The sequence below is a fragment of the Kitasatospora sp. GP30 genome, assembly GCF_029892145.1.
Classification (GTDB): domain Bacteria; phylum Actinomycetota; class Actinomycetes; order Streptomycetales; family Streptomycetaceae; genus Kitasatospora; species Kitasatospora acidiphila.
This window is the reverse complement of sequence record NZ_JARZAH010000053.1, coordinates 1-47,027: the sequence shown is the minus strand read 5'-3', so window position 1 is coordinate 47,027 and position 47,027 is coordinate 1. Positions and strand designations below refer to the sequence as shown.

Sequence of the window (47,027 nt, the reverse complement as noted above, 5' to 3'; positions counted from 1 at the left end):
GCCGAACGCACCAACCCCCACACCGCAGCACCAGCAAGATCAACAACATCCGACCCCGACTCCACACCCACCGCACCCCGCGTCACCACCACGAGTTGCGCGTCGAGGAAGACCTCGTCGTCCACCCAGTCCTGCACCACGGTCAGCGTGTCGGTCAGCAGCGACCGGACCGCATCCGGGCTCATCGCAGTCGTCCCGCCGGCCTCACCGGAACACCCCAGGAACACCAGCTCCGGTCGGGCGACCTCGCCGCGCACCACCCGCTCACGCAACTCGGCGAGCGTCTGATGGAACGTCACGTCGCTGTTGCCGGAGGCGTCTGCGAACCAGGCTGCGCCGGCCGAACCCACCACCGCGACGGGCGCGGAACCGGCCAGGACGGGGGCCGTCGGCAGCGGCGTCCAGTCAAGCCCGTACAGGGAGTTGGCGGCGGCAGCGTCCCCGGCGCCCAACTGGTCGGCGGAAACCACCCTCAGCGCCAGGGATTCCACCGACACCACCGGCAGCCCGGCGGAATCGGTCATGTCGAGGGAGACGGCCTCCTGGCCGACGCGCTTCAGCCGCACGCGCAGCGCCGCCGCCCCGCTCGCGTGGAGACGAACCCCGGACCACGCGTACGGAAGACGGGCCTCACCGACCTCGCCGACCAGGCCACCCAGCCCCACGGCATGCAGAGCCGCGTCCATGAGGGCGGGATGCAGCCCGAAGGCTCGCGGGTCGGACCCGGCATCCTCCGGCAGCACGGCCTCGGCGAACACCTCGTCGTCGGTCCGCCACACGGCCCGCAGTCCTCGGAAGAGCGGCCCGTAGGCGAATCCGGACTCCAGCAGGTCGGCATAGAAGCCGTCGAGGTCCACGGCCTCGGCACCGGCCGGCGGCCACTCACCCACCGCCACGGGCAGCGCGCGGGCCGAACCCGTACCGGCCGCCAGCGAACCCGCCGCATGCCGCCGCCACGCCTCCTCCACCCCATCCGAACCCACACCCTCCGGCCGCGAATACACACCCACCGCCCGCACCCCCGACCCATCCGGGGCACCCACCACCACCTGCAACTGCACCGCACCCCGCTCCGGCAACACCAGCGGAGCCTCCAACGTCAACTCCTCCAACACCCCACAACCCACCTGATCCGCAGCCCGCAACACCAACTCCACAAACCCCGTCCCCGGCAGCAACACACTGCCCAGAACCGTGTGATCAGCCAGCCACGGATGAGTCGCAAGGGACAAGCGGCCGGTGAAGAGGAGCTCGTCGCTGTCCGCGACCTCGATCGCCGCACCGAGCAGCGGGTGGGCGGCAGCCTCCAGCCCGAGACCAGTCGCGTCCTGCGCCCCTGCAGCGGATGCCTCCGGCCAGTAGCGCTGGCGTTGGAAGGCGTAGGTGGGCAGGTCGATGCGGCGGGCGCCGGTGCCCTCGAACAGTCGCTCCCACGCGACCGGGGTGCCGGCGGCATGCAAGCGGGCCAGCGCCTCTACGACAGCGCGCACCTGGTCGCGTCCCGAGCGCATCGTCGGCACCACAGCGCGGGCCGGGCCGTCCTGCGGCAGGCACTCAGCGACCATGCCGGACAGCACCGCATCCGGGCCCACCTCGACGAAGCTGCCAACACCCAGCTCCAGCATGGAGGTTACTCCATCGGCGAAACGCACCGCGTCGCGAACCTGGCGCACCCAGTACTGCGGCTGCGTCCACAACTCCGACTCCACCCGGCCGGTCACCGTGGAGACCAGCGGCAGTACCGGCTCCCGCAACTCCAACCCGGCCACGACGCCCGCGAACTCCTCCAACATCGGATCCATCAGACCCGAGTGGAACGCATGACTGACCGTCAGACGCCGCGTACGGCACCCCTGCTCGGCCAAAGCAGCCGCACCAGCCAGCACCGGTTCCTCGTGCCCGGACAGCACCACCGACGACGGACCGTTCACCGCCGCCACCCACACACCCTCCACACCCTCGACCTGCGCCAGCACCTCGCGGACCATGTCCTCGGACCCGCCGACCGCGACCATCGCGCCACCCGTCGGCAACGCCTGCATCAACCGGCCACGCGCCACCACCAGCGCGCACGCATCCTCCAGCGACAACACACCCGCCACATGCGCCGCCGCGATCTCACCCACCGAATGCCCGGCCAGCACACCGGCTGTCACACCCCACGACTCCAACAACCGATACAGCGCCACCTCCAACGCGAAAATCGCCGGCTGCGCAAACCCCGTCTGGTTGATCAAGTCATCCGACGGCAGCTCCACCCCCAGCTGCGTGCACACCACCTCGTACGCCCGCGCGAACACCGGGAACGCCTCACCCAACTCCCGGCCCATACCAGCCCACTGCGAACCCTGACCCGAGAACACCACCCCCAACCGACCCGACACCGCGCCCGAGACCCCGACCGCACCCGACGCCAACCCACCCAGAGCAGCCAGCAGCTCACCACGATCCGCCGCCACCACCGCCGCCCGATGCTCAAAAACCGAACGCGACGTCAACACCGAGAACGCCGCATCCAGCACCCGGACATCGCCCTCACGCACCCACTCCAGCAGCGCCGCCACCTGACCCCGAACGGCTTCCTCAGACTTGCCCGACACCACCAACGGCACCACCGGAAGCCCGACCACTGGCTCTTCAACAGCCGTCTCCGCAGGCACCTCAGCCTGCTCCAGGATCACGTGCGCATTCGTCCCACTCACACCGAACGACGACACCGCAGACCGGCGCACCCGGCCACGGTCAGGCCAGATCTGATGTTTCGTCAAAAGCTTTACTGTGCCCGCCGACCAGTCGATCTCACTCGACGGCTCATCGACATGCAGCGTCTGCGGAAGCACGCCCTCCCGCATCGCCATCACCATCTTGATGACACCCGCCACACCGGCCGCCGCCTGCGTGTGACCGATGTTGGACTTCACCGACCCCAGCCACAGCGGCTCGTCCGCCGACCGCTCCCGGCCGTACGTCGCCAGCAGCGCCTGCGCCTCGATCGGGTCACCCAAACGCGTCCCCGTCCCGTGCGCCTCCACGGCGTCCACATCACCCACCGCCAGCCGCGCATTGGCCAGCGCCTGCCGGATCACCCGCTGCTGCGACGGACCATTCGGCGCCGTCAGACCATTCGACGCACCGTCCTGGTTCACCGCCGAACCCCGCACCACCGCAAGCACCTTGTGCCCGTTCGCCACCGCGTCCGACAGCCGCTCCACCAGCAGAACGCCAACACCCTCGCCCCAGCCCGTGCCGTCCGCCGCATCCGCGAACGCCTTGCACCGACCGTCAACCGCCAGACCGCGCTGCCGCGAGAACTCGACAAAGGTCGCCGGGGTCGACATCACCGTCACACCACCGACCAGCGCGAGGTCGCACTCGCCCGAGCGCAGCGCCTGCCCGGCCAGGTGCAGCGCCACCAGCGACGACGAACACGCCGTGTCCACCGTCACCGCCGGCCCCTCCAGACCGAACACGTACGACACCCGGCCCGACATCACACTCGCCGCGTTGCCGATGCCAAGGTGACCGTCTCCGCCGTCGCCGGTGCGGGTCAGCAGCGAGGCGTAGTCCTGGCCGTTGGTGCCGGTGAACACGCCGGTCTGGCTGCCCTTCAGCAAGGCCGGGTCGATACCGGCCTGCTCGAACGCCTCCCAGGAGGTCTCCAGCAGCAGTCGCTGCTGCGGGTCCATCGCCAGCGCCTCACGCGGCGAGATGCCGAAGAAAGCCGAGTCGAACTCGCCGATGCCGCCGAGGAAGGCACCTTCCTGGACGTAGAGCTTCCCTGCGGCCGCGGGGTCGGGGTCGTAGAGGCCGTCCACATCCCAACCACGGTCGGCGGGGAACGGACCGACCGCGTCCACGCCGTCGGTCAGCAGCCGCCAGAAGTCCTCGGGAGACCGGACACCGCCGGGGAAGCGGCAACTCATCCCCACGATCGCGATCGGCTCGTCCGTGACGGCGGGCAGCGCCACCAGGGTTCTCGACTCCGGTTGTCCGCCCAGCAGTTCGGCGGCCAGGTGGTCGGCCAGGTCGGCGGGGGTCGGGTAGTCGAAGACGAGGGTCGCGGACAGGCTCAGACCGGTGGCGGCGTTCAGCCGGTTGCGCAGCTCCACGGCCGTCAATGAGTCGAAGCCGGCCTGCTTGAAGGCGCGTTCCGGGTCGACGGCGGTCGCCGAGGCGTGTCCCAGCACCGCCGCGGCGTGCGAGCAGACCTCAGCCGTCAGAAGGCTGGCGCGCTCGGCGGCCCCCAGACCACTGAGCCGCTGCGCGAGCGCCGGCCCGACCTGCGCCGACATGTCGGCGCTGCGATCGCGCAGGTCACGCACCTCGGGGACGTCGCTGATCAGCGAGTCGACACCGGCACCGGCCAGTGCCGGAAGCAGGCGCGCCCAGTCGACATCCGCGATGACCGCCGCGGTCTCGCGCCGGTCGAGCGTCTCCTGGAGGGACGCGATGGCCAGTTCCTGCGCCATCGGCAGCACCCCGCTGCGGCGGATCCGGTCGCTCGCGGCCGGGTCGGCCGCTGCCATGCCGCCGCCGTCCCAGGCGCCCCAGGCGATGGCCGTCGCCGCGAGGCCGCGCGCGCGGCGGTACTGCGCCAGGGCGTCCAGGAAGGCGTTGGCCGCCGCGTAGTTGCCCTGCCCGGCAGCGCCGACGACACCCGCCAGCGAGGAGAACAGGACGAAGGCCGACAGGTCGAGGTGCGCCGTCAGCTCGTGCAGGTGCCAGGCGGCCGTGGCCTTCGGGCCCAGCACCCGTTCGAACCTCGCGGGCGTCAGGGAGTCCAGCACGCCGTCATCCACCACACCCGCGACGTGCATCACCGCGGTGAGCGGAAGCTCGGCGGGGATCTCGGCCAGCAGGCGCTCGACAGCAGCCCGGTCCGCAACGTCGCACGCGACGATCGACACGCTCACACCGAGTGCGGTCAGCTCCGCCCGGAGCTCGGCGGCCTCCGGCGCGTCGGGGCCCCGGCGGCTGGTCAGCAGCAGGTGCTCCGCACCGCTGCGCGCCAGCCACCTGGCGACCTGCGCTCCGAGTGCGCCCGTTCCGCCGGTGACCAGCGTGGTGCCGCTCGGCCGCCAGGCCGCCTCCGGCTTCACACCGCGTGCCGCCCTCGTCAGCCGCCGGGCATAGGCGCCCGGCTGCCGAAGCGCGACCTCTGGCTCGCGCAGTCCGGCCAGTACACCGACCAGTTGGTCGACACAGCGGGCATCCACCGTTGCGGGGAGGTCGATCAACCCACCCCAGCGCTCGGGGTACTCCTGCGCGGCAGCAGCGCCGAGTCCCCAGAGCTGGGCGTGCTCCGGCCGGGTCAGGGGATTTGTCTCATCGACCGACACCGCCCCCTGAGTCAGCACCCACAGGCGCCCGGCGACGGCCACATCGTCCAAGGCCTGCAGAAGCACGGTCGTTCCGACCAGGCCCGGCCACTGCTCGGGGCCGCTCGGCCCGTCGGACGTCAGCGCCAGCAACGAGAGGACACCGCTGACCTCACCGGCGGCCGCCAGCCGGTCCGCGAGGGTCGGCCGGTCGATGCCGGACCCGTCGAGGTACACGGGGAGAACGTCGGCGCCGTGGCCACGCAATGCATCGATGCACAGCTCGGCGGACGGGCAGTCCATGGGTGCGACGACCAACCAGCGTCCGGTCAGCACCGCCGCCGACGGCATGGTGACGGTCTTCCAGGTGAGGCGGTAGCGCCAGTGATCGGTCGCGGACTGCTCACGCACCCGCTCCCGGTACGACGACAGCACCGGAAGCACCGCGCCGAGCGACTCCGCCTGCTCGTCGGCCACTCCCAGCGCCGCGCTCAGCCCCGCCAGGTCACCACGCTCCACGACCTCCCAGAAGCGGGCGTCCACCGCGTTCGAGGGCACCTGCCGCTCCGAGGCCTCGAGCCAGTAGCGGCGGCGCTGGAAGGCGTACGTCGGCAGGTCGATGCGGCGGGCGCCGGTGCCCTCGAACAACCTCCCCCACGCGACCGGGGTGCCGGCGGCATGCAAGCGGGCCAGCGCCTCCACCACGCCACGCACCTGGTCACGCCCCGAACGCATCGTCGGCACCACAGCGCGGGCCGGGCCGTCCTGCGGCAGGCACTCCGCGACCATGCCGGACAGCACCGCATCCGGGCCCACCTCAACGAAGCTGCCAACACCCAGCTCCAGCATGGCGGCAACACCATCAGCGAAACGCACCGCCTCGCGAACCTGGCGCACCCAGTACTGCGGCTGCGTCCACAACTCCGACTCCACCCGGCCGGTCACCGTGGAGACCAGCGGCAGCACCGGCTCCCGCAACTCCAACCCGGCCACGACGCCCGCGAACTCCTCCAACATCGGATCCATCAGACCCGAATGGAACGCATGACTGACCGTCAGACGCCGCGTACGGCAGCCCTGCTCCGCAAGCTTGGCAGCGGCCGCCAGCACCGGTTCCTCATGCCCGGACAGCACCACCGACGACGGACCGTTCACCGCCGCCACCCACACACCCTCGACCTGCGCCAGCACCTCGCGGACCATGTCCTCGGACCCGCCGACCGCGACCATCGCGCCACCCGTCGGCAACGCCTGCATCAACCGGCCACGCGCCACCACCAGCGCACACGCATCCTCCAGCGACAACACCCCCGCCACATACGCCGCCGCGATCTCACCCACCGAATGCCCCGCCAACACCCCAGCCGTCACACCCCACGACTCCAACAACCGGTACAGCGCCACCTCCAACGCGAAAATCGCCGGCTGCGCAAACCCCGTCTGATGGATCAAGTCATCCGACGGCAGCTCCACCCCCAGCTGCGCACACACCGCGTCATACGCCCGCGCGAACACCGGGAACGCCTCACCCAACTCCCGGCCCATGCCCGCCCACTGCGAACCCTGACCCGAGAACACCACCCCCAACCGACCCGACACCGCGCCCGAGACCCCGACCGCACCCGACGCCAACCCACCCAGAGCGGTGAGCAGTTCACCACGGTCCGCCGCCACCACAGCCGCCCGATGATCGAACACCGAACGCGACGTCAACACCGAGAACGCCGCATCCAGCACCCGGACATCGCCCTCACGCACCCACTCCAGCAGCGCCGCAGCCTGACCCCGAACCGCCTCCACAGACTTGCCCGACACCACCAACGGCACCACCGGAAGCCCAACCACAGCCCCCGACTCCGCCACCTCCGCAGGCTCCTCCGCCTGCTCCAGGATCACGTGCGCATTCGTCCCACTGATCCCGAACGAGGACACCGCAGACCGACGCACCCGCCCCGTCTCCGGCCACGCCCGCGACTGCGTCAGCAACTCCACCGCACCCGCCGACCAGTCGACATGCGGCGACGGCGCGTCCACGTGCAGCGTCCGCGGGAGCACACCCTCCCGCATCGCCATCACCATCTTGATCACACCCGCCACACCGGCAGCCGCCTGCGTGTGACCGAGGTTCGACTTCACCGAGCCCAACCACAGCGGAAGTTCGGCATCCCGCCCCTGACCGTAGGTCACCAGCAGCGCCTGCGCCTCGATCGGGTCACCCAGCCGCGTCCCGGTGCCATGCGCCTCCACGGCGTCCACATCACCCACCGCCAGCCGCGCATTGGCCAGCGCCTGCCGGATCACCCGCTGCTGCGACGGACCGTTCGGCGCCATCAGGCCGTTCGACGCACCGTCCTGGTTCACGGCCGAACCCCGCACCACCGCAAGCACCTTGTGCCCGTTCGCCAGCGCATCCGACAACCGCTCCAGCACCAGGACTCCGACGCCCTCGGCCGAACCGAACCCGTCGGCGGCCGCGGCGAACGCCTTGCACCGGCCGTCGGGCGACAGCGCCTTCTGACGGCTGAACTCGGCGAACATCGCCGGGCTGGCCATGACCGCGACACCGCCGGCCAGCGCCAGGTCGCACTCACCCGACCGCAGCGCCTGCGCCGCCAGGTGCAGCGCCACCAGCGACGACGAACACGCCGTGTCCACCGTGACCGCCGGCCCCTCCAGCCCCAGGCTGTACGCAACCCGGCCGGAGGCGACGCTGGCGGTGTTGCCGGCGAGGAGGTAGCCCTCGAACTCCGCCGGGGCGTCCTGCAGTCGAGCCGCGTAGTCCTGGTAGGTGAGCCCGAAGAACACCCCGGTCGGACTGCCCGCCAGCGAGGACGGAGCGATGCCGGCCCGCTCGAAGGCCTCCCAGGAGGTCTCCAGCAGCAGCCGCTGCTGCGGGTCCAGGGCCTGGGCCTCACGCGGCGAGATCCCGAAGAACTCGGCGTCGAAGTCGGCCACGTCGTGCAGGAAGCCGCCGCTGCGGGTGTACGAGGTGCCGGGACGCCCGAGCCCCGGGTCGTACATGCCCTCGATGTCCCAGCCGCGGTTCGTCGGGAAACCGGAGATGGCGTCGTTCTCGGCCAGGACGAGGCGCCACAGGTCCTCGGGCGAGCGCACGCCGCCCGGGTAGCGGCAGCTCATCGCGACGATGGCGATCGGGTCGTCCTCGACCGGCGTCACGACGGGTGTCCCGGGCCGGTCGGCGCTGTCCGTCGTGCCCGCGAGCTCGCTGAGCAGGTAGCGGCTCAGCGCGGCAGCAGTGGGGTAGTCGAAGATCAGCGTGGCGGGCAGCCGGACACCCGTGGCTGCGCTGAGCCGGTTCCGCAGCTCCACGCCGGTCACCGAGTCGAACCCGGCGTTCTTGAAGGGCGCGTTGAGCTCGACCTGGTCGGGCGAGCCGTGGCCCAGGACGGTGGCCACCTGGCCGCGCACCAGGTCGTGGACCGTACGCTCGCGCTCCGAGGCCGGCATGCCGCGCAGCCGTTGCGCCAGCGGTGAAGCGGGCTCCGTCGCCGCCTCGTTCTGACCGGCGCCGGCCGCGACCAGGGTCCGGACTTCGGCGATGTCCCTGATCAGTGGCCGCTGCCGGGACGAGGTGTAGACGAGGAAGTACCGCTCCCAGTCCAGGTCGGTGATGATCAGGCGCGTCTCGTCGCGGTCCAGCGCCTGCCCCAGGGCGTGGGTGGCCAACTCCGGTGCCATCTCCAGCAGACCGTGGCGGTGCAGCAGGTCCCGCGCCACGCCGGCGGCCATGCCGCCGCCGCCCCAGGCACCCCAGGCGATCGATGTGGCGACCAGGCCCTGCTGGCGGCGCCACTGGGCGAACGCGTCCAGGAAAGCGTTGCCGGGGGCGTAGTTGCTGTGCCCCGGGCTGCCGAACTCACCCGAGAAGGAGGAGAACAGGACGAAGGCCGAGAGATCGAGGTCCCGGGTGAGCTCGTGCAGGTGGACGGCTGCTTGGGCCTTGACGCCCAGCACGCGCTGCATCTGATCAAGCGTCAGCGCGGTGACGGCCGAGTCCTCGAGGACCGCGGCGGTGTGGATGACCGCGGTGAGCGGCGCCTTGACGGGGATGTCCGCGAGGAGCTGCGCGAGTGCCGCACGGTCTCCGACGTCGCAGCGCGCGATCGTCGCCTTGGTTCCCAACGCCGCTATTTCGTCGACCAGTTCGCGGGCACCCGCCGCATCGGGGCCACCACGGCTCACCAGCAGGAGGTGCTCCGCACCACGGCGGGCCAGCCAGCGTGCAACCTGACCGCCGAGCGCCCCGGTTCCTCCCGTCACCAGCGTGGTGCCGGTCGGCTTCCAGGAACGCACGACCGGCGTCTGGTCGCCGGGCGCGCGACCCACCCGCCGAGCGAACGAACCGGCCGCACGGACCGCCACCTGGTCCTCGCCGTCGAGGCCGGCCAGCACCGACGCCAACCGCCGCGCCGCAGCCTCATCCGCGATCTCGGGAAGATCGATCAGACCGCCCCAGCGCTCCGGCCGCTCCAAAGCGAGCACCAGGCCGAGGCCCCACACCTGGGCCTGTTCAGGGTTACGCAGGCCGTCCTCCGGTCCCACCGAGACAGCGCCCGCGGTCACGCACCAGAGCGGCGCCTCCAGGCCGCTATCGACCATCCCCTGGAGCAGGGCCACAGTCGCGGCGAGACCGCCGCTCACCGCCGGGGCCATGGCACGCGCCTGGGCGTCAACGGCGAGCAGCGAGAGCACGCCCCGAACGTCGCGGTCGGCGGCGGCCGATGCGAGCAGCCGCTGGTAGTCCTCCCGCTCCGCATGGGCCGGGTCCGCCTCGATGACGACCACGTCAGCACCGCGCGCCGTCAGCACCTCCGCGCACAGCTGCGCCCAACCGCTCTGCCCGGCCTCGCCCGTCGGCGCCACCAGCAGCCAACTGCCGGCCATCCGGCCGACTCCGGCGCCGGCGACGGGCTTCCAGGTGGTGCGGTAGCGCCACCCGTCGACCGTCGAGTCCTCCCGCACCTGCCGACGCCACGACGACAGCACCGGAAGCACCGCTCCCAGCGACTCCTCCTGCCCGTCATCCAGACCCAACACATCCGAAACAGACGACACATCCGCCTGCTCCACCGCACGCCAGAACGCCTCATCCACCGGATCCACCACGCCGGCCTCACCCCGCAGCGGCACGTCCAGCCAGTAACGCTGATACTGGAAGGCGTAGGTGGGCAGGTCGACGCGGTGGGCGCCGGTGCCCTCGAAGAGGGTGGGCCAGGCGACCGGGGCGCCGTACACGAACGCCTGCGCCAGGGACGCGGTCAGGCGCGGCCAACCCCCCTCACCACGGCGCAGGGTGCCGATCGCCGCAGCGGCGATGTCCTGCTCGCCGATGACCTCCTCGATCGCCGGAACCAGGACCGGGTGCGAGCTCACCTCGATGAACAGGCCATGCCCTTGGGTGAGGAGGTTCTCGATGCCGTGACGGAACTCCACCGTCTGACGAAGGTTGGTGTACCAGTACGCGGCGTCGAGCTCCCTGGTGTCCAGGAAGCCACCGGTCACGGTCGACCAGAACGGCACCTGGCCGGAAACCGGCACGATCGGCGCCAAGTCGCGGGCCAGACGCTCGCGCAGGCCCTCCACCATCTGCGAATGCGAGGCGTAATCCACCGGGATCCGCCGCACCCGCACCCCACGACCCTCACACCACGCCATGAACTCGCCCAACGGCACGGCCGGGCCCGAAACCACCGTCGACGCAACCCCGTTCACCGCCGCAACCGACACCCCCTCCCCACCCCACTGCCCCAGCAGCCCGCGCACCTCACCAGCACCCGCGCCCACCGACACCATGCCACCCGAACCCGCCAGTTCCTCCGCAATGGCCTTCGAGCGCAACACCACCACCCGCGCGCCATCCACCAACGACAACCCACCCGCAACCACCGCCGCAGCGATCTCACCCTGCGAATGCCCCACAACAGCCGCCGGCTCGACCCCGTTGGACCGCCATACCTCGGCCAGCGACACCATCACCGCCCACAACACGGGCTGCACCACATCAACCCGCCCCAACCACCCCTCATCACCCGAACGCACCACCTCACCCAACGACCAATCCACCAACTCGCCCAGGGCCCGCTCACACTCACCCATCCGCGCCGCGAACACCTCCGACGACCCCAGCAACTCCCCCGCCATCCCCAGCCACTGCGACCCCTGACCCGGGAACACGAACACCACACCGCCATCAACCGCACCAGAGCCGGACACCACACCCACGCCGGCCGCACCGGATGCCAACTCGCCCAGACCCGCGAGCAGTTCACCGCGATCGGTGCCCAGCACCACCGCCCGATGGCCGAACACCGAACGCGACGTCAGCACCGAGAACGCCGCATCCAGCACGCTCAACCCCGGCTCGGCCTCCAACCGCTCCACCAACGCCGCCGCCTGACCCCGCACCGCCGCCTCGGACTTGCCCGACACCACCAACGGCACCACCGGAAGCCCAACCACCGAGTCAAGCTCCGCCACCACGGGCTCCTCGACCTGCTCCAAGATCACGTGCGCGTTCGTCCCACTCACACCGAACGACGACACCGCGGCCCGACGCACCCGACCCGTCTCCGGCCACCCCCGCGACTCCGTCAGCAACTCCACCGCACCCGCCGACCAGTCCACCTCGCGCGACGGCTCATCAACATGCAGGGTCCGCGGGAGCACGCCCTCCCGCATCGCCATCACCATCTTGATCACACCACCGACACCGGCAGCCGCCTGAGCGTGGCCGATGTTCGACTTCAACGAACCGAGCCACAGCGGCTGTTCGGCATCGCGCCCCTGACCGTAGGTCGCCAGCAGCGCCTGCGCCTCGATCGGATCACCCAGCCGCGTCCCGGTCCCGTGCGCCTCCACCACGTCGATGTGCTGCGCGGGCAGACCTGCGTCGATCAGGGCGTCGCGGATCAGCTGCTGTTGGGCCGGCCCGTTGGGTGCCGTCAGACCGTTCGACGCACCGTCCTGGTTCACCGCCGAACCCCGCACCACCGCAAGCACCTTGTGCCCGTTCGCCACCGCATCCGACAGCCGCTCCACCAGCAGCATGCCGATCCCCTCGGCCCAGCCCGTGCCGTCCGCCGCATCCGCGAACGCCTTGCACCGACCGTCCGCCGAGAGGCCGCGCTGGCGGCTGAACTCGATGAACGTCCTCGGCGTGGACATCACCGTCACGCCACCGGCCAGCGCCAGGTCGCACTCGCCCCGGCGCAGCGCGTTGGCCGCCAGGTGCAGCGCCACCAGCGACGACGAACACGCCGTGTCCACCGTCACCGCCGGCCCCTCCAGGCCGAACACGTACGAGACCCGGCCGGACGCCACGCTGCCCGCGCTGCCGCTGCTCAGATACGCCTCGATGTCCTCGGGCGACGTCTCGAACCGGGACGCATAGTCGTGGTACATGACCCCGGCGAAGACACCCGTCCGGCTGCCCCGCACCGACACCGGGTCGATGCCCGCGCGCTCGAACGCCTCCCAGGAGGTCTCCAGCAGCAGCCGCTGCTGCGGGTCCATCGCCAGCGCCTCACGCGGCGAGATCCCGAAGAACGCGGGGTCGAACTCGGCCGCCTCGTGCAGGAAGCCGCCCTCACGGGCATAGAAGGTGCCCGTGTGCTCGGGGTCAGGGTGGTAGAGCCGGTCAAGGTCCCAGCCGCGGTCGGTGGGGAACTCGGAGACGGCGTCCATGCCGTTCGCGACGAGCTTCCAGAGGTCCTCCGGCGAGCGCACGCCGCCCGGGTAGCGGCAAGCCATCCCGACGATCGCGATCGGCTCGTGCGCCCGCTCCTCCGTCACGCGCAGGCGCTGCTTGACCTCGCGCAGGTCGGTGGTGACCCGCTTGAGGTAGTCCCGGAGCTTCTCCTCGGTCGATTGCATGAAACTCTCCACGCTCGCGGCGGTCAGTAAGGTCGGTGGGCGGGCTGGGTCAGGAGAGCCCGAGCTCCTTGTCGATCAGCTCGAACAAGTCGTCGTCCGTAGCCGTCGCCATTTCGATCACATCGCTGTCATCCGCACTGCTCCGTGCCGCGGACTTCCAGTCGGCGAGGAGGGCTTCGAGGCGCGTGGTGATCTGGGCGCGCTCGGCCTCGCTCGCTTCCAGGGCGGAGAGGTCGCCCCGCAGCTGGTCGAGCTGTCCGAGGACGGGCATCGTGTCGGTGTCCTCGTCCAGCAGCCGTGCCCGCAGGTGGTCGGCGATCTCCCGGGGTGTCGGGAAGTCGAAGACCAGCGTGGCCGGCAGGCGGAGCCCGGTCGCCTTGTTGAGTCGGTTGCGCAGCTCCACGGCCGTCAGGGAGTCGAAGCCCAGCTCCTTGAATGCCTGGTCGGCCGAGACGGAGTCGGTCGGGGCGTAGCCGAGCACGCCTGCGGCGTGGCTCCGGACCTCGTCCAGCACGATGCGCTCGTGCTCGCTCGCAGGGGCTGCAGCCAGTTGCTCCGCCAGCGACCGGACCGCGGCCGCCCCCGGGAGCGCGCCGGGGGCGCGCCGCACGGCTGCCGGCACCAGGTCGCGGAGGACCGCCGGCAGCGCCTCCGGCTCATCGGAGAGCAGCCGCAGCGCGGCGGTGTTCAGCCTCGCCGGGACGACGACGGCCTCGTCCGTGGACAGTGCGGCGTCGAACAGCGCGAGACCGTCCTCGGCGGAGAGCGGGGCCACGCCGATCCGGCCGAGCCGCATCAGGTCGGTCCGGTCCAGGTGGCCGGTCATGCCGCCCGGGTCGTCCCAGAGGCCCCAGGCCATGGAGGAGCCGGCGAGTCCCTGGGCGCGGCGTTGCTGCGCCAGCGCGTCGAGGAACGCGTTCGCGGCGGCGTAGTTGGCCTGGCCCGCCACTCCCACCGTGCCGACCAGGGAGGAGAAGAGGACGAACGCGGCCAGATCGATCCCCTGGGTGAGCTCGTGCAGGTGGACGGCGGCGTCCGCCTTCGGACGGAACACCCGGTCGAGTCGCTCGTGCGTCAGGGCGGAGAGGATGCCGTCGTCCAGCAGCCCGGCGGCGTGCACCACGACGGTGAGCGGGTGCTCCGGGGGAAGCCCGGCGAGCAGCTCCGCCACTGCGGCCCGGTCTGCGGCGTCACAGGCGACCACGACTGCCTCGGCTCCCGACTCGGCCAGTTCGTCGACCAGTTCGGCTGCTCCCGGGGCGTCCGGGCCGCGCCGGCTGGTCAGCACGAGGTGGCGGGCGCCGTACGCGGACACCAGGTGGCGTGCCACGAGCGCGCCGAGCGTGCCGGTGCCGCCGGTGACCAGCACGGTGCCGTTCCGGTCGAACGTGAAGGGCTGGCTCTCCACCGGGAGTTCGAGCCGGGCCAGCCGGGGAGCGTGCGCTCCGCCCTGTCGCAGGGCGAGTTGGGGCTCGTCCGTAAGCAGCGCGGCGGCAAGGGTGTCGAGTGAGGGCGCGCTGTCGTCCAGGTCCAGCAGCACGAACTGTCCCGGGTTCTCGCTCTGTCCGGAGCGGATCAGCCCCCACACTGCGGCCCAGGTCGGGTCCGGCTCGGTATCGCCGGGCGCGACCGCGACCGCCCCGTGGGTGACCAGCACCAGCTTGGCGTCGGCCAGGCGCTCGTCGGCCAGCCAGGACTGTACGAGGTCGAGGGCGCGCTGCTCGGCGTCGAGGGCGGCCGCCGCCTGGGTGGCTCCGCTGGCCTCCGTGTACAGCGCGAGCACGATGCCGGGCACGGGTGCGCCACCGTCGAGGCCGGCGCACAGGTCGGCGAGGTCCGGGTGGCGGGAGACCTGCCGGCCGGCCCGCCCCAGAGCGGTCGCGACACCGAGGTCGTCCGCCCCCAGCACCGCCCAAGGACCCGATGCGTCCAACTCCTCGGCCCGGTCCGGTGCGACGCTCACCGTCGGCCAGTCCAGCCGGAAGAGCGCGTCCTGACCGCTGCTCCGGGCACCCGCGAGCCGACTGGCCGCAACCGGCCGGATCGCGAGCGATTCGACGCCGGCCACCGGCCTGCCGCTGCCGTCGCTCACTAGGACCGACACGTCCTCGGAGCCGTTCAGTCGCAGGCTGACCCGGAGAACCGACGCGCCGACGGCCCGCAGCCGGACCCCGTTCCACGAGAACGGCAGTCGGACGGAGGACTGGTCCGCGATCAGGACCTCCGGCCCCAGGGCGTGCAGGGCGGCGTCCAGAAGGGCCGGGTGCAGACCGTAGGCCGCCGCGTCGCTCCGCACCGCCTCGGGAAGCTCCACCTCGGCGAAGATCTCCTCGCCGCGGCGCCACACGGTGCGCAAGCCGCGGAACGACGGACCGTACTCCAGGCCGTGAAGTCCCAGCCGGTGGTAGAGCTCGTCGACATCGACCGGTGCAACGCCGGCCGGCGGCCATTCCGGCAGTTCCTCGGCGAGTGCCCCGTCAGCTTCGGGAGCCAGCAGGCCGCTCGCGTGGGCAGTCCACCGCTCTGCGTCGCTCCCGGTCCCCTCGGGTCGCGAGAAGATGCGGACCGCTCGCCTGCCCGTGTCGTCCGGCTCACTGACCGACAGTTGCAGCTGCGTCCCGCCGTCCTCCGCGAGGACGAGCGGCGCTGCGAGGGTGAGCTCCTCAAGATCCGGACAGCCGACCTGGCGTCCGGCATGCATGGCGAGCTCCACTAGCGCTGTGCCCGGGACGATGCCGGCGCCGAACACGGTGTGGTCCGCGAGCCAGGGGTGGGACGACAGCGACAACCGTCCGGTGAACAGCGCTCCTTCGCTGCCGGCCAGCTCCACCGTAGCCCCGACCAGCGGATGGTCACCCGAGCTGAGACCGAGGTCGACCGCGTCGCTCGGCGCACTGGGTGCGTCAAGCCAGTAGCGCTGGCGTTGGAACGCGTAGGTGGGCAGGTCGACGCGGTGCGCGCCGGTGCCCTCGAACAGGGTGGGCCAGGCGACCGGGGCGCCGTACACGAACGCCTGCGCCAAGGACGCGGTCAGGCGCGGCCAACCGCCCTCACCACGACGCAGGGTGCCGATCGCCGCAGCGGCGATGTCCTGCTCGCCGATGACCTCCTCAATCGCCGGAACCAGGACCGGGTGCGAGCTCACCTCGATGAACAGGCCATGCCCGTCCGCCAGAAGGCCTTCGACGCCGTGACGGAACTCCACCGTCTGACGAAGGTTGGCGTACCAGTACGCGGCGTCGAGCTCCCTGGTGTCCAGGAAGCCACCGGTCACGGTCGACCAGAACGGCACCCGACCCTCAACCGGCACGATCGGCGCCAGATCGCGGGCCAGACGCTCGCGCAGGCCCTCCACCATCTGCGAATGCGAGGCATAGTCCACCGGAATCCGCCGCACCCGCACCCCACGACCCTCACACCACGCCATGAACTCGCCCAACGGCACGGCCGGGCCCGAAACCACCGTCGACGCAACCCCGTTCACCGCCGCAACCGACACCCCCTCCCCACCCCACCGCTCCAGCAGCCCGCGCACCTCACCAGCACCCGCGCCCACCGACACCATGCCACCCGAACCCGCCAACTCCTCCGCAATGGCCTTCGACCGCAACACCACCACCCGCGCGCCATCCACCAACGACAACCCACCCGCAACCACCGCCGCAGCGATCTCACCCTGCGAATGCCCCACCACAGCCGCCGGCTCAACCCCCAACGACCGCCACACCTCAGCCAGCGACACCATCACCGCCCACAACACCGGCTGCACCACATCAACCCGCCCCAACCACCCCTCATCACCCGAGCACACCACCTCACCCAACGACCAATCCACCAAGCCACTCAGCACCCGCTCACACTCACCCATCCGCGCCGCAAACACCTCCGACGACCCCAGCAACTCCCCCGCCATCCCCAGCCACTGCGACCCCTGACCCGGGAACACGAACACCACACCACCATCAACCACCAACCCCGACACCACACCCGAAGACACCCCACCCGACACCAACTCACGGAGCCCAGCCAGCACTTCACCGCGATCCGACCCCGTCACCACCGCCCGAGACCCGAACACCGACCGCGACGTCAGCACCGAGAACGCCGCATCCAGCACGCTCAACCCCGGATCGGCCTCCAACCGCTCCAACAGCGCCGCCGCCTGACCCCGCACCGCCACCTCGGACTTGCCCGACACCACCAACGGCACCACCGGAAGCCCAACCACCGAGTCAAGCTCCGCCACCACGGGCTCCTCGACCTGCTCCAGAATCACGTGCGCATTCGTCCCACTCACACCGAACGACGACACCGCAGCCCGACGCACCCGCCCACGGTCAGGCCAGATCTGACCCTCCCTCAGAAGCTGTACCGTGCCGGCCGACCAGTCGACCTCAGCAGACGGCTCATCGACATGCAGGGTCTGCGGGAGCACGCCCTCCCGCAGCGCCATCACCATCTTGATCACACCACCGGCGCCCGCAGCCGCCTGCGTGTGACCGATATTCGACTTCAACGACCCGAGCCACAAAGGCTCTTCGGCGTCACGATCCCGGCCGTAAGTCGCCAGCAGCGCCTGCGCCTCGATCGGATCACCCAACCGCGTCCCGGTGCCATGCGCCTCCACCACGTCCACATCACCGGTCGTCAGGCGCGCATTCGCCAGCGCCTGCCGGATCACCCGCTGCTGCGACGGACCGTTCGGCGCCGTCAGACCATTCGACGCACCGTCCTGGTTCACCGCCGAACCCCGCACCACCGCAAGCACCTTGTGCCCGTTCGCCACCGCATCCGACAACCGCTCCACCAGCAGCATGCCGACACCCTCGGCCCAGCCCGTGCCGTCCGCGGCGTTGGAGAAGGCCTTGCACCGACCATCCGCCGCCAACGCACGCTGCCGCGAGAACTCGACAAAGGTCGCCGGCGTCGACATCACCGTCACACCACCGGCCAACGCCAGATCACACTCACCCGAACGCAACGCCTGCGCCGCCAGATGCAGCGCAACCAACGACGACGAACACGCCGTGTCCACCGTCACCGCCGGCCCCTCCAGGCCGAACACGTACGACACCCGGCCGGACGCCACGCTGCCCGCGCTGCCGTTGCCGAGGTAACCCTCGAAACCGTCCGGGATATTCGCCAGCCGCGTCGCGTAGTCGTGGTACATGACTCCGGCGAACACACCGGTGCGGCTGCCCCGCAGCGACTCCGGGTCCAGGCCGGCCCGCTCGAACGCCTCCCAGGACGCCTCCAGCAGCAGCCGCTGCTGCGGGTCCATCGCCAGCGCCTCACGCGGCGAGATCCCGAAGAACGCCGGGTCGAACTCGGCCGCCTCATGCAGGAACCCACCCTCACGGGCATACGACGTCCCACGCGCATCCGGATCCGGGTCATACAACGCCGCCAGATCCCAGCCACGATCCACCGGGAACCCCGAAACCGCATCCACACCGTCCGCGACCAGCCGCCACAACTCCTCCGGCGACCGCACCCCACCCGGATACCGGCAACTCATCCCCACGATCGCAATCGGCTCATCCGACGCACCCACGGCAGCCACCACAGCCGAACCACCGGCAGCAGCCTGCTCCACCCCGGAGAGCTCGGCGTCATCCGAGACCTCGCCGCACAGGTGGGCGGCCAGCTCGCCGGGCGTCGGGTAGTCGAACAGCAGGGTGGTCGGCAGGCGCAGGCCGGTGGCGGTGTTGAGCCGGTTCCTCAGCTCGACGGCCGAGAGCGAGTCGAAGCCCAGTTCCTTGAACGCCCGGCCTTCGGTGACAGCGTTCTTCGACGCGTAGCCGAGAACCGCGGCCGCCTCCGTCCGGACCAGGTCGAGGACGAGGCGCTCGCGCTCGGCCGGGGCGACACCGCGCAGGCGGTCGGCCAGCGTGCCCGCCGCACGCCTCCTGGCGTCGAGCGTCCGCCGCGCCGGTGCCGGCGCCAGGGCGCTGAGCAGGACGGGGACCGGTGCGCCGTCCGCGCGTTCGCGCAGCGCCGTGAGGTCGAGCCGGGCGGGCACCACTGCGGCCTGGGGGCCGGCGAGCGCCGCGTCGAACAGCGCCAGGCCCTCGGCGGCCCCCAGCGGCAGCAGGCCCGAGCGGGCGAGTCGGTCGACGCCTGCCTGGTCGAGGCTGCCCGACATGCCGCCGCGCTGGTCCCACAGCCCCCAGGCCAGCGAGGTCGCGGGGACGCCCTGGTCGCGCAGCCGCTGGGCGAAGGCGTCCAGGAAGGCGTTCGCCGCAGCGTAGTTGCCCTGCCCCGCGTTCCCGAGGACACCGGCGATGGACGAGAAGAACACCACGGCCCGCAGGTCCAGGTCGGCGGTCAGCTCGTGCAGGTGCCAGGCCGCGTCGACCTTCGGGCGGAGCACGGCGTCGGTCCGCTCGGGTGTGAGGGACTCGATGACGCCGTCGTCGAGGACACCGGCGGCGTGCACGATGCCCACCAGCGGCCGGTCGGCGGGGATGGCCGCGATGACCGCGGCCAACTCGTCCCGATCGGCCGCGTCGCAGGCCGCCACCTGAGCGGTCGCGCCGAGGGCGGCCAACTCGTCGACCAGCTCGGTCGCCCCTGGCGCGGCCGCCCCGCGGCGGCTGAGCAGCAGCAGGTGGCGCACGCCGTGCACGGTCACCAGGTGACGGGCCAGCAGCGCCCCTAGGGTGCCGGTCGCGCCGGTCAGCAGGACGGTGCCCGTGGCGCCGACGACCACCGGGGTGTCGTCCCCGGACGGCACCCGGCCGAGCCGGGGGATGAGCAACTCGCCGGATCGGAAGGCCAGTTGCGGCTCACCGGAGGCCAGTGCAGCCGGCACCGCGGCCACGGAGGAGTCCGACTCGTCCAGGTCGATCAGGACGATCCGGTTCGGGTGCTCGGTCTGAGCAGCCCGCACGAGACCCCAGGCGGCAGCCTGGGGCAACTGCGGCGGCTCTCCACCGGTGGACACGGCGTTCCTGGTCACGACGGCGATCGTGGCAGCGCCGAACCGCTCGTCGGCCAGCGCGGACTGCAGGTCGGCCAGCAGGTGCCGGACCGAGGCGCGCACCGCCTCCGGTCCCTCACCGCCCTCCAGACACGGTTCGGGGGCGAGCAGCAGGACGTCGGGCGCCGGACGGCCGGCATCGACCGCACGGGCCAGGGTGGCGAGGTCGGGGAAGCACTCGTCGCCGTCCGTCAACGGGCCACCGACCACGGCACGGGTCGCCTCCGACGGTGCGGGCGTCGGCGCGCCCGACCAGGTGACCTGGAAGAGCGACTCGTGGAACGAGGTCCGAGCGGCCCGCAGGCGCTCCGCGCTGACCGGGCGCAGAGCAAGGGCGTCGATCGACGCGACCGGCTGCCCGAACTCGTCGGTGACGTCCAGGGCGACCGTTCCACTGCCGACAGGCGTGAACCGGACCCGCAGGCTGGACGCGGCATCGGCGTGGAGGCGGACACCGCTCCAGGAGAACGGCAGGGTGCCGTTCGACGGCAGGTCGGGTGCGCCGAACGCCACCGCGTGCAGAGCGGCGTCCAGCAGCGCGGGGTGGAGAGCAAACGAGGTGCCGTGCTGATCCGGCGGCAGTGCGACCTCTGCGTAGGTGCGGTCACCGTGACGCCACACGGTGCGCAGCCCCTGGAAGGCCGGACCATAGGTGAAGCCGAGCTCCGAGAGGTGGTCGTACAACCCGTCGATCGCGACTTCGGTCGCACCCTCCGGGGGCCAGACTGTGCTGCTCTCGGACGGCTCGGACTGCTGTGGGACCAGGGTGCCTGCGGCGTTGAGCGTCCACGGGACCTCGTCCGGGCCGTGCTCGGGCCGGGAGTGGAGCTCGACGGTACGTCGGCCGCCCTGATCCGGCTTTCCGACGGAGAGCTGGAGCAGGATGCCGCCGACTGCGGGCAGCACCAGCGGAGCCTGGATGGTGAGTTCCTCGACCAGCCCGCAGCCGACCTCCGCGCCGGCCCGGAGCGCCAGTTCCAGCAACGCGGTGCCGGGAACGATGGCGTCGCCCAGCACGGCGTGATCGGCGAGCCAGGGGTGGGTGGCCAGCGAGAGGCGGCCGGTCATCAGGACCTCGCCGGACCCGGCGAGCGTCACGGCAGCCCTCAGGAGCGGGTGGTCCGGGGCCTCCAGGCCTGCTGCGCCCACCTCGCCGGCAGCTCCGGGCGCGTGCAGCCAGTAACGGCGGCGCTGGAAGGCGTACGTCGGCAGGTCGACGCGACGGGCGCCGGTGCCCTCGAACAGTCGCTCCCACGCGACCGGGGTGCCGGCGGCGTGCAGGCGCGCCAGCGCCTCCACCACGCCGCGCACCTGGTCACGCCCCGAACGCATCGTCGGCACCACGGCGCGGGCCGGGCCGTCCTGCGGCAGGCACTCCGCGACCATGCCGGACAGCACCGCATCCGGGCCCACCTCGACGAAGCTGCCAACACCCAGCTCCAGCATGGCGGCAACGCCATCGGCGAAACGCACCGCGTCACGGACCTGACGCACCCAGTACTGCGGCTGCGTCCACAACTCCGACTCCACCCGGCCGGTCACCGTGGAGACCAGCGGCAGCACCGGCTCCCGCAACTCCAACCCGGCCACGACGCCCGCGAACTCCTGCAGCATCGGATCCATCAGACCCGAATGGAACGCATGACTGACCGTCAGACGCCGCGTACGGCAGCCCTGCTCAGCCAGACGCTCGGCGGCCACCAGCACCGGTTCCTCATGACCGGACAGCACCACCGACGACGGACCGTTCACCGCCGCCAACCAGACGCCCTCCACGCCATCGATCGCAGCCCTGACGGTCTCCTCGGACCCGCCGACCGCGACCATCGCGCCACCCGTCGGCAACGCCTGCATCAACCGGCCACGCGCCACCACCAGCGCACACGCATCCTCCAGCGACAACACCCCCGCCACATACGCCGCCGCGATCTCACCCACCGAATGCCCCGCCAACACCCCGACCGTCACACCCCACGACTCCAACAACCGGTACAGCGCCACCTCCAACGCGAAAATCGCCGGCTGCGCAAACCCCGTCTGATGGATCAAGTCATCCGACGGCAGCTCCACCCCCAGTTGCGCGCACACCTCCTCAAAGGCTCGCGCGAACACCGGGAACACCTCACCCAACTCCCGTCCCATACCAGCCCACTGCGACCCCTGACCCGAGAACACCACCCCCAAGCGCCCAGACACCGCGCCCGACACCCCGACCGCACCCGACGCCAACCCACCCAGAGCGGTGAGCAGTTCACCACGATCCGCCGCCACCACCGCCGCCCGATGCTCGAACACCGAACGCGACGTCGCCAGCGAGAACGCCGCATCCAGCAGCCCCAGCCCCGGCTCGGCCTCCAACCACTCCAACAGCGCCGCCGCCTGCCCCCGCACCGCCTCCACAGACTTGCCCGACACCACCAACGGCACCACCGGAAGCCCAACCAGAGGCTCCGCGACAACCGCCTCCGCAGGCTCAGGCTCCACCGCCTGCTCCAGGATCACGTGCGCGTTCGTCCCGCTGATCCCGAACGACGACACCGCAAACCGACGCACCCGCCCCGTCTCCGGCCACGCCCGCGACTGCGTCAGCAACTCCACCGCACCCGCCGACCAGTCGACATGCGGCGACGGCGCGTCCACGTGCAGCGTCCGCGGGAGCACACCCTCCCGCATCGCCATCACCATCTTGATCACACCCGCCACACCGGCGGCAGCCTGGGCGTGGCCGATATTCGACTTCAACGAGCCCAGCAGCAACGGCTGTTCAGCAGCGCGCCCCTGGCCGTAGGTGTCCATCAGGGCCTGCGCCTCGATCGGGTCACCCAACCGCGTCCCCGTGCCGTGCGCCTCCACCGCATCCACATCACCCACCGCCAGGCTCGCGTTGGCCAGCGCCTGCCGGATCACCCGCTGCTGCGACGGACCGTTCGGCGCGGTCAGACCATTCGACGCACCGTCCTGGTTCACCGCCGAACCCCGCACCACCGCAAGCACCTTGTGACCCAAGCGACGGGCATCCGACAGCCGCTCCACCAGCAGCACGCCGACGCCCTCGGCCCAGCCCGTGCCGTCCGCCGCATCCGCGAACGCCTTGCACCGACCGTCCGCCGCGAGCCCGCCCTGCCGCGAGAACTCGGCGAACATGCCGGGGTTGGCCATGACGGTCGCTCCGCCGGCGAGCGCCAGCTCGCACTCGCCCGACCGCAGCGCCTGGACCGCCAGGTGCAGCGCCACCAGCGACGACGAACACGCCGTGTCCACCGTCACCGCCGGCCCCTCCAGGCCCAGGCTGTACGCGATCCGGCCGGAGAGAATGCTCGCAGTGGTTCCGGTCAGCACATGACCGGCGACGACTCCGGTCGACTGGTGCAGCCGGGGCCCGTACTCCTGCGCCATGGCGCCCACGAACACACCGGTCCGGCTGCCGTACAGGGTGTCCGGGTCGATGCCGGCCCGCTCCAGCACCTCCCAGGAGGTCTCCAGCAGCAGCCGCTGCTGCGGGTCCATCGCCAGCGCCTCACGCGGCGAGATCCCGAAGAACTCGGCGTCGAACTCGGCCGCGTCCAGCAGGAATCCGCCCCGGGGAGCGTAGTCGGCCTCCGGGCCGTTCTGTTCCCAGGCCCGGTCGGTGGGGAAGTCGGTGATGGCGTCCACGCCGTTCGCCACCAACTGCCAGAGGTCCTCGGGCGAATGGACCCCGCCGGGGAAACGGCAGGCCATGCCCACGATGGCGATCCGCTCGTCGTCGAGCGCGTCAGGCGCTGCGGGGGCGGTTTCGGGGGCCGTGCGGCGAGCCTTGACCGGCGTGCCGTCGCCACCGCCGTCGGCTGCGGCGGCGGCCAGCAAACGCAGCAGGTGGCGGGTGAGGGCCGTGGGCGTCGGGTGGTCGAAGAGCAGGCCGGCCGGCAGCCGGAGGGCGGTGAGTGCCATGAGCCGGGACCTGAGGTCCATCGCGCCCAGGGAGTCCAGACCCAGCTCCTTGAAGGTGGTCCGGGCGCTCTGCTGGTCGGGAACGTCCGTACCGCGGATGGTCGCGATCTGCGAGAGGATCGCGGCGCGCAGCAGCTCCTCGCGTTCCGCCTCGGGTGCCTCGGCGAGCTGCCGTACGAGCGCGGGCACGGTGGCCGGCTCGTCGGTGTCGACGGTGCCGGTGGTGGACTCGCCGAGCCAGTACCGCTTCCGCTGGAACGGGTAGGTCGGCAGCGAGGTCCGCCGGGCACCGGTGCAGGCGAAGACAGTGTGCCAGTCGACGGCGGTGCCGTGGGCGTGTGCTTCGGCGAGTGCGGTGAGGAAGCGGTCGTGGCCGCCTTCGTCGCGCCGCAGCGTGCCCAGCACCCGGACGTCGGCACCGACGGCCTCGGCGCTCTCCTGCACTCCCATGGTCAGGACGGGGTGCGGGCTGACCTCGATCAGGATGTGGTGGCCGTCGTCGAACGCGGCCTGGAGCGCGCCCTGGAAGCGGACGGCGTGCCGGAGCCCCTGGTACCAGTAGCCGGCGTCCAGCCCGGCGGTGTCCATGAGCCGGCCGGTGAGGGTGGAGTAGAACGGGATGTCCGTAGTGCGGGCGGTGATCGGCGCGAGCAGTTCCGCCAGCCGGTGCTCGATCGCCTCGACCTGGGGAGAGTGGGAGGCGTAGTCGACGGCGATGCGTTTGGCGCGGACGTCGTCGGCCTGGCAGTCGGCGAGTAGCTGGTCGAGGGCGTCCGGTTCGCCGGCGACGACCGTCGAGCGGGGGCCGTTGACGGCTGCGATGGACACCCGCCCCCCGAAGCGGCGGAGCCGTTCGGCGACGTCGTCCGCCGGGAGCGGCACGGCCGTCATGCCGCCCTGCCCGGAGAGCGCGATCAGGGCCTGGCTGCGCAGGGCGACCACGCGGGCCGCGTCGTCGAGGGAGAGCGCACCGGCGACGCAGGCCGCGGCGATCTCGCCCTGGGAGTGGCCGATCACTGCGGAGGGCCGCACACCGTGGGAGCGCCACAGTGTCGCCAGCGACACCATCACGGCGAACAGGACCGGCTGCACCACGTCGACCCGGTCGAGCGGCGGGGCGTCCGGTTCGTTGCGCAGGACGCCGGTCAGGGACCAGTCGACGTAGGGTGCCAGCGCTTCGGCGCAGTCGTCGATCTGCTGCCGGAACACGGGTGCGGTGTCGAGGAGTTCGGCGGCCATGCCGACCCACTGGCTGCCCTGTCCGGGGAAGACGAAGACCGGCCCGTCGGTGCCTGCCGCGGCCGTGCCCGTGACCAGGCCGGTGAAGGTGGCTCCGGCGGCCAGTGCGGTGAGTGCGCTGCGGAACTGCTCGGTCGAGGAGCCGAGCAGGACGGCGCGTTGCTCGAGGTGCGTCCGGGCGGTCGCCAGGGTCAGGGCGACGTCGGCCGGCCGGAGGTCCGGCTGTTCGGCCAGGAGGTCCGCCAGGCGTCGGGCCTGGGCGCGCAGGGCCGGCTCGCCGCGGCCGGAGAGGACCCAGGGCAGGAGTGCCGCCGGTCCGGGATCCTCGACCGCCAGGTCTGCTGCCGTGGATGCCGTGGCTGCCACTGCGGAGAGCACCAGGTGGCAGTTGGTTCCGCCGATGCCGAAGGAGCTGACCCCGGCGACCGGCGGTGTCCCGGTGCGCGGCAGCGGGTTGAGCTCCGTGTTGACGCGCAGGCCCAAACGGTCCAACGGGATCTGCGGGTTGGGCGACTCGTGGTTCAGGCTCGGCGGCAGCTCCCGGTGGTGGAGCGCCAGCACCACCTTGATCAGGCCGGCGATGCCGGCCGCTCCTTCGAGGTGCCCGATGTTGGTCTTGACCGAGCCGACCGGCAGCGGTGCCGCGGCTGGGCGGGCGGCGCCGAGGACGGTGCCGAGCGCCGCGGCCTCGATCGGATCGCCGGTGGGGGTGCCGGTGCCGTGCAGTTCGACGTATCCGACCTCGGCCGGTTCGACCCCGGCGTGGGCGTACGCGAGCTGCAGGACCGCTTCCTGGGCGCTCCTGTTCGGCGTGGTCAGGCTGTCTCCGCCGCCGTCGTTGTTGACCGCGCCACCGCGGATCACCGCGTAGACCGTGTCGCCGTCGGCCAGGGCGCGGGAGAGCGGCTTGAGGAGGACCAGGCCCGCTCCCTCTCCTCGGGCGTATCCGTTGGCCCGGGCGTCGAAGGTGTAGCAGCGGCCGTCGGGGGACAGCGCGCCGGTGCGGGCGATGGTCCCGGTCGTGTCGGGGAGGAGGTTGAGGTTCACGCCGCCGGCGAGCGCGACTTCGGAGTCGCCCCGCCAGAGGCTCTCACAGGCCAGGTGGACGGCGACCAGGGCGGAGGACTGGCCGGTGTCCACCGCGATGCTCGGCCCGTGCAGGCCGAACCAGTAGGAGATGCGGTTGGCGATGATGCTGCGCTGCAGGCCCGTCAGGGTGTAGGCGCCCGGCTCCTGCCGGCGGCGGGTCAGGGTCGCGTAGTCATCGGCGATGGCGCCGAGGAAGACGCCGGTCCGGGTGTCCTTGAGCCGGGCTGCCGGGGTGCCGGCGTGCTCCAGGGCTTCCCACGCCAGCTCCAGCATCAGCCGCTGCTGCGGGTCCATGGCAGCGGCTTCGGCGGCGGGGATGCCGAAGAACGCGGCGTCGAATCGGTCGACCTCGCGCAGGTAGCCGGCGCGGCGGGGTCCATCGTCCTCACCCTCGGCCGACCGGCGGTCCTCGGGGGCTTCGGTGACGGCGTCCTTGCCCGCTCTGAGCAGCCGCCAGAACTCCTCCGGCGTATCGGCTCCGGGGAACCGGCAGGCGATCCCGACCACGGCGACGGGTTCGCCCTGCACGAGCTCGCGAGTGTCCACGGAATTCGTCGGGTTGTTCGACAGCACGGTACCGGCCACCAGATCTCCATAACTCAGGGAAGAACGCGCCTCCCTCGGACACCGACCAGCGGCAGCGAGGGGTACGCACCCGGAATCGAACCCCGGAAGAACACGGCCGGAATCAATCCCACGGATCATTTCGGAACGGGTACGGACAGCCTGGAGCACCATAGGTCCAGCTGTTTACCGCAATGGCACGGACATGCTTCACAGGCGCCCGGAGGTACTCCTTGGGCGATCACCCGTGAACCATTTCGGGAATGTCATGAAGCGGGCACGGAAATGAAGCCGCCCGCGCGGGTCGGCAGCACCCCGGCGAAGTCGACCGGGAAATCAGGAGGGCGTACGCAAGCCGTCCAGGTGGTCGGCGAGGACGTTCAGCACGTCACCAGGCCGATCGGACAGATAGAAGTGCCCACCGGGGAACACCTTGAGCTGGAAGTCCCCCGATGTGTGGTCCTGCCAGGCGCGCGCGTCGTCGATCGAGGTCCGGGGGTCGTCATCGCCCGTCAGAGCGGTGACAGGGGAGACCAGGGCCGCGCCGGGCTCGGTGCGGTACGTTTCGGCGGCGCGGTAGTCCGCCCGCAGGGCGGGAAGGACCATGCGCAGGATTTCCTCATCCGCGAACACCGCCGGATCGGTACCGCTCAGCGTCTTCATCTCGGCCACGATGCCGTCGTCGTCGCGCAGGTGGACCTGCTCGTCGTCACGGGGACGCGAGGGTGCCCGCCTACCGGAGACGAAGACGCGGGCCAGGCTCTGCCCGTCGCGTTCCAAGCGCCTCGCGACCTCGAAGGCGACCGAGGCGCCCATGCTGTGGCCGAAGAAGGTCAGTGGCAGATCGGTCTGCTCGCGCAGGACCTCGTGAAGACGGTCGGCCAGCTCGTGGATGTCGTCCAGGCACGGCTCGAGGCGCCGGTCCTGGCGGCCGGGATACTGCACCGCCACCACGTCCGTGCGGCCGGCGAGCCGCGCCGACACCGGGTGGAAGAAGGCAGCCGACCCGCCCGCGTGCGGGAAGCAGACCAACCGCGAAACGGCCTGCGGTGAAGGATGGAAACGACGGCACCATAATCCGGCGTCGACGCGGACAGTACCCACGATGTTCGACTTCTTTCCGAGAGGCCGACGGGCCGCCGTGGACCCGCCGGGAATCGTTGAAGCGACCGGGGAGTTTACGAGTGCGCAACCTGTCCGAGGCTTGGGCACCCCGGTTCCACACCGACCACTGCGCTCCCCCGGCATTTCACCGGATCCCCGCGGCACTAGGGCAGCGGAACTCAGCACCGGCTAGCAGAAGGGTGCAGGAGGCATGCGCATCGGTGTCGAAAAATCTACTGGAGCATCACTATGTGCCCAATGAAGTCCTAGAACGTCCCCCGTGGTCGTTTCTAGCTTTCGATCACACACTACCCCGGGGGTAGTTGATCAAGCAAGTCTCGTCTCACATTGCAAACCACCTCCCTGACCTTGGCGGATGCTTTCAAAGCTTGGGTTCTCGATGGGACTTGGCCGTAAACGATGGCTTCTCGCCAACCTGGCGGAGACGTGCAGCCTCGGCCGTAGGCCGCGGCGTCAGATCCGGATGACGTAATTCGCCGACGGACCAATGTTTTCAATGTGTGTACTTCGTGTTGCATGCATGCACGCGACTGTTGCATTCATGCACACGAACGGCCCGAGAGCGGAGAACCGCCCCTTCCACCCCGGAGCACCGGGTTGCGGGTCGAGTGCACACGCCGCTGCACGGGCGCCGCGCCCTCCGCAGTCGCTCAGTCGCCGGCCGGGAGGACGATCGCGGTCAGCACGATGCCGTCGGAAACCAGCCACCTGCCCTCGAACACGGCCGGAACCGTCGGAGCGTGCGCGAGCAGCCGAGCCGTGAAGGTGCCGCCGGTCGCGTCACCGGGTGTTCGGTGGAAGGAGAGCCGGGCCTCACTGAAGTCGAGCATCCGGTGGGCGAGCGGGAACCACGTCTTGTAGACGCTCTCCTTGGCGCTGAACAGCAGCCGATCCCAAGGGACTTGGGCGTCCGCCGCGTGCGCGGCCGCCAACTCGCTCTGCTCTGCGGGCAGTGCGACGGCCTCCAGCACGCCGTCGGGCAACGGCTCGGCCGGTTCGGCGTCGATCCCCAGCGAGCGGACGTGCGTGGTCCGTGCCAGCGCCGCGGCGCGGTATCCGAGACAGTGGGTCATGCTGCCGACCACCCCGGCCGGCCACTGCGGTTCGCCACGCGGGCCGGGCAGAACCGGCGCCGGGGCCAGGCCGAGTGCGGCCATGGCCTGGCGCGCACACGCTCGCACGGTGGTGAACTCGCGACGGCGCTTCTCGACCGCCGCCTGTATCACCGCTTCCTCTTGGGGGTACAGCGTGCCCGCCGCCGTCACGTCCTCGCGGCTGTCCACGCCGGAGACGCACTCCGGCAGCAGGTCGCGGATCACGAGGACGCCGCCCCGAGACGGACCACGGACCGATCCCCGTCGACCGGCGCCTGCGGTGCGGGCAGGATCTGCCGGAGCAGCCCGCGCGGGTGACCACGCCGACGCCACTCACGCGGGTAGCCGACCGACACCTCCTCGAACCGCACACCGTCGTGCCAGGTGGTGCGCGGAATGTGAAGGTGCCCGTACACCACGGCCTCGGTGCGGTGGTCGCGGTGCCAACGCTCCGTCAGCTCGGTACCGCACCACTGCGCGAACTCCTGGCGCCACAGCGCGCGGGTCGGCTCGCGCAGCAGCGGCCAGTGGCTGACGAGCACCAAAGGGATGTCCGGATCGTGGGCGGCCAGCCGCCGTTCGGTCTCGGCGACCCTGGCGCGGCACCAGTCGGCGCGGGAGGGGTAAGGCCAATTGTGCAGCAGGAACTCGTCCGTGCACACGATGCCCGCCTCGTCCGCCTGCTGCAGCGACTGTTCCACCGTCAGACCGGGCGCGCGGAAGCTGTAGTCGTACAGCGTGAACACGGGCGCGATCGCCGCCGGCCCACCGGGCCCTCGCCAGACGGGATACGGGTCCTCCGGCGTGACCACTCCCAACTCGCGACACCGGGCCACCAGGTGTGCGTAGCGCTCGGCGCCGCGCAGTTGGACCGGGTCCTCCCGAGGGGTCCACAACTCGTGGTTCCCCGGGGTCCAGATCACCTTGGCGAACCGGCCGGCCAGCAGCCGCAGGGCCCATTCGATGTCGTCGGACAGCTCCGCGACATCGCCCGCGACAATGAGCCAGTCCTCGTCCGATCCCGGCCGCAGCGACTCGATGATCGGCCGGTTGTCGGCCATCCCGACATGCAGGTCACTGGCGGCCAGCAGGCGACCGGGCCCTGACGTCACGACAGTTCTCCTAAAGCGCCCTCGACCGCCAGGACCCGGGTCCACTGGTCAAGCAACTCGGCTCTTCTGGTCACCTTTAAGCCCCCTGCGACGGCGCGGGGCCCGGAACCGTGTGGCCCACCGGCCTCACGGATCGCGAGGTTCCCCTCTAGTTGTCATAGTCGAACTTACTAGATTCAACAGTCGGTTAGAACCCTTGACAAGTACTCGACTCATTCTCTCGTCCCTCTGAAGGGCTGCGGTCGGCTCGACACCGGCCGCAGACGCACGAACCGCCAGGTCCACGGGGCGTCGGTCGGCACCAGCAACGACGACGCTCCACTTCCCCCTTGCAGGTAGCCGCACCGGACGAGGGGTTCCAAGGGCACTGCTGCGGCTCGGGCACCACCGGGCCGAGCACCCATGACTCCGCCTCAACGGCTTTCGTCATCACCGGTGTCGAGTGGGCGGGCCGGACCAGGCCTGATGCCTCGCGGGCCCGAGGACTTGGGGTTCCTCCTGCCCGTCAGCGGGCGGCGACACGGCGCCCTGTCGATGGCCGATACCCTCAACTCGGCGACATATCCGAACACATGGGGGCTGCAGTGATGGACCACGGCATCGAACTGTCCGACGCGATCGAGGTGATCCGCCAGCAGTTGTCGGACGCGGCGGCGCGGGGTGCCGGCCAAGCGATCCAGTTCGAGGTCGGGCCGGTGACGCTCGACTTCACGGTCGAGTTGAAGCGGGACGCGCGGGCGAAGGGCGGGTTCAAGGCGTGGGTGCTGTCCGGCGACCTGGAGGGCGGGCTGACGCAGAACCAGGTCCAGAAGGTGTCGGTGACCCTCACCCCAAGGCTGGCCGGCTCTGACGACAGCGTCCTGGTGGGGAATCCGGACCTCGGCTCGCTCGACCCCTTCGGTGCCGGTCCGGCCGGTGAGGGCGAGGCGTGACGCCGTCCGCCGAGCGGGTGGCCTGGGTGCAGGGCCGGGTCCAGGGAAGCGGGTACCTGCTCACGGCGCGCGTCGTCCTGACGGCCGCGCACGTCGTCGGCGAGGCGGACCGAACCTGTCACGTGGCCGTGCCGGGCAGCCGCGCGGTCGAGTGCCGGGTGGTGTGGCTGGCGAGCCGGGGAACGGACGCCCAGGACACGGCGCTGCTCCTGGCCGGGGAGGATCTCGTCGGTCCTGACACGGCCGCCCGGTTCGCGCCCCTCGACTGGGGCCGTACCGACAGCGTGCGGCCGCTGAGGAACTGTCATGCGACGGGCTTCCCGCTCAGGGGCCGGCGCAGCCGCCGCACGGACAGCGAACAGCTGGCCGGAACCTTCCTGCCCGGCACCTCGCTCGTCGCCGGACGCTACGTCCTCGCGGACGACCACCACGTTCCCGTGACCGTCCCCGCGGCGGCCTCCCCATGGGCCGGCATGTCCGGCGCGGCCCTCTTCCACCAGGACTTCCTCATGGGCGTCGTGGTGGCCGACCACCGGCCGGGCGTCCACGGACACTCGCGGATCGAGGCCGTCCCCGCAGCCGCTCTCCTTCGCGACCCCGGATTCCGGCAGGCGGTCGCGGAGTACCTTCTCGACCTGCCGCCGCAGCCGGTCGACGTGGCGTCCGACGCGGTGCATGACCGCCGCTTCGAGCGCGCGTACGCCGCGGCCATCGGTGTCGACTACGGTCGGATCCGGATCTTCGGTCTGCGGCAGTCCACCGGTCAAGCTCGCGGTGGCTGGGCACTCGACACGGCGTACCTCAGCCTGGAAGCCCGCCCCGCGACCCAGGCGGCCGCCTTCGGTCCGCCGGGAGCCCGGGCCTTCGGCGGGCTCACCGCCGGACCGCAGCGTGTCGAACGCGTGCTCAGCGGCCGCAGCAGGGTGCTGCTGCGCGGACAGGCCGGATCGGGCAAGACCACGCTGGTGCAGTGGCTCGCCGTCCGGGCGATGGTCGGCGGACTGGGCGAGGAACTCGCCGAGCTGAACCACCGGGTACCCCTGGTCCTCCAACTGCGCAAGCTGTTCCGGCGGGGGAACCTGCAGCCCCGCCCGGAGGAGTTCCTGGAGCTCGACGGCCGCATGTGCGCCGAGCAGCAACCCAGGGGCTGGGCCCACCGGCTGCTCGGGAGCGGACGGGCACTGCTACTCATCGACGGGCTCGACGAGGTGCCCGCCGCGCAGCGCGAGGAGGTCCTCGAATGGCTCGACAACCTGCTCCGCCACTACCCCCGGGTGTGGACCCTGGCCACGGTGCGCCCATCGGCGGTTCCGCCGGGCTGGCTGGACCATCTCGGCTTCGAGGAACTGTCGCTCTGCGGCTTGGGAGAGGAGGACCGGGAGCGGTTCATCGAGCGCTGGCACCGGGCGTCCCTCCAGGAAGCGCTCTCGCCCGACGACCCACCCGCCAAAGTCGCGCGGCAGACGGCGCTGGTCGAACGGGACAGGGACGACCTGACGCGGGCGCTGGCGGGCTCGTCCGACCTCTCCCAGCTCACCGACAACCCCCTGCTGTGCGCGATGATCTGTGCGCTGAACCGGGAGTCGCACGGAGTCCTGCCCAGCCACCGCATGGAGATCTACCGCGACGCCCTGACGATGATGCTGGCCAGACGGGACCAGAGCCGCCGGATCCCCAGCCCGGAGCGGCTGCAGCTGACCGAGGCCGAACAGCTCGCGATGCTGCGGCGGATCGCCCACTGGTTGGTGCGCAACAACCAGGTCGAGGGCGGGCACCAGGACGCCGTCTCCCAGCTGGAGCGCGCGCTGCGCGACCTGCCCAACGCCGCGCGACAGGGTGACGCCGAGGCCGCCTACCTCCATCTGCTCAACCGGAGCGGCCTGATCACCGAAACCAGCGTCCAGACCTTCCAGTTCATCCACCGGACGTTCCAGGACTACTTGGCCGCGATGGAGCTCCAGGAGGAGCGCGACTTCGGCTTGCTGGTGGGCCACGCGGCCGACGAACGCTGGGGCGACGTCATCCGGATGACCATGGGGCACTGCGGCCGCCGCGACCGGGCCGAGCTCTTCGAGCGGATCCTCGCCGAGGTCGAGCGGACGTCCGGCGAACGGAGGTCGGACGTCGTCCTGCTCGCGGCCGGCTGCCTCCCGTACGCGCCCGAACTCGACCGGAGTGTGCGGGAGTCGGTGCTGGAGTGCTGCCGGGAGCAGCTGACGGACCTGCTCGCCGACCCTACGCGATGGCGTCAACTCGCGGGTGCGGGCGAGGATCTCGTCCCGCTGCTCCGCGAACTGGCGCTGCGGGGCGGGCAGGAGCTGGACCTTGACGTGGCGTGGCGGATGACCTTCCTGCTGGGCTCGATCGGCGGGGGTGCGGCGCTGGATCTCCTGGCGGAACTGGCCGACGGCGGTGTGGGCATACTGACGGCGGGGGCGCTCTGCCAGTGGCGCCACTTCGACGAACGGCAGTTCGCCTCCCGGGTACTGGCGCGGGCCGACCTCTCCTGCGGGACAATTGTCATCACGTCCCGGTCGCAGTTGCACGAGCTGAGGGCCCTGCAGCCGCCTTGGGGCCTGGATCTGCTGGGAGTCAAGGGCTTCGACGGCCCTGAGTGGGCGTTCCTGGGAGAGAGTGTCGAGAGCCTCGGGCTCTCCAATCTCGACGGCCTGCGGGACCTTTCCTTCCTCCGCGGGTGGACCCGGCTGCGGAAGCTGCGATTGTCGAGCTGCCCGAGCCTCGTGGACCTCGAACCGCTGCGTGGCCTGCCGCTGACCGACCTGACGATCGTGGACCGGCCTGACCGGCGCCCGCGCGGCCGCTCACTCGACATCCTGACCCAGCTGCCACAGTTGACCGAACTCCTGCTCAGCGGCTACGAGTTCACCGACTGGACGCCGCCGTCGGCCATTCCCACCGTCACGGACGTCCACCTGTCCTACGTGGCCGACGGCCAGCCGCTGGGGCGTCTACTGGAGGTCTTCCCCGCCATGGAGAGCCTCCGGATGTATCCGGACCCGACCGGCTGCTCCGTGATCGACCTCCGCGAGCTGAGCGACACCCCGCAGCTGCGGGTGCGAGTGGGACAGGACCAGGACGGCCCTCGCATTACGGTGGTGGGCGCGGAGCTCTTTCCCCCGGAACGGTTGACGATCACGGTGGACCCGTTGTGAGCCCACCCTCGCACCAGCGGTCAGGAGTTGTTGATGCTCCAGGCCCACAGAGCGCCCTTGGCGACGCGTGTGATCAGGGTGGTGAAGTCGTCCTTGACACCCTGCGGCGTCTTGTCCGCGGGGAACAGCGGGGCAATCGTCTCCTGGCGCTCAACCGACAGGTCGCGCGAGATGCGCCCCTTGTAGCTGTTGTAGACGGTTGCGATGTCGCGGCGAACCGCCTCACCCTCGGAGTTGCCGGGGCGCGGCACGCCGCGCTTGCGGTCGTCATTGGTGGCGGCGATGGAGGCGACGTCCATCAGGAAGCAGTCGATGAGGTCGGTCACGTCCTTCTTCTGGGCGCCCGGTTCCTGCTGCTCCGCCTCCCTGAAGAGGAGATCGGCCATCTGCAGGGCGACATCGAGGTAGATCGTGTAGCGCTGAAGGGGCAGCCCCGCACAGGCCGGGCGCTCTCCCGCACGGGCCGGGTGCTCTGGCCGCGGTCGGCGCCGTCATCCGGACAGCCCGCGTCAGGGCAGCTCCCAGGCCGGCCCGCTCTGCTTCCAGACCGCGGTCCACGCGTCGGGCCACGGCACCGCGCTGCGGTGCCCGGCGGGGACGTAGGCGGTCACGTAGCGCCCTGCGGCGGCGAGTGAGCGCGGGTGCCGGTCGGTCTCCTCCCCCCAGACCTCGAACCGGAGGGTGAGGGAGGACGTCCCGATCCGCTCGACCACGAGGATGGTCGTCACGTCCTGGCCGAACCAGAGTGGCGAGGTGAAGTCGACCTCGTACCGCACCCGGGGTGCGGCGCCGAAGTAGCCCGTGATGCCGCAGGCCCGCATGAGGGTTGCTTCCGCCGCCTCGACGAACCGCACGACGGCGGAGTTGTGGTGGTGTCCGGCCGCGTCGGTGTCCATCCATTCGACGCGGCACCGGTGGACGGCGCGGGCGAGGTCCGCGCCGTCCACCGGCTCAGGCGACGGGGGCCGGTTCACGGGTCGGCGTCCAGCGCAGGTGGACGGTCTGGTCGTGCTCGCCGGTCTTCAGCAGCGACAGGCGCGGCCGTACGGCATCGGTCCGCGAGGTGGGCGGCTTCCGGCTGCCGGCGCTGAACGGCAGCGGCCAGTCGGCGGCGGCGCCCCGGTAGTTCTGCTCGGCCGCGGCGTGCAGGGTCCAGTGCGGGTCGTAGAGGTGGGTGCGGCCGATGGCGCACAGGTCGGCGCGGCCGGCCAGCAGGATCGAGTTCACGTCGTCGTAGGAGGCGATGGCGCCCACCGCGATGACCGCCGTGCCGGTGGCGGCGGCAACCTCGTGCCGGATCCGGTCGGCGAACGGGGTCTGGTAGGAGCGGCCGTATGCGGGGCGCTCGTCCTTGGTGACCTGGCCCGAGGAGACGTCGATCGCGTCCGCGCCATGGGCGATGAAGGCGCGGGCGATCTCGACCGCGTCGTGTTCGGTGTTCCCGTCCGGCGCCCAGTCGGTCGCGGAGATGCGGACGATCACGGGCCGCTCGGCCGGCCAGGCGGCGCGGACCGCGTCGAACACCTCCAGCGGGAAGCGGAGTCGGTTCTCCAGCGGCCCGCCGTACTCGTCGGTGCGCCGGTTGGCGATCGGCGAAAGGAAGGACGACAGCAAGTAGCCGTGCGCGCAGTGCAGTTCGAGCAGGTCGAAGCCGGCTTCGGCGCCGCGCCGGGCGGCGGCGACGAAGTCGGCGGTGATCCGGTCCAGGTCGGCTCGGGTGGCCTCGCGCGGGACGGGCGATCCGGCCCCGTAGGGCCGGGGTGACGGGCCGACGATGTCCCAACTGCCGTCGTGGAGCGGCTCGTCCATGCCCTCCCACATGAGCCGGGTGGAGCCCTTGCGGCCCGAGTGGCCGAGTTGGAGGCCGATCCGGGCGGTGCTCTGCTGGTGCACATAGGACACGATCCTGGCCCAGGAGTCCCGTTGGGCGTCGGTCCACAGGCCGCTGCAGCCAGGGGTGATGCGGCCCTCGGCTGAGACGCAGACCATCTCGGTCATCACCAGCCCGGCGCCGCCCATCGCCTTGGACCCCAGATGGACGAGGTGGAAGTCGCCCGGTACGCCGTCGACGGCGGAGTACATGTCCATCGGGGAGACGATGACCCGGTTCTTCAACTCCAGCCGCCCCAACCGGAAGGGCTGGAACATCGCGGGCACGATGCCGTCGAGCCCCTGGGAGGCGGCGAAGGCGCGGTCCACGCGGTCGGCGAACTCCGGGTCGCGGGTGCGCAGGTTGTCGTAGGTGATCCGGCGCGACCGGGTGAGCAGGTTGAAGCAGAACTGGACCGGCTCCTGGTGGACGTACCTGCCGATGTTCTCGAACCACTCCAGCGAGGCCTGCGCGGCCCGCTGGGTGGATTCGACGACGGGCCGCCGCTCGCTCTCGTAGGCCGTCAACGCCTCCTGGAGGTCCGGGTGTTCATGGAGGCAGGCGGCGAGCGCGAGTGCGTCCTCCATCGCCAGCTTGGTTCCCGAGCCGATCGAGAAGTGCGCGGTGTGGGCCGCGTCGCCGAGGAGCACGGTGTTGCCGTGGTGCCAGCGCTCGTTGCGCACGGTGGTGAAGTCGAGCCACCGCGAGTTGTTCGCGAACAGCCGGTGGCCGTCCAGCTCGGCGGCGAAGATCCGGGCGATGCGGTCGACGGCCTGATCGTCCGAAGCACCGGGCGGGAACTGGACGTTCTCGGTGGCGTCGAAGCCCGCGCGCCGCCACACGTCCTCGTGCATCTCGACGATGAAGGTGGAACCGCCGTCGGAGTAGGGGTAGCCGTGGACCTGCATGGTCCCCCACTCGGTCTGCTGGATGAAGAACTGGAACGCCTCGAAGACCAGGTCGGTGCCGAGCCACATGTACTTGTTGTGCCGACGGTCCAGGGCGGGCCGGAAGACGTCCGAATGCGCCTGCCGGATCCGGGAGTTGACGCCGTCGGCCGCGATGACCAGATCGTGGCCGGCGGCGAGCTCGGCCGCGTCGGGCGCGGGTGTCGAGAAGTGCAGGGCTACGCCGAGGCCGCGGCAGCGCTCCTGCAGCAGGTGGAGCAGCTCCTTGCGGCTCATCGCCGCGAAGCCCTGACCGCCGACGGTGTGGCGCTGCCCGTGGATGTGGATGTCGATGTCGGTCCAGCGGGCGAAGCGGGTGGCCATGGCGGTGGCGAACTCGGTGTCGGCGTTCTCGATGCCGCCGAGCGTCTCGTCCGAGAACACCACGCCGAAGCCGAACGTGTCGTCCGGGGCGTTGCGTTCCCAGACGGTGACTTCATGGGCCGGGTCGAGCTGCTTCATCAGGGCAGCGAAGTAGAGGCCGCCGGGGCCACCGCCGACGATCGCGATCTTCACGGGGGTTCCTCTCACTGCTCGGCGGCGGGCGCGGCGGCCTGCTCGTCGTCGACGATCCTGCGGAGCGCGAAGCGCTGCAGCTTGCCGTTGACGTTGCGCGGCAGCGCGGTGCAGAAGCGCACGTCGCGGGGGTACTTGTAGGGGGCCAGGACCTGCTTCACGTGGTTCTGGATCTCCTCGGCCTTGGCGGCGTCGCCGAGCACGCCGTCGCGTAACACGACGAAGGCGCAGACGACCGAGCCGCGCTCGACGTCGGGTTTGCCGACGACGCCCGACTCCAGCACATCGGGGTGGGTGTCGATGGCGGCCTCGACCTCGGGCCCGCCGATGTTGTATCCGGAGGAGACGATCATGCCGTCGATGCGGGCCTGGTAGTGGAAGTAGCCGTCCTGGTCCCGGTGGAAGACGTCGCCGGTGACGTTCCAGCCGTTCATCACGTAGTCCTGCTGGCGCGGGTCGTCCAGGTAGCGGCAGCCGATGGGGCCGATGACGCCCAGCCAACCGGGTTCGCCGGGGCCCAGCTCGTTCCCGTCGGGGTCCAGGATGGTGGCGCGGTAGCCGGGCAGTGGTCGCCCGGTGGCACCGGGGCGGATGTCCTCGCCGGCCGCCGAGATGAAGATGTGCAGCAGCTCGGTGGTGCCGATGCCGTCGATGATGCTGAGCCCGAGCCGCTCGCTGAGCTGTTCCCAGGTGCTCTGTGGCAGGTGCTCACCGGCGGACACGCCGGCGCGCAGCCCGGCGAGCCGCTGCTCCTGCCCTTCCCGCAGGATCGCCTTGTAGGCCGTGGGCGCGGTGGCGAGCACCGTGACGTGCTTCTGCTCGACGAGTTCGGCGAGTTGCAGCGGACTGGCGGACTCGGTCAGCAGCACGCCGGCGCCGGCCCGCAGCGGGAAGACGACGAGCATGCCGAGGCCGAAGGTGAAGGCGAGGGGCGCGGAGCAGGCCACCGTGTCGCCGACCGCCAGCCCGAGCACGGGGCGCCCGAAGGTGTGGTCGATGGAGAGCAGGTCCCGGTGGAAGTGCATGGTGATCTTCGGAACGCCGGTGCTGCCCGAGGTCGGGCCGAGGAGTGCCACGTCGTCGGCCGCGGTCGGCACATTGGTGAACCGTCCGGACTTGGCCGCCGCGCGGGCCGTCAGATCCTGCGAGCCGGTGCCGCCGCACGCCACGACCGCCATCGACGGCAGGGTGGTGTCCTTGACCAGCTGGGCGTCCTCGGCGAACCGCCGGTCCACCAGGGCGACGGCGGGCCTGGTCCGGTCGACGATCGGGGCCAGCTCACCGGCGCGGAGCGCGGCCACGGTGGTCACGGCTATGCAGCCGGCCTTGAGCACACCGAGCCAGCAGGCCACCGTCCAGGGGTTGTTGGGAGAACGCAGCAGCACCCGCTGCCCGGGGACCAGGCCGAGGTCTTCGGTCAGCACTTGGGCGACCTGGTTGGCCCGGGTCTGGAGCTCGCCGTAGGTCCAGGTCTCTCCGCCGGGTGTGAGCAGCGCCGGGCGGTCCGCTCCATAGGTCTGGACGGGGACGTCGATGAGCTCGGTGGCGGCGTTCAGCCGGTCCGGGTACCGCAGTTCCGGCGTGGTGAACTCGATCACGGGCCACAGGTGGGCGGGCGGGAGGTGGTCGCGGGCGAAGGTGTCCTGGTGAGCCGAGGGTGAGAGTGACACGGAAGTGGTCCTTCCAAGGGCCCGCCGGTGCAGGCGGTCGGGCAGTCAGGCGGAGCGGATCATGCCCTCCTGGGCCACGGTGGCCAGCTGACGGCCGTCCCGGGTGAAGAACCGGCCGGTGCCGAGGCCGCGGCCGTTGTCGGCGGCCACCGCCTCCTGGACGTAGAGCAGCCAGTCGTCGACGGGTCCGGGCCGGTGGAACCACATGGCGTGGTCCAGGCTCGCGGTGACCAGCCCGGGGGTGGCCCAGGCCAGGCCGAGCACGCGCAGCACGGGTTCGAGGATCGTGTAGTCGCACACGTAGGCGAGCGCGGCCTGGTCCCGCTGGGCCTCGCTCAGCCCTTCGACCGACCGCAGCGGGTCGAAGGGCTTCAGCCACACCGCCTGGTGCGGCGCCTGCTTCCCCTCGACGGTGAGGTAGACCGGTCCGGGCACATGGCGCATGTCGAAGCTCCGACCGTGGGACCAGTACGCCTTCGACGCATCGGTCATCGAGCCGCCGCGGCGCTGCGCGAGGTACTCGGCCGAGCTGGGCAGTTCCTCGGGATCGGGGATCTCGGCGGCGAAGGATTCCTGGAAGGTGCCGCCGGGCTCGCCGGCGGCGAAGTTGGCCAGGCAGACGTAGACCGGCTTGCCGTTCTGATAGGCGCGCACCTGCCGGGTGCTGTACCCGCGGCCGTCCCGCAGCAGCTCCACCTCGTGGCGCACCGCGGCTCCGATGTCGACCGGCCGCAGGAAGTAACTGTGCATCGAGTGCAGGGTCTTGCCGTCGGTCACCGACCGCATGGCGGCGGCCGCGGCCTGGGCGACCAGGTCGCCTCCGTAGGCCTTGGGCCAGGGGCACGGCTGGGTGACGGCGGTGAAGGCGAGGTCGAAGTGCTCGGCCTCGGCCGGGGTGAGGGTGACGGCCGAGGTGAAGACGGCCGAGGTGGCGAGCGGGCCGGCGGTCATCGGTCCAGCCAGTCGCGCAGGTCGGCGTCGGCGACGTCGGGCAGGTTGACGACGATGTTCTCCGGGGTGCGGGTGGTCATCCACAGCAGCGGCTCGGTGCGCGAGAGATTGCACTCGATGTGGGGCATGAAGGGCGGCACGAAGACCCAGTCGCCCTCCGCCATGTCGACGTAGTCCTCGAACTTCTCGCCGAAGTAGATGCGCCCCCGGCCGGACAGCAGGTAGCCGCCGGTCTCGGCCTCACCGTGGTGGTGGGAGACCGAGCGGTAGCCGGGCTCGTTGCTGACCTTGCCGAACCAGAGCTTGGTGGCCGGGGTGTGCTGGATGCTGACGCCTGAGACGCGCACGGCCCCTCCGGAGTCGGCGGTGCCCTGGTCCTCCGCGCCGGCCCGCGTCACCACGGGCGCGACCAGACCGCTGGGCAGCCGGTACATCGAGTTGTCGCCCTCGAGGCGGTACTTGCTGCTGTGCTGGATGTGCGGCTGGCGCCGCGGGCTGGGCTCCATGGGAACGGCTCCGTTTCGATAGCCGGCTTCAACGGGTATCTCGTATTTTTCACGGCCGTCATTTATTGTCAATACGTGCGGCGCCGCCCCACCCGGGTGGCCCCGCAGCCAGTCGCAGCCTTCACCGGAGGTGCCATGCCGCCCGTCGCCGTGAACCCGAAGTCCCTTCCCGCGCCGAGTGGTTACTCGCACGGGACGCTGGCCGGCAACACCCTCTACCTGGGTGGCCAGACCGCTCTCGACGCCGAAATGAAGATCGTCCCGGGCGGGATCGTGGAGCAGTTCCGTCAGGCGTTCGGCAATGTGCTCGCGACGCTGCGCCAGGCGGGCGGCCGGCCGGAGGACTTGGTCAGCGTGACCATCTACCTCACCGACATCCCCGACTACCAGGCGCACGGCAAGGAGATCGGCCGGGTCTGGCGCGAGCTCGCCGGCCCGGTCTACCCGGCCATGGCCGGCATCGGGTGCACCGCCCTGTGGCAGCCCGAAGCCACGATCGAGATCCTGGGCGTCGCCGTGATCCCGGACGACCGGCTGGTGCGGCCGGCCGGCTGAGCCCGGGCCGTGGTGCGGCGTCGACCCGATACGCGGGCCGCGTCGCGGTGGAACCCGATATCGATGTTTCTTGATGACGGACAGGAAGGATGCACACGCATGGGGCGGCAGGGATGAAACTCGCGTCTGTCACCGTGAACGGCACCCGGCACGCCGGCGTCGTCCTGGAGGCCGAGGCGGCGGTGGCGCTGCTGCCGGGGTCCGTCGGCACGGTCGACGACCTCGTCCGCGGCGGTCCGACCGCCCTCGACGCGGCGCGCAACGCACTCTCCGGCGCGCGGACGGTCGGGCTCTCGGAGGTCCGCCTCGAAGCACCGCTGCACCGGTTCAACCGCGACATCCTGTGCACCGGTTGGAACTACTGCGACCACTTCGAGGAGTCGAAGGGCAAGCGCGAGGGCCAGGACCCGGCCACCCGCCCGGCCCGTCCGACCTTCTTCACCAAGGGCCCGGACACCGTCATCGGCCCGGTCGACGACATCGCCTACGACGCGGAGTTGTCCGGCCAGTGGGACTACGAGGCGGAGATCGCCCTCGTCATCGGCCGCGACGGCCGGTCGATCCCCGAGGAGAAGGCCCGCGAGCACATCTTCGGCTACCTCGTCGCCAACGACGTCTCCCAGCGCGACCTCCAACGGGCACACGGCGGCCAGTGGCTCAAGGGCAAGAGCATCGACGCCACGATGCCGCTCGGCCCCTGGCTCACCACCGCCGACGAGGTGGCCGACCCCGACGACCTGCGGGTGCAGTGCCGGGTCAACGACGTGCTGCTGCAGAACGCCAGCAGCTCCCAGATGGCCTTCTCCTTCGCCCGGATCATCGCCGAACTCAGCCAGGGCATGACCCTGCGGGCCGGTGACGTCATCCTCACCGGCACCCCGAGCGGCATCGGAAGCGCCCGGGACCCGCAGGTCTTCCTGCGCGACGGCGACCTGGTCGTCACCCGGGTCAGCGGCCTCGGCGAGCTCCGCAACCGAGTGGTCTCGACCTCCCTGACCTGACGAACCATCGCCCGCCCGCAACGAGGCTCCGGAGCGGGCACGAACCGCTCACCCGCGAGGCGATAGGCTGCCGAGCGGAGTGATCATACGGTCGGCAGCGGCCCGGAGCAGCAAGGACGGAGCGCGTGGACGTCGCCAGTGAGCCGGTGCCGGTTCAGTTCGAAGCGCCGACGGCGACCGGCCGGGACACCCGCCTCGGTCCGCTGATCATCACGGTCTTCGGCCTGTACGCCCGAGCGGAGCAGAACTGGCTCTCGGTGGCATCGGTGGTGCGGCTCATGGCGGACCTCGGCGTGGAGGCGCAGGCCGTCCGGTCGTCGATCTCCCGGCTCAAGCGCCGTGGCGTGCTCCAGAGCACGCGTCACGCGGGCGTCGCCGGCTACTCGCTGGCGGCCCCGGCCCTGGAGACGCTCGCCGAAGGCGATGTGCGGATCTTCGAGCGCGTCCGTGCGGTCGCCGAGGACGGCTGGGTCGTGGTGGTGTTCTCCGTCCCGGAATCCGAGCGGGGGAAACGGCACGAGCTCAGGACCAGCCTGACCCAACTCGGCTACGGCACGGCCGCACCAGGGGTGTGGGTCGCGCCGGGGAACCTGGCGGCCGAGACCCGTCGAACCCTGGAGCGGCGCGGGCTGTCCGAGTACGTCGACATCTTCACCGGCGACCACTTCGCCTTCGGCGATCTGCGGTCCAAGGTCCGCGCCTGGTGGGACCTGGATGAACTCGCCGCCCTGTACTCGGACTTCCTGCGCCGCTACCGCCCGGTCCGCGACGCGGCGCGGGCGATCGAGAAGCCCCCGCCGGAGGCCTTCCAGCTCTACGTACCGATGCTCACCGAGTGGCGCCGGCTGCCGTACCGCGACCCCGGGCTGCCGCTGTCACTGCTGCCGCCGGGCTGGAACGGAGTCACCGCCGGCGCGCTGTTCGACGAGTTGAACACCCTGCTCGGCACTCCGGCACGCGAGCACGCCCTCGAAGTGATCCACGCACAGGGGTAGTCGGGGAGTTCGGGCTCTGCTTCAAGCTCCCCCGAGCCGCACAGCACGGCCGTGCAACCCCGTCTCATGGGCGAGGAAGCTCAGGATGTCGGTGGCCAGCGCGTGGTCCTGGCTGCGTCCTCGTCTGCCATGGCCCGTATCGCTCGACATCCTCAGCAGGACCGGGCGGTCGCTGGTGGTGGCGTTCTGCAGGGCCGCGCACATCTTGCGCGCGTGCACCGGATCGACTCGGGTGTCGTTCTCGTGGGCCAGGAGCAGCGTCGACGGATACGCCCGGCCCCGGCCCTGCGCGGCACGCTGGTACGGGGAGTACGAGAGCAGCCAGCGGAGTTCCTCGGGTCGGGCCGCGCTGCCGTACTCCGGCGTCCAGGCGCCGCCCAGGCCGAACCGCTCGTAGCGGACCATGTCCATGAGGGGCGCGACGCAGACGGCAGCCGCGTAGAGCTCCGGCCGCTGGGTGAGCGCGGCGCCCGCCAGCAGGCCGGCGTTGCTGGCCCCGAGCAGGCCGAGACCGTGCTCGGACGTCCATCCCGCCTCGATGAGCCATTCGGCGGCCCGGTTCAGGTCGTCGACGCTGTTCTGCTTGCGGGCCCCACGGCCGTCGCGGTGCCAGACCGCCCCGTACTCTCCGCCGCCCCTGACGGAGGCCACGGCGCAGATCCCCCCGGCTTCCACCCAGGCGTGGAGCAGTGCGTCATAGGCGGGCGTGACCGCGATGCCGAAGCCGCCGTAGCAGGTGAGCAGGGTCGGGCGGGGACCGGAGCGCTCGCGGGGAGCGATCACGCAGACCGGCACCGACGTGCCGTCCACGGACGGGTAGAACGTCCTGAACTGCCGTTGTGTGGTGTGTCGTTGGCGAGTGGTACCGCGCACTCCGGCTGTGCGGTGATAGCTGAAGGGCGCCCTGGGGGTGAGGTAGTCGCCGTACGAGAAGCCGACCCGGTCGGCGGGCACCGTCGGCGACGAGAGGTGCGCGATGGTGCCGGTGGCCGTGAGCAGCGTCTGCGCCTCGCCGTAGCGAGCGGGCTCGGACGGGGCCGGGTAGCGGACGAGTTCATGAGCCGCGTCACGGAGCCGGCTGACCAGGATCTCGGGGGCCGCACCGCGCTGCCCGAGGAGGGCGAAGCTGATCAGGACGGCGTCGGGCGCCTCCGGCACGATCTCCTGCCAGTGCGCCGGGCCCTCCGTGGCCGACCTGGCGACGCACAGTCGCCCTCGGTCGGCTCCGTGGGTGGTGCGGAGGTAGAGCCGGTCGTCCGGTCCGACGGCGGCCGTGGTGACGGCCGTTCCCGCGGACTGGACCACGCACCAGCGCGGTGCCTCGGGCGAGGAGTCGGCAAGGTCGGCGAGGTGGATCCCATTGGGGGCGCCGGGCCCGGGAGAGGCGTCCACGAGAAGCCAACGACCGTGGTACAGAAGGACCTTGAGCGAACCTGGACGGTCCGGGGTGAAGACCACGCGGTCCATGGCCTGGGTGGTACCCAACCGGTGCAGCATGACGCGGCGGTGCAGTGCGGCCCCGCGCGGTTTGCAGTGGACATAGTAGAAACCCGAACTGTCGGGCAGCCAGGCGATCGGACCGCCCCGGGTGCCCGCCGCCTCCGGCGCGTCCTCGCCCGTGACGAGCCGACGGACGTGCAGGGTGCACCACTCGGTGCCGCGCGCGGAGACCTGGTAGGCGATCAGGTGCCCGTCCGGCGAGACGTCCCACGCCTCCAATACGGCCCCTTCCCGGCCGCCGACGTCGAGGACGCAGTCCTCGGTGCCGTCCGGTCCGCGCCGCCACACGCTGTCGCGTTCGTCGTTCGCCCGCCGGCGCGTGAAGAACTCCGCCTCCCCCCGGGGACGCGGCACCGAGACCTGGTCGTGGGCAAGGGACGCCTCCAGCAGGGCCGCCATCGCATCCCGCCCGGGCAGCCGCTTCAGGTACGCCTGCGCGAGGTCGTGCTGGCGGGCGAGCCAGTCACGTGTGGCGGGTGCCTCTGCCTCCTCAAGCCACCGGTACGGGTCGAGGACGCGGTGCCCGTGGAGGACGTCCATGGTCTCGCCGCGTGGGGCGGGCGGGTAGTGGAACGGCATCAGGGCCTCCCAGCGGTCTCGGGGATCGGAGCCGCTCGGGTGCGAGGGCTCAGTAGCCACAGCGGGCCGGCGGCCCCCAGCGCCACCGCCAGCCAGAGGACGGGCGTCGCCCCGGTGCTTGACGCCAGCAGCCCGGCGCCCAGCGCGCCCGCGATCTGTCCGATCGCGCCGAGGATCTGCAACGACACACCCGCCCGGCCGAGTTGAGCCTCCGGCACGACGACGGTGACGTAGCCGGTGAGACCGATGTTGGAGACCGCACCGCAGCACGCCTGGCCCGCCATGGAGGCGGAGACCAGCACGGTCGCGAGCCACCAGGGCCCGGCGGCGAGTGGCAGCAGGGCAGCGGTCAGCGCCACGCCGAGCAGGCCCGCGACCGCGAGGGACAACGGCGGCAGCCGCCGGGTGAGCCGCACGCCCAGGGCCGAGCCGACGAGTCCGGTCGCTCCGGCGAGCACGAAGACCATGCCGTACCAGGACCCCGGGACGGCCAGGTCACGCAGCAGGTAGGGGGCGAGCAGCGCGCTGATCGCCCCGCTCCCGGCGGCCCCGGCCAGGACCGCGGGCAGCAGCCGGCGCAGCGCGGGATCGGTGGGCCACCAGGCCCGGCCCGTGCCTGGTGCGGGCTCTTCAGGCTTGGGGGGCTCGGACCTCCGGGCGGGCTCCTCGGCGGCCTCCCGGGCAGGGCGTGCGGTTCGGTCGGGCGTGCGGATGGCCAGCAGGCAGACCGCGCTGACGGCGAAACTGGCCGCGTCGCAGATGAAGGGGGCAGTGGCACCCAGGCCGGTGATGAGCAGGCCGAACACAGCCCGTCCCAGCAGCCCGCCGACCTGCTCCCCGCCCTGGAGCCAGCCGCGTGCGCGGATGAGCGCCTCGCCTGGCACGAGGGTGCGCAGGTGGGCGAAATAGCCGGCCTCCACCACGAGGCCGCAGGCGCCGAGAACGGCGGCGAGCAAGGTCAGGGTGGAGAGGGTCAGTCGGTTGGCGGCGAGGGCGACGGCCGCCGCGAACAGCGCAGCGCAGGCCAGCAGATCGGCCCGGACGAGCCAGCGCCGCTTGCGTGGGCGGCGGTCCAACCAGCCGGCCAGGGGAAAGCCGAAGAGCAGCATGACGACGGGTGGGGCAGCCGCGATCACGCCGGTCTGGCCGGTGGAGGCGGCCAGTTGGTGCACGGCCAGGTACGGCAGGGCGACGGTGGTCAGCGCGGAGCCGGCGGCGGAGGTGGTCTGCCCGAGCAGATACCACCGGAAGTCGCGCTTCACCTCTTCTCCCTTCCTCACTGGTGTGAGTGTGCGTGTGGGAGGCAGCCGCGGTGCGGCCGCCTCCCACACGGTTGTTCAGCCGGCTTGCGCTCAGGCGACCTGGACGCCGCCGCAGCCGATGATGCTGACGGAGCTCCACGGCGCGTCGTCGGTGTCGACGTCGGCGGAAAGAACCTGCAGAGCAAGAACGTTGGTCATTTCAATTCACCTCCTCTCGCATGTGG

19 protein-coding genes are annotated in these 47,027 nt (G+C 71.2%); 5 read left to right on the top strand and 14 right to left on the bottom strand.

What is annotated here, in order from left to right; all coding sequences use genetic code 11:
* From P3T35_RS37380 to P3T35_RS37350, 5 genes are all read right to left on the bottom strand, one after another.
* Positions 1 to 13,211: type I polyketide synthase (locus tag P3T35_RS37380; RefSeq protein ID WP_348533456.1), on the bottom strand; the 13,211-nt coding region annotated here is incomplete at its 3' end.
* 49 nt (positions 13,212 to 13,260) lie between these two features.
* Positions 13,261 to 27,036, bottom strand: coding sequence for a type I polyketide synthase (locus P3T35_RS37365; protein ID WP_280709407.1), 13,776 nt, complete (start codon positions 27,034 to 27,036; stop codon positions 13,261 to 13,263).
* A gap of 315 nt (positions 27,037 to 27,351) precedes the next feature.
* Positions 27,352 to 28,119 (bottom strand): alpha/beta fold hydrolase, encoded by a 768-nt coding sequence (locus P3T35_RS37360; protein ID WP_280709405.1) that lies wholly within the window; start codon positions 28,117 to 28,119, stop codon positions 27,352 to 27,354.
* A gap of 671 nt (positions 28,120 to 28,790) precedes the next feature.
* Positions 28,791 to 29,459 carry a 4'-phosphopantetheinyl transferase superfamily protein gene (locus P3T35_RS37355; protein WP_101378495.1) on the bottom strand — a complete coding sequence of 223 codons (669 nt, stop codon included), beginning with the start codon at positions 29,457 to 29,459 and terminating at the stop codon, positions 28,791 to 28,793.
* Entirely contained in the window at positions 29,456 to 30,295 is an 840-nt protein-coding gene (locus P3T35_RS37350) for a metallophosphoesterase (RefSeq protein WP_280709409.1), read from the bottom strand. Before P3T35_RS37350 ends, P3T35_RS37355 begins: the two co-directional genes overlap by 4 nt.
* A 623-nt stretch (positions 30,296 to 30,918) precedes the next feature.
* On the opposite strand from P3T35_RS37350, the gene P3T35_RS37345 reads away from it, so the two are divergent.
* Entirely contained in the window at positions 30,919 to 31,278 is a 360-nt protein-coding gene (locus P3T35_RS37345) for a trypco2 family protein (protein ID WP_218976620.1), read from the top strand.
* The gene (locus P3T35_RS37340; protein ID WP_101378498.1) at positions 31,275 to 34,451 is read left to right on the top strand and encodes a serine protease; all 3,177 of its coding nucleotides are present in this window, start codon (positions 31,275 to 31,277) and stop codon (positions 34,449 to 34,451) included. Before P3T35_RS37345 ends, P3T35_RS37340 begins: the two co-directional genes overlap by 4 nt.
* Before the next feature lie 20 nt (positions 34,452 to 34,471).
* Here the strand turns inward: P3T35_RS37340 and P3T35_RS37335 are convergent, their stop codons facing one another.
* From P3T35_RS37335 to P3T35_RS37310, 6 genes are all read right to left on the bottom strand, one after another.
* A complete protein-coding gene (locus P3T35_RS37335; protein WP_101378499.1) occupies positions 34,472 to 34,837 on the bottom strand; it encodes a hypothetical protein in 366 nt (121 codons plus the stop codon).
* A 123-nt stretch (positions 34,838 to 34,960) separates the two neighbouring features.
* Positions 34,961 to 35,398, bottom strand: a complete 438-nt coding sequence (locus P3T35_RS37330; protein WP_280709401.1) for a thioesterase family protein — start codon at positions 35,396 to 35,398, stop codon at positions 34,961 to 34,963.
* A gap of 4 nt (positions 35,399 to 35,402) precedes the next feature.
* Positions 35,403 to 37,784, bottom strand: coding sequence for a bifunctional salicylyl-CoA 5-hydroxylase/oxidoreductase (locus P3T35_RS37325; RefSeq protein ID WP_101378500.1), 2,382 nt, complete (start codon positions 37,782 to 37,784; stop codon positions 35,403 to 35,405).
* Between the two features lie 11 nt (positions 37,785 to 37,795).
* Positions 37,796 to 39,454, bottom strand: a complete 1,659-nt coding sequence (locus tag P3T35_RS37320; protein ID WP_101378501.1) for an AMP-binding protein — start codon at positions 39,452 to 39,454, stop codon at positions 37,796 to 37,798.
* Between the two features lie 45 nt (positions 39,455 to 39,499).
* Entirely contained in the window at positions 39,500 to 40,405 is a 906-nt protein-coding gene (locus P3T35_RS37315; RefSeq protein ID WP_101378502.1) for an acyl-CoA thioesterase domain-containing protein, read from the bottom strand.
* A complete protein-coding gene (locus tag P3T35_RS37310; RefSeq protein WP_101378503.1) occupies positions 40,402 to 40,911 on the bottom strand; it encodes a cupin domain-containing protein in 510 nt (169 codons plus the stop codon). Before P3T35_RS37310 ends, P3T35_RS37315 begins: the two co-directional genes overlap by 4 nt.
* Positions 40,912 to 41,046: 135 nt before the next feature.
* Here P3T35_RS37310 and P3T35_RS37305 point away from each other — a divergent pair, with 135 nt between their 5' ends.
* From P3T35_RS37305 to P3T35_RS37295, 3 genes are all read left to right on the top strand, one after another.
* Positions 41,047 to 41,466, top strand: a complete 420-nt coding sequence (locus P3T35_RS37305; protein ID WP_101378504.1) for a RidA family protein — start codon at positions 41,047 to 41,049, stop codon at positions 41,464 to 41,466.
* A gap of 113 nt (positions 41,467 to 41,579) precedes the next feature.
* Entirely contained in the window at positions 41,580 to 42,467 is an 888-nt protein-coding gene (locus P3T35_RS37300) for a fumarylacetoacetate hydrolase family protein (protein WP_101378505.1), read from the top strand.
* Between the two features lie 125 nt (positions 42,468 to 42,592).
* Complete coding sequence (locus P3T35_RS37295; protein WP_280709399.1) at positions 42,593 to 43,462, top strand: PaaX family transcriptional regulator C-terminal domain-containing protein; 870 nt, start codon at positions 42,593 to 42,595, stop codon at positions 43,460 to 43,462.
* Positions 43,463 to 43,483: 21 nt separating this feature from the next.
* Here the strand turns inward: P3T35_RS37295 and P3T35_RS37290 are convergent, their stop codons facing one another.
* The 3 genes from P3T35_RS37290 to P3T35_RS37280 form a co-directional block, all read right to left on the bottom strand.
* Positions 43,484 to 45,541, bottom strand: a complete 2,058-nt coding sequence (locus P3T35_RS37290) for a prolyl oligopeptidase family serine peptidase (RefSeq protein ID WP_101378506.1) — start codon at positions 45,539 to 45,541, stop codon at positions 43,484 to 43,486.
* Positions 45,541 to 46,803 carry an MFS transporter gene (locus P3T35_RS37285; protein ID WP_180356262.1) on the bottom strand — a complete coding sequence of 421 codons (1,263 nt, stop codon included), beginning with the start codon at positions 46,801 to 46,803 and terminating at the stop codon, positions 45,541 to 45,543. Before P3T35_RS37285 ends, P3T35_RS37290 begins: the two co-directional genes overlap by 1 nt.
* A gap of 90 nt (positions 46,804 to 46,893) precedes the next feature.
* Positions 46,894 to 47,001: a class III lanthipeptide gene (locus tag P3T35_RS37280; RefSeq protein ID WP_218976621.1), complete on the bottom strand. Its 108-nt coding sequence runs from the start codon at positions 46,999 to 47,001 to the stop codon at positions 46,894 to 46,896.
* Positions 47,002 to 47,027 lie beyond the last annotated feature (26 nt).

Excerpts from the sequence above, each read along its gene's own strand:
- P3T35_RS37350 (WP_280709409.1), bottom strand. The coding sequence starts at position 30,295 with ATGGCCGACAACCGGCCGATCATCGAGTCGCTGCGGCCGGGATCGGAC.
- P3T35_RS37345 (WP_218976620.1), top strand. The coding sequence starts at position 30,919 with ATGGGGGCTGCAGTGATGGACCACGGCATCGAACTGTCCGACGCGATC.
- P3T35_RS37335 (WP_101378499.1), bottom strand. The coding sequence starts at position 34,837 with ATGGCCGATCTCCTCTTCAGGGAGGCGGAGCAGCAGGAACCGGGCGCC.
- P3T35_RS37315 (WP_101378502.1), bottom strand. The coding sequence starts at position 40,405 with ATGACCGCCGGCCCGCTCGCCACCTCGGCCGTCTTCACCTCGGCCGTC.
- P3T35_RS37310 (WP_101378503.1), bottom strand. The coding sequence starts at position 40,911 with ATGGAGCCCAGCCCGCGGCGCCAGCCGCACATCCAGCACAGCAGCAAG.
- P3T35_RS37305 (WP_101378504.1), top strand. The coding sequence starts at position 41,047 with ATGCCGCCCGTCGCCGTGAACCCGAAGTCCCTTCCCGCGCCGAGTGGT.
- P3T35_RS37300 (WP_101378505.1), top strand. The coding sequence starts at position 41,580 with ATGAAACTCGCGTCTGTCACCGTGAACGGCACCCGGCACGCCGGCGTC.
- P3T35_RS37290 (WP_101378506.1), bottom strand. The coding sequence starts at position 45,541 with ATGCCGTTCCACTACCCGCCCGCCCCACGCGGCGAGACCATGGACGTC.
- P3T35_RS37280 (WP_218976621.1), bottom strand. The coding sequence starts at position 47,001 with ATGACCAACGTTCTTGCTCTGCAGGTTCTTTCCGCCGACGTCGACACC.